51 protein-coding genes and 3 pseudogenes (2 of these 54 cut by a window edge) are annotated in these 57,671 nt (G+C 43.8%); 33 read left to right on the top strand and 21 right to left on the bottom strand.

Going from position 1 to position 57,671, the window contains the following annotated elements:
* Nucleotides 1-595 carry the 5' portion of a LacI family DNA-binding transcriptional regulator gene (locus AC6I7V_RS15605; RefSeq protein WP_261883898.1) on the bottom strand. It extends 392 nt beyond the left edge of the window, so only the first 595 of its 987 coding nucleotides appear in the window; its start codon is at nt 593-595; its stop codon lies off the left edge, out of view.
* A 234-nt stretch (nt 596-829) separates the two neighbouring features.
* On the opposite strand from AC6I7V_RS15605, the gene AC6I7V_RS15600 reads away from it, so the two are divergent.
* From AC6I7V_RS15600 to AC6I7V_RS15590, 3 genes are all read left to right on the top strand, one after another.
* Complete coding sequence (locus AC6I7V_RS15600) at nt 830-2,269, top strand: sucrose-specific PTS transporter subunit IIBC (protein ID WP_498012203.1); 1,440 nt, start codon at nt 830-832, stop codon at nt 2,267-2,269.
* A gap of 169 nt (nt 2,270-2,438) precedes the next feature.
* Nucleotides 2,439-3,371, top strand: coding sequence for a fructokinase (cscK, locus tag AC6I7V_RS15595; RefSeq protein WP_498012394.1), 933 nt, complete (start codon nt 2,439-2,441; stop codon nt 3,369-3,371).
* Between the two features lie 23 nt (nt 3,372-3,394).
* Entirely contained in the window at nt 3,395-4,855 is a 1,461-nt protein-coding gene (locus AC6I7V_RS15590) for a sucrose-6-phosphate hydrolase (RefSeq protein ID WP_498012202.1), read from the top strand.
* A gap of 94 nt (nt 4,856-4,949) precedes the next feature.
* Here AC6I7V_RS15590 and AC6I7V_RS15585 read toward each other — a convergent pair whose 3' ends face one another.
* Complete coding sequence (locus AC6I7V_RS15585) at nt 4,950-5,957, bottom strand: polysaccharide lyase family 7 protein (RefSeq protein WP_498012393.1); 1,008 nt, start codon at nt 5,955-5,957, stop codon at nt 4,950-4,952.
* Nucleotides 5,958-6,321: 364 nt separating this feature from the next.
* Here AC6I7V_RS15585 and AC6I7V_RS15580 point away from each other — a divergent pair, with 364 nt between their 5' ends.
* The 5 genes from AC6I7V_RS15580 (at nt 6,322) to AC6I7V_RS15560 (ending at nt 11,956) form a co-directional block, all read left to right on the top strand.
* Nucleotides 6,322-8,085 carry an ABC transporter ATP-binding protein gene (locus tag AC6I7V_RS15580; protein WP_498012201.1) on the top strand — a complete coding sequence of 588 codons (1,764 nt, stop codon included), beginning with the start codon at nt 6,322-6,324 and terminating at the stop codon, nt 8,083-8,085.
* A complete protein-coding gene (locus AC6I7V_RS15575; protein WP_498012200.1) occupies nt 8,079-9,863 on the top strand; it encodes an ABC transporter ATP-binding protein in 1,785 nt (594 codons plus the stop codon). Before AC6I7V_RS15580 ends, AC6I7V_RS15575 begins: the two co-directional genes overlap by 7 nt.
* 285 nt (nt 9,864-10,148) lie before the next feature.
* Nucleotides 10,149-10,433, top strand: a complete 285-nt coding sequence (locus tag AC6I7V_RS15570; RefSeq protein ID WP_498012199.1) for a hypothetical protein — start codon at nt 10,149-10,151, stop codon at nt 10,431-10,433.
* Between the two features lie 51 nt (nt 10,434-10,484).
* Nucleotides 10,485-10,907, top strand: a complete 423-nt coding sequence (locus AC6I7V_RS15565; protein ID WP_498012198.1) for a hypothetical protein — start codon at nt 10,485-10,487, stop codon at nt 10,905-10,907.
* A gap of 206 nt (nt 10,908-11,113) precedes the next feature.
* On the top strand, nt 11,114-11,956 hold the full coding sequence (locus tag AC6I7V_RS15560; protein WP_255232548.1) for a tetratricopeptide repeat protein: 843 nt from the start codon (nt 11,114-11,116) through the stop codon (nt 11,954-11,956).
* A 47-nt stretch (nt 11,957-12,003) separates the two neighbouring features.
* Here AC6I7V_RS15560 and AC6I7V_RS15555 read toward each other — a convergent pair whose 3' ends face one another.
* Nucleotides 12,004-12,324: a heavy metal-binding domain-containing protein gene (locus tag AC6I7V_RS15555; protein ID WP_255232549.1), complete on the bottom strand. Its 321-nt coding sequence runs from the start codon at nt 12,322-12,324 to the stop codon at nt 12,004-12,006.
* 20 nt (nt 12,325-12,344) lie between these two features.
* Nucleotides 12,345-13,250, bottom strand: a complete 906-nt coding sequence (locus AC6I7V_RS15550; protein ID WP_261883885.1) for a LysR substrate-binding domain-containing protein — start codon at nt 13,248-13,250, stop codon at nt 12,345-12,347.
* A gap of 91 nt (nt 13,251-13,341) precedes the next feature.
* On the opposite strand from AC6I7V_RS15550, the gene AC6I7V_RS15545 reads away from it, so the two are divergent.
* From AC6I7V_RS15545 to AC6I7V_RS15525, 5 genes are all read left to right on the top strand, one after another.
* Complete coding sequence (locus AC6I7V_RS15545; RefSeq protein ID WP_498012197.1) at nt 13,342-14,316, top strand: DMT family transporter; 975 nt, start codon at nt 13,342-13,344, stop codon at nt 14,314-14,316.
* A 253-nt stretch (nt 14,317-14,569) separates the two neighbouring features.
* Nucleotides 14,570-15,316 (top strand): phosphatase, encoded by a 747-nt coding sequence (locus AC6I7V_RS15540; RefSeq protein ID WP_498012196.1) that lies wholly within the window; start codon nt 14,570-14,572, stop codon nt 15,314-15,316.
* Between the two features lie 130 nt (nt 15,317-15,446).
* On the top strand, nt 15,447-15,842 hold the full coding sequence (locus AC6I7V_RS15535) for a cytochrome b562 (RefSeq protein ID WP_032550337.1): 396 nt from the start codon (nt 15,447-15,449) through the stop codon (nt 15,840-15,842).
* A 232-nt stretch (nt 15,843-16,074) separates the two neighbouring features.
* Nucleotides 16,075-16,425 (top strand): hypothetical protein, encoded by a 351-nt coding sequence (locus AC6I7V_RS15530; RefSeq protein WP_032550338.1) that lies wholly within the window; start codon nt 16,075-16,077, stop codon nt 16,423-16,425.
* A gap of 113 nt (nt 16,426-16,538) precedes the next feature.
* Nucleotides 16,539-17,963 (top strand): PepSY-associated TM helix domain-containing protein, encoded by a 1,425-nt coding sequence (locus AC6I7V_RS15525; protein WP_498012195.1) that lies wholly within the window; start codon nt 16,539-16,541, stop codon nt 17,961-17,963.
* A gap of 101 nt (nt 17,964-18,064) precedes the next feature.
* On the opposite strand, the gene gloA2 is transcribed toward AC6I7V_RS15525, so the two are convergent.
* Entirely contained in the window at nt 18,065-18,448 is a 384-nt protein-coding gene (gloA2, locus tag AC6I7V_RS15520; protein ID WP_498012194.1) for an SMU1112c/YaeR family gloxylase I-like metalloprotein, read from the bottom strand.
* Nucleotides 18,442-19,380, bottom strand: coding sequence for a LysR family transcriptional regulator (locus AC6I7V_RS15515; protein ID WP_255232556.1), 939 nt, complete (start codon nt 19,378-19,380; stop codon nt 18,442-18,444). Before AC6I7V_RS15515 ends, gloA2 begins: the two co-directional genes overlap by 7 nt.
* 240 nt (nt 19,381-19,620) lie before the next feature.
* Between AC6I7V_RS15515 and AC6I7V_RS15510 the strand changes: the two genes are divergently transcribed.
* The 4 genes from AC6I7V_RS15510 (at nt 19,621) to AC6I7V_RS15495 (ending at nt 25,206) form a co-directional block, all read left to right on the top strand.
* Complete coding sequence (locus tag AC6I7V_RS15510; RefSeq protein ID WP_498012193.1) at nt 19,621-20,865, top strand: MDR family MFS transporter; 1,245 nt, start codon at nt 19,621-19,623, stop codon at nt 20,863-20,865.
* A gap of 234 nt (nt 20,866-21,099) precedes the next feature.
* Nucleotides 21,100-22,293 (top strand): glycine C-acetyltransferase, encoded by a 1,194-nt coding sequence (locus AC6I7V_RS15505; protein ID WP_498012192.1) that lies wholly within the window; start codon nt 21,100-21,102, stop codon nt 22,291-22,293.
* Nucleotides 22,294-22,375: 82 nt separating this feature from the next.
* The gene (gene tdh / locus AC6I7V_RS15500) at nt 22,376-23,407 is read left to right on the top strand and encodes an L-threonine 3-dehydrogenase (RefSeq protein WP_061031177.1); all 1,032 of its coding nucleotides are present in this window, start codon (nt 22,376-22,378) and stop codon (nt 23,405-23,407) included.
* Nucleotides 23,408-23,667: 260 nt separating this feature from the next.
* Nucleotides 23,668-25,206 carry a GNAT family N-acetyltransferase gene (locus AC6I7V_RS15495; RefSeq protein WP_498012191.1) on the top strand — a complete coding sequence of 513 codons (1,539 nt, stop codon included), beginning with the start codon at nt 23,668-23,670 and terminating at the stop codon, nt 25,204-25,206.
* Between the two features lie 109 nt (nt 25,207-25,315).
* Here AC6I7V_RS15495 and AC6I7V_RS15490 read toward each other — a convergent pair whose 3' ends face one another.
* The gene (locus tag AC6I7V_RS15490; protein ID WP_498012190.1) at nt 25,316-26,113 is read right to left on the bottom strand and encodes a hypothetical protein; all 798 of its coding nucleotides are present in this window, start codon (nt 26,111-26,113) and stop codon (nt 25,316-25,318) included.
* Nucleotides 26,114-26,347: 234 nt separating this feature from the next.
* Here AC6I7V_RS15490 and AC6I7V_RS15485 point away from each other — a divergent pair, with 234 nt between their 5' ends.
* Nucleotides 26,348-26,728 (top strand): hypothetical protein, encoded by a 381-nt coding sequence (locus AC6I7V_RS15485; protein ID WP_255232561.1) that lies wholly within the window; start codon nt 26,348-26,350, stop codon nt 26,726-26,728.
* A gap of 109 nt (nt 26,729-26,837) precedes the next feature.
* On the opposite strand, the gene AC6I7V_RS15480 is transcribed toward AC6I7V_RS15485, so the two are convergent.
* Together AC6I7V_RS15480 and AC6I7V_RS15475 are read right to left on the bottom strand one after the other, a co-directional pair.
* Nucleotides 26,838-28,763 carry a monovalent cation:proton antiporter-2 (CPA2) family protein gene (locus AC6I7V_RS15480; protein WP_498012189.1) on the bottom strand — a complete coding sequence of 642 codons (1,926 nt, stop codon included), beginning with the start codon at nt 28,761-28,763 and terminating at the stop codon, nt 26,838-26,840.
* Nucleotides 28,764-28,766: 3 nt separating this feature from the next.
* Entirely contained in the window at nt 28,767-29,381 is a 615-nt protein-coding gene (locus AC6I7V_RS15475; RefSeq protein ID WP_255232563.1) for an NAD(P)H-dependent oxidoreductase, read from the bottom strand.
* A gap of 586 nt (nt 29,382-29,967) precedes the next feature.
* Between AC6I7V_RS15475 and AC6I7V_RS15470 the strand changes: the two genes are divergently transcribed.
* The 3 genes from AC6I7V_RS15470 to AC6I7V_RS15460 all read left to right on the top strand — a co-directional run bounded on the left by AC6I7V_RS15470 (nt 29,968) and on the right by AC6I7V_RS15460 (nt 31,272).
* The gene (locus AC6I7V_RS15470; RefSeq protein WP_255232564.1) at nt 29,968-30,402 is read left to right on the top strand and encodes a YccF domain-containing protein; all 435 of its coding nucleotides are present in this window, start codon (nt 29,968-29,970) and stop codon (nt 30,400-30,402) included.
* Nucleotides 30,403-30,638: 236 nt separating this feature from the next.
* Complete coding sequence (locus tag AC6I7V_RS15465) at nt 30,639-30,962, top strand: hypothetical protein (protein WP_498012188.1); 324 nt, start codon at nt 30,639-30,641, stop codon at nt 30,960-30,962.
* A gap of 25 nt (nt 30,963-30,987) precedes the next feature.
* Entirely contained in the window at nt 30,988-31,272 is a 285-nt protein-coding gene (locus AC6I7V_RS15460; RefSeq protein WP_498012392.1) for a hypothetical protein, read from the top strand.
* A gap of 104 nt (nt 31,273-31,376) precedes the next feature.
* Here AC6I7V_RS15460 and AC6I7V_RS15455 read toward each other — a convergent pair whose 3' ends face one another.
* From AC6I7V_RS15455 to AC6I7V_RS15445, 3 genes are all read right to left on the bottom strand, one after another.
* Nucleotides 31,377-34,913 carry a thrombospondin type 3 repeat-containing protein gene (locus AC6I7V_RS15455; RefSeq protein ID WP_498012187.1) on the bottom strand — a complete coding sequence of 1,179 codons (3,537 nt, stop codon included), beginning with the start codon at nt 34,911-34,913 and terminating at the stop codon, nt 31,377-31,379.
* A gap of 423 nt (nt 34,914-35,336) precedes the next feature.
* The gene (gene yiaY, locus AC6I7V_RS15450) at nt 35,337-36,485 is read right to left on the bottom strand and encodes an L-threonine dehydrogenase (protein WP_255232567.1); all 1,149 of its coding nucleotides are present in this window, start codon (nt 36,483-36,485) and stop codon (nt 35,337-35,339) included.
* 253 nt (nt 36,486-36,738) lie between these two features.
* Nucleotides 36,739-36,900 carry a hypothetical protein gene (locus AC6I7V_RS15445; RefSeq protein WP_255232568.1) on the bottom strand — a complete coding sequence of 54 codons (162 nt, stop codon included), beginning with the start codon at nt 36,898-36,900 and terminating at the stop codon, nt 36,739-36,741.
* Nucleotides 36,901-37,091: 191 nt separating this feature from the next.
* On the opposite strand from AC6I7V_RS15445, the gene yjjG reads away from it, so the two are divergent.
* Both yjjG and yddG read left to right on the top strand, forming a co-directional pair.
* Nucleotides 37,092-37,769 (top strand): pyrimidine 5'-nucleotidase, encoded by a 678-nt coding sequence (yjjG, locus tag AC6I7V_RS15440; protein WP_255232569.1) that lies wholly within the window; start codon nt 37,092-37,094, stop codon nt 37,767-37,769.
* Nucleotides 37,770-37,805: 36 nt separating this feature from the next.
* Nucleotides 37,806-38,747, top strand: coding sequence for an aromatic amino acid DMT transporter YddG (gene yddG, locus AC6I7V_RS15435; RefSeq protein WP_261883870.1), 942 nt, complete (start codon nt 37,806-37,808; stop codon nt 38,745-38,747).
* Between the two features lie 18 nt (nt 38,748-38,765).
* Here the strand turns inward: yddG and AC6I7V_RS15430 are convergent, their stop codons facing one another.
* Nucleotides 38,766-39,662, bottom strand: a complete 897-nt coding sequence (locus AC6I7V_RS15430; RefSeq protein ID WP_255232571.1) for a cation diffusion facilitator family transporter — start codon at nt 39,660-39,662, stop codon at nt 38,766-38,768.
* 335 nt (nt 39,663-39,997) lie between these two features.
* Nucleotides 39,998-40,876: a LysR family transcriptional regulator gene (locus tag AC6I7V_RS15425; protein ID WP_255232572.1), complete on the bottom strand. Its 879-nt coding sequence runs from the start codon at nt 40,874-40,876 to the stop codon at nt 39,998-40,000.
* A 162-nt stretch (nt 40,877-41,038) separates the two neighbouring features.
* Here AC6I7V_RS15425 and AC6I7V_RS15420 point away from each other — a divergent pair, with 162 nt between their 5' ends.
* The 4 genes from AC6I7V_RS15420 to AC6I7V_RS15405 all read left to right on the top strand — a co-directional run bounded on the left by AC6I7V_RS15420 (nt 41,039) and on the right by AC6I7V_RS15405 (nt 45,262).
* A complete protein-coding gene (locus AC6I7V_RS15420; RefSeq protein WP_150868751.1) occupies nt 41,039-41,638 on the top strand; it encodes a class I SAM-dependent DNA methyltransferase in 600 nt (199 codons plus the stop codon).
* 365 nt (nt 41,639-42,003) lie between these two features.
* A complete protein-coding gene (locus AC6I7V_RS15415; RefSeq protein WP_498012186.1) occupies nt 42,004-43,563 on the top strand; it encodes a YjjI family glycine radical enzyme in 1,560 nt (519 codons plus the stop codon).
* Between the two features lie 22 nt (nt 43,564-43,585).
* A complete protein-coding gene (locus tag AC6I7V_RS15410; RefSeq protein WP_498012185.1) occupies nt 43,586-44,482 on the top strand; it encodes a YjjW family glycine radical enzyme activase in 897 nt (298 codons plus the stop codon).
* Nucleotides 44,483-44,857: 375 nt separating this feature from the next.
* Nucleotides 44,858-45,262: a GIY-YIG nuclease family protein gene (locus AC6I7V_RS15405; RefSeq protein WP_498012184.1), complete on the top strand. Its 405-nt coding sequence runs from the start codon at nt 44,858-44,860 to the stop codon at nt 45,260-45,262.
* Between the two features lie 297 nt (nt 45,263-45,559).
* Here AC6I7V_RS15405 and AC6I7V_RS15400 read toward each other — a convergent pair whose 3' ends face one another.
* The gene (locus AC6I7V_RS15400; protein WP_140150449.1) at nt 45,560-47,089 is read right to left on the bottom strand and encodes an IS1182 family transposase; all 1,530 of its coding nucleotides are present in this window, start codon (nt 47,087-47,089) and stop codon (nt 45,560-45,562) included.
* Nucleotides 47,090-47,239: 150 nt separating this feature from the next.
* On the opposite strand from AC6I7V_RS15400, the gene AC6I7V_RS15395 reads away from it, so the two are divergent.
* Nucleotides 47,240-48,457, top strand: coding sequence for a HEPN domain-containing protein (locus AC6I7V_RS15395; protein WP_498012183.1), 1,218 nt, complete (start codon nt 47,240-47,242; stop codon nt 48,455-48,457).
* Between the two features lie 429 nt (nt 48,458-48,886).
* Here AC6I7V_RS15395 and AC6I7V_RS15390 read toward each other — a convergent pair.
* Both AC6I7V_RS15390 and AC6I7V_RS15385 read right to left on the bottom strand, forming a co-directional pair.
* Nucleotides 48,887-50,040, bottom strand: a pseudogene (locus AC6I7V_RS15390) (IS110 family RNA-guided transposase).
* Nucleotides 50,041-50,299: 259 nt separating this feature from the next.
* Entirely contained in the window at nt 50,300-51,262 is a 963-nt protein-coding gene (locus AC6I7V_RS15385; RefSeq protein WP_498012182.1) for an Abi family protein, read from the bottom strand.
* Nucleotides 51,263-51,470: 208 nt separating this feature from the next.
* Between AC6I7V_RS15385 and AC6I7V_RS15380 the strand changes: the two genes are divergently transcribed.
* On the top strand, nt 51,471-51,962 hold the full coding sequence (locus AC6I7V_RS15380; RefSeq protein WP_498012181.1) for a hypothetical protein: 492 nt from the start codon (nt 51,471-51,473) through the stop codon (nt 51,960-51,962).
* A gap of 75 nt (nt 51,963-52,037) precedes the next feature.
* Nucleotides 52,038-53,063 (top strand): annotated as a pseudogene (locus AC6I7V_RS15375) (IS110 family RNA-guided transposase).
* Between the two features lie 191 nt (nt 53,064-53,254).
* Here the strand turns inward: AC6I7V_RS15375 and AC6I7V_RS15370 are convergent.
* A pseudogene (locus tag AC6I7V_RS15370) lies at nt 53,255-53,464 on the bottom strand (IS110 family transposase); the annotation flags it as partial.
* Between the two features lie 316 nt (nt 53,465-53,780).
* Between AC6I7V_RS15370 and AC6I7V_RS15365 the strand changes: the two are divergent.
* Complete coding sequence (locus tag AC6I7V_RS15365; RefSeq protein ID WP_498012180.1) at nt 53,781-54,605, top strand: hypothetical protein; 825 nt, start codon at nt 53,781-53,783, stop codon at nt 54,603-54,605.
* A 135-nt stretch (nt 54,606-54,740) separates the two neighbouring features.
* Here AC6I7V_RS15365 and AC6I7V_RS15360 read toward each other — a convergent pair whose 3' ends face one another.
* Complete coding sequence (locus AC6I7V_RS15360) at nt 54,741-55,031, bottom strand: type II toxin-antitoxin system RelE family toxin (protein ID WP_498012179.1); 291 nt, start codon at nt 55,029-55,031, stop codon at nt 54,741-54,743.
* Nucleotides 55,021-55,269 carry a type II toxin-antitoxin system Phd/YefM family antitoxin gene (locus tag AC6I7V_RS15355; RefSeq protein ID WP_498012178.1) on the bottom strand — a complete coding sequence of 83 codons (249 nt, stop codon included), beginning with the start codon at nt 55,267-55,269 and terminating at the stop codon, nt 55,021-55,023. Before AC6I7V_RS15355 ends, AC6I7V_RS15360 begins: the two co-directional genes overlap by 11 nt.
* A gap of 404 nt (nt 55,270-55,673) precedes the next feature.
* Here AC6I7V_RS15355 and AC6I7V_RS15350 point away from each other — a divergent pair, with 404 nt between their 5' ends.
* Nucleotides 55,674-55,943, top strand: a complete 270-nt coding sequence (locus AC6I7V_RS15350) for a type II toxin-antitoxin system TacA family antitoxin (protein WP_038969991.1) — start codon at nt 55,674-55,676, stop codon at nt 55,941-55,943.
* A complete protein-coding gene (locus AC6I7V_RS15345; RefSeq protein ID WP_498012177.1) occupies nt 55,940-56,473 on the top strand; it encodes a GNAT family N-acetyltransferase in 534 nt (177 codons plus the stop codon). Before AC6I7V_RS15350 ends, AC6I7V_RS15345 begins: the two co-directional genes overlap by 4 nt.
* A gap of 285 nt (nt 56,474-56,758) precedes the next feature.
* On the opposite strand, the gene AC6I7V_RS15340 is transcribed toward AC6I7V_RS15345, so the two are convergent.
* A protein-coding gene (locus tag AC6I7V_RS15340) for a LysR family transcriptional regulator (RefSeq protein WP_498012176.1) crosses the window boundary here: on the bottom strand, nt 56,759-57,671 show its 3' portion. The gene runs 11 nt beyond the window's last position; 913 of the gene's 924 nt are visible here — the last part of the coding sequence; its start codon lies beyond the right edge, outside the window; its stop codon occupies nt 56,759-56,761.

Below are 57,671 nucleotides of genomic sequence, written 5' to 3'. Positions count from 1 at the left end.
AACCTTGAGATCTTTGCTTATCAACGGCGATGTCGTCGCCTTGAACGCCAATAAAGCCTAGTGTTTGACACCCTTTATCAACCAGTCTATTTCCAGCTTCAAAGCCAACACGAGTATCGTCATGAACGATGCTAGGTATGTTGAACATTGAACCATCTTGACCAACCAACACCACTGGAACAGCCGAGCCTTGAATTGCTTTTACTAGCGTTTTATCTAAGTGAGTGGCGTATAGAATGATCCCTTCCACTCGCTTTTGATTGAAGATATGGATGTACTCCAACTCTTTTTGATGCGCTTGATGAGTACTGGCCAACAAAACATGCTTGCCGGCTTGTTCAAGCACCGCCGTTAAGCCGTCAACGCCTTGTGATGTGGCGTGAGAAGACACGCGTGGAACAATGACTCCAACAAGGTTTGTTTTGCGAGATTTAAGGTCTTTAGCGACTTGATTCGGAACATAGCCACACTCTTCTACGGCTTTGCGCACTTTGATCTTCGTCGCTTCTTTTACGCCATATTCATCATTAATAACACGTGAAACTGTCGACTTTGAGACGCCAGCTAGAAGTGCAACATCGTGCAGACTTGCCATTCACACTATCCATTCATCTATTTTTTGGGATTGTTTGCAAAGAGATGAGACTCGTTGCTTAGGTTAATAGGGATTTTAACCCTGCCCGAGTCATTTGGGGAGATAATTTAAAGATCTTTCTCACACTCTTGAGGAGATATCTTTGATCATTTGTTACTAATCAGCAAAAATTCTTTTTGCAAACGTTCCCGAAAGTATCACAAGGCTCAAATTAGTAATCCAATGGGGTATGAAATGAATTATCCAGCAGTAGCAAAAGAGCTAATCACTTTACTAGGTGGCAAGAGCAATATTACCGCTCTCGCACACTGTGCAACGCGTTTACGCCTAGCTGTAGCAGATGAAACAAAAATCGATGAGCAAGCTATCGATAATCTTGAAGGGGTAAAAGGTCAGTTCAAAGTAGCAGGTCAATACCAAATCATTTTCGGTTCGGGAATTGTTAACCAAGTTTACGCCGAGCTGGCTAAGTTGACGGGCATGAGTGAGATGTCGACCAATGATGTCGCATCTGCGGGTGCCAACAAACAGAATATTGTTCAAAGAGCGGTAAAAGGACTCTCTGATATTTTCGTTCCGATTATTCCAGCAATTGTTGCTGGTGGTTTGTTGATGGGTATCTATAACTTATTGACAGCGCAAGGTTTGTTTATTGATGGGCAATCTTTAATTGATGCTAATCCTGGGCTAACTGACCTTGCGAATATGATCAATACTTTCGCTAATGCGCCTTTTGTTTATTTACCTATTCTATTAGCGTTCTCGGCAAGTAAGAAGTTTGGTGGTAATCCATATCTAGGAGCTGCATTAGGTATGTTGATGGTACACCCTGAGCTGCTGAATGGCTGGGGTTTCGGCGGTGCTGCTGTATCCGGAAATATTCCTGTTTGGAACATTATGGGTTTTGAAATCCAGAAGGTTGGCTATCAAGGCTCAGTACTTCCGGTTCTTGTTTCAGCGTTCATTCTGGCTAAGGTCGAATTAGGATTACGAAAGGTGATTCCTTCGGTGCTGGATAACCTTTTAACGCCGCTATTGGCTATTTTTATTGCGGGTCTACTGACGTTCACCGTTGTTGGTCCATTCACGCGTGATATCGGCTTCCTATTAGGTGATGGACTAAACTGGCTTTACAACTCGGCTGGCTTTGTTGGAGGTGCGGTATTTGGTTTGATTTACGCGCCGTTCGTTATTACGGGTATGCACCACAGCTTTATCGCGATTGAAACACAGTTACTAGCCGATATAGCAATCACCGGTGGTACATTTATCTTCCCAATTGCAGCTATGTCAAACGTATCTCAAGGTGCAGCAGCGCTTGCGGTTGGCGTCATGAGCAAAGACAAAAAGATGAAAGGGATTGCGATTCCATCTGGTGTTACTGGCCTACTAGGTATTACCGAGCCTGCTATGTTTGGGGTAAACCTAAAACTGCGTTACCCGTTCATCGCCGCTGTGTGTGCTGCTGCTCTATCGAGTGCCTTTATTACAATGTTCAACGTGAAAGCGCAGGCACTAGGTGCAGCGGGCTTACCAGGTATTATCTCAATTTCTCCTGAGTATATTGGTTACTACATCGTTGGTATGATCATCGCGTTTATTACGGCGTTTGTACTGACAGTGGTTCTTGGTATGCGTGAACAAGTAAAGCAAAAGCGTAAGGTGACGGCTTAAATTTGAACTCCTTAAAGGTGGGATTCCCCCAATTCCACCTTTTTCCTAAATTGTTGGGGAGCTAGCCAAGAGCGTTATTTTGGCTAGCCTTTTTTGTATTTTTTTCATTGATAGGAGCAACTGTTCATGGCCGCTCAATTATCAATATGTTTGTTTCAAGGTAAGCATGATGAATCAAGTATGGGTAACAGGCGATGCCGTTGTTGACTTAATTCCCGACTCCGACTCGACACTATTGAAATGTCCAGGTGGTGCGCCTGCTAATGTCGCGGTTGCCGTTTCTCGTCTGTCTGGCAAAAGTGCTTTCTTTGGGCGAGTCGGAGATGATCCGTTTGGTCGTTTTATGAAGACGACACTGACCAAAGAAAATGTAAATGCCGATTTTCTGGTTCAAGATCCAACACACAGAACATCAACGGTAGTGGTTGACTTGGATGATGATGGTGAGCGCAGCTTTACCTTTATGGTTAAGCCAAGTGCCGATCAGTTTATGGTCAACGATGATATTCCAAGCTTTCAACAAGGTGATTGGTTACATGTCTGCTCTATTTCTCTGGCTAATGAACCAAGCAGAAGCAGTACATTTGAAGCAATTGATAGGATCAAACGCGTCGGTGGCTATGTGAGTTTCGACCCAAACTTGCGCGAAGAGGTATGGGCGAATCCGTCTGAAATAAAAAGTACTGTAATGAAAGCTGTGGCACTGGCTGATGTCGTCAAGTTCTCTGAAGAGGAATTAGTGCTTTTGACTGGTTCTCAATCGGTTGAACAAGGTCTAAATGCTATCGCTGATTTTGACAACACGCTCATTTTGGTTACGCAAGGTGCCAAGGGAGTGTGGCGAATCTTTGAAGGTTCAGGAAAGCGAGTAACAGGTCAAGTCGTACAGCCAGTTGATACGACTGGTGCTGGTGACGCCTTCGTCGGTGGCCTGCTCGCAAGACTTTCTCAACAGCAACATTGGGATAATCTCGCCACGATCGATAAAGCGATCGAGTGGGCAAATGGCTGCGGTGCACTTGCAACAACGCAAAAAGGTGCCATGACTGCACTCCCTACCCAAGAAGAACTTATTCAGTTCATCCACTGCGAACAATCGTAGTCAACGAGAATTGAGAGCAACGCATGAACGTAAATAGTAATTGGACTTTAGAACAAAGATATCGCCGCTTAGAACAACTCACATCGCAAGAAGTGGCTGAAATGAAGAGCGCTCGAATCGCTGACCCGGGTTTTCCTAGTTACCACATAGCGCCAAAATTTGGGTTACTTAACGATCCAAATGGACTCTGTTATTTTAATAATGAACACCATATCTTCTATCAATGGACTCCGGTGGGTCCAGTACATGGTATGAAATACTGGTACCACGTCTCTACCAAAGACTTTATACATTTCACCGATCATGGAGTTGGGCTAAAGCCCGGTGACGATTACGACTCTCACGGGCTCTATTCAGGTGGGGCGCTTGTTGATAATGAGCAAGTATTGCTTTTCTTTACCGGCAACAAACGCGACCAAAATTGGGTTCGAGAGTCGACTCAGTGTTTTGCAACTATGACAACAACAGGTTGCATTGATAAGCAGGGTGTTATTATAGAAAATGACCATTATACAGAGCATTTTCGTGACCCTAAAGTATGGAAAAAAGATGACCAGTATTTCATGGTTGTGGGTGCTCAAACACCAGATAAACGCGGCTCAATGGTGTTATATCAAAGTCTAGATTTAAAAACTTGGCAGCATAAAGGGCCGATCAAAACCCGTTACCAAGATTTCGGTTACATGTGGGAATGCCCAGATTTTTTTGAAATTGGTGATAAATCAATCATGCTGTTTTCTCCGCAAGGTGTGTCATCCTCCAATGCCTATGATTTTAAAAACATCTACTCGGTCGCTTACATCGTTGGCGACAAATTAAACCTAGATTCAATGGAGCTTGAGGGCCACCAAGATATCATTCAACCTGATTATGGCTTTGATTTCTATGCTCCCCAGACTTACTTGGACGAACAAGGTCGCCGTATTTTGATTGCTTGGGTTGGTTTACCTGATATTGATACTCCATCGGTTAAGAATCAGTGGGCAGGTATGCTTTCACTACCACGTGAGTTGCGTTTGAAAGAGGGTTACCTAGTTCAATCATCTCTCAGTGAACTCGATGAGTTGAAAGGCAAGCGAGAAGTTTTCTCTGGAACACACGTGTTGAAACAAACAAGTTTCATGCTTCGTTTGGAATTCGAAAGTGATGAGTTTGCTTTAGAGTTCAGAAATGAAGGTGGCGACAAGGTAACCTTTAGTGCCGACGAAAATGAGTTTGCTCTCGATCGCAGCCAAATGTCTCAGAACTATGCTCATGAATTTGGAGATGTGCGAAAAGCACCAAGGTTGAGCAAAAGGCAAGTGATTGATGTCTACGTTGATAATTCAGTGATGGAAATTTTCATCAATGGTGGTAAACATACCATGACCAGTCGCTTCTTCATTGATGATCTACAGTTGGTCACTGAACAAGGTACAAAGCGAGCTTGTTACTACTCTATGCAATCTGTGACCGGGTTGTTCGATCAAGAAAGAATCGACTAGAGCCTTCAGTATTCGCGAATATAATCGTATGGAGAACGACCTTCAAGCCGTTGTGCTTGAAGGTCATTTTTGTCCTATGGTATTAAACAGAGCGTTACTTTCCGTTTAACTTCAACGCTGAGAATGTCACGCTGTTGTAGTCACCATTCTTCTTATCCGTTGCGAAGTCACCCGTACCCGCACAACCCGGCCCCCAAATTGGGTGAGAATCGTTCACGCTACACTGACCATACGCACCTGCTTTGAAGTAGAAGTCATCTTCTGCGTAACCGGTTGGAAAATCCTTGTCGTCGATACCTTTACTCAGGTCAATTTCATATTTCACCGTGTCATGACGTGCGGTCTCAAAAGTTAGATACATCATGGTCTCTTTGACTTCGACACGGTAGCTAAACTCTTCACCTAACTTGATGCCTGCCTTGCCTGGTTCTTGCTGATTTTCCCAAGTGTTGCCCCAAACTGGGTAAGCAATATCCTCACGGTTTGGATCTTTCTTCGCTAAGTTACGCTCGTAGTTCCAGAATACCGAGCCGTATTCATGGCCCGGAAATTTTTTATAGAAGATTTTTAATGGTTCGTTACCGTGTCCATAACCTGTTTTCGCTTTAATGAGTTCGTCGTGTTTTTTCGCGTGAATCTGTCCCACGACGACAGAGTGTGCCGGGTATTTCTCTGGGTGTTTAGCATTGACTGAGACATGATCGACTTTGAGAGTCGCTTCGAGCGTTCCGCCAACGGCGCTGTATTGATCTGCTTGAGGATGGCTAGAGAGCGCCCATTGATTGAGTTTTCCGTCAGTAAGGATGTTGTCAAAGTTAGCGCCGCGCGGCATTTGGCGTAGTTCAGAGCGTGCGTTCTTCGAATTTTTAGTCGTGATCGCCTTGTTATGTACCTCAAATACAAGGTGTCCATCTTTGTTTAGGAAGAAAAAGTCCTCATGAGAGTAGCTTAGCATGGCGACACCCTCGATCTCGTCGATGCGCCCGTCTTCATTGATGTCAGAAGGGATTGTGATCTTCCAGTTTCGCATATCAAACTTATCGGCAGGAACAGCATGAGATACGCCATTGTTAACTACTTCAGCCATAGAGGTTAGAGGCATAGATAGTAGGATAGATGCGGCAATTAGGGTTCTTTTGTTCATTATTGGTACTCTTATTATGTAATATTGTCATACATAATAGTTATCATTGAGTTAAGAAAAAGACTTGATCGTCCTATGTGTAAATAAGATCACATATTTTTTTGAAATTGATGTACTCACTGTGAGAGATGTCTGACTGTTTTCACTCCCGACTTGGGTGGCTTTTGAAGCTTACTAACAAGACCATGCATAGCCGACTTTTGGATTTTAATTATAGTTGACCTTGTCAACTAGTTGCTTTTGGGTTACCTTTGTACTGTAAACGTTAACCCTCATCGACACTGGTTGATAACGCTCCCCAAAGGCTCAAATAAAGACCTATATGACTAAGTCTCAGTTTTTCGCGCACTACCTGCGTTTGAATCGTAAGTCTTACCTGCTTGCGATTGTTTTCATATTTCTCGTTAACTGGCTGCAGGTCGAGATCCCTCGCTACATCCAGTTGGCGATTGATCTCATCGATGATGCGTCGGTGGCAGGTCATGATCAGCTGAAAACGTATATTGCGATCATAGTGGTGATGTCGGTGTCGATGATCATTGTGCGGACTTGGTCGCGTATCTATGCGCTTAATCCAGGGCGAATAACCGAAGCTTCTCTCAAAAACACACTGCTAGAAAAGCTCAATCGGTTACCAAACAGTTTCCACTCTCAGTTTGCCTCTGGACGTTTAATCTCAATCATTAACAATGACTTGCAAGGTGTGCGTTTGTTGTTTGGTGTTGGATTTTTGCAGTTTTTCAACGCGTTATTAGCGTTGTCTTTAACGCCGTTGTGGATGTGGCGCATTTCTCCCGAACTTACGATGTATTCAGTGATTCCGATTATTATCGCGTTTGTTATTTTCCGCGTGGGTTTTGTGAGAATGAAATCGCTGCATATGGAGCATATGAAGCGATTACAGAACTTGTCTGCACAGTTGATGAGTTACCTATCGGGCATCGATTTGATAAAGAGCCAACAAATGTCACCGTGGGTGAGAGCAGAAACTGAAAAGCTTAATCAGATGTTGTTGCAATGCAGAATCAAGATCACACGCATTCAAGTGTTCTTTATGCCTGTTTTAGATTATGCCAATGACCTAATGAAGATCCTGATTCTTGGTTTAGGTGGCTACATGCTCGTTAATCAAGAGCTTACGCTAGGTGAGATTACAGCTTTCTTAACTTATTCGGTACTGTTAGCCATGCCTCTGATGCAGCTAGGGCGTATTGCGACCATTTATCAGCGTGGCATTGTGGGCATCACCAGTGCACAAACCATTTTGAATGCGAAGGTGCCTGAACGGGATGAAACGACGTTAACTACCGATGAAGTTGCAGCACTGAAAGGCCAAACGCTGTCAGTAAGAAACCTCAGTTTTCAATACGAAGGTGAAGAGCGTTTAGTGTTGAATGACATCAGCTTTGATATTCCGGCAGGTAAAAAAGTAGGGGTACTCGGTAGTATTGGATCAGGTAAAACGACATTGGTCAACTGCTTGAATCATCATTTAGATGTGACAGCGGGGAGCGTGTTTCTGGGCGACAAAGACATCACTGAGTTTTCGCGTAACGATTTGCGCCGCTACGTTAAAACCGTGACTCAAGACCCATACCTGTTTTCAGCAACGGTAGAAGAGAACATTCGATTTGGCAGCACTCAGGCTGACATTGCCAAAGAGCAAGTGGATGAAGTGTTGAACCTTAGCCAGCTTGCGAATGATGTGGCACGTCTTGAAATGGGCGACCAAACCTTGGTGGGAGAGAAGGGCATCATGCTATCTGGTGGGCAGAAGCAACGCTTGAGTATTGCGCGTGCACTACTAGAGCCTGCTGACTTGATCATCATGGATAACGTCCTCTCAGCTGTCGATTATGAAACCGAAAGAAAGATTCTAGAAGGGCTGTTTAAACGCCTAGAGAATCAATCGGTGCTGGTGGTTTCGCATCGTGTCAACGCACTAGAGTACATGGACGAGATCATCGTCTTAAATCAAGGAAAAGTGATCGCTAAAGGCGCTCATTCAACTCTGCTAAAAACATGTCCTTACTACTATGAGACGTGGCAATTACAGCAAAATGAAGCGGAGGCAGCGGCATGTTAAAAGGCGTTGATATTAAATATCTCAAACACTTCCTGCAGTTTGCGAAGAAGTACAAGCGTACCGCATTTATCGGTATTGCGATGCTGCCGCTCACCATTATGACGAGTTTGCTGTTTCCGTGGCTGATCATTCAAGTCATCGACGTTCAATTGAGTAATGGTAATATCGATGGCTTGCTGGAATATGTGTTCTACCTGGTAGTAGTACTTATCGTCAGCTATGTGGTTGATACGACATACTCGTACAACCTTAGAAAAACAGGGCAGCTGACCATCACAGATATGCGCTCGGTGCTGTTTGCTCGTGTTCTCAAATTGCCACGTAGCTACTTTGATAACACACCGATTGGCATTACGTTGTCACGTCTAACCAGCGACCTCGAAACCATTGGTGAAACCTTCATTCAATCTGTGGTCGGTTTAGTAAAAGACACGCTCAATACGCTCGCTTTGATTGGGATGATGTTTTACATCGATTGGAAGCTCACTTTGATTGTATTAGTGGTGATGCCACCGGTGATGTACTTGACGGTGTTTGTCCGAAACAAGCTGCGTCAGATGCATCTGATTACCCGTTCGACATTGGCACGCGGAATTGGTTTTCTACAAGAAGCCTTGTTAGGCATGAAAACCGTTCAGCTGTATCGTGCTGAAGAAGCCGTCGAGAAAAGATTCAAAGGCTATACCGACGAGTTTTTGAGAGCACAGAAGAAGATCAATAAGTACGATGCGATTCTATTCTCGGTGATCTCCGGTGTCACCTCGATAACCATTGCATTGATGATTTGGTTTGGCTCAGAGCAAGTTCTACAAGGCAGCTTGACTCTGGGTGTATTGATCGCTTTCATCAATACCTTAGAGAAAGTGTTTGTTCCGATTCGTGACTTTACCTCGCAAATCGCCTCAATTCAGAGCTCGTTTGCAGCTTTTGACCACATTGAAGAGCTGTTTGTTGAGCCGACAGAGGAGCAGGGGAAAAAACTACTGCCGTCACACCAAGTTGAAGAGCAACTACGTGACTTTGTGAGTTTGGAATTTAAGAATGTCAGCTTCCGTTATAAGCCGGACGCACCATATGTACTCAAGGATGTCTCTTTCGTTTTAGAGAAAGGCTATCAGATTGCGTTAGTAGGTTCGACAGGTTCTGGTAAGTCGACGATCATGCGTTTGATTTCGAAAACCTATCAGAATTATGAAGGCAGCATTCTGCTTAACGGCATCGAGTTGTCAGATATTTCAATGGAAGACTCAGCGCACCTGTTTTCATTGATGATGCAAGACGTACATCTTTTTGAAGAGAGTGTTCATTTCAATATCGCTCTAGGTAAAGAGCACGTTTCGCGTGAACAAGTTGAGCAAGCTGCGCGTTATGTGTATGCGGACCAGTTCATTCAGCAGTTGCCTGATGGGTATGATTTCCATCTTGATAAGAACGGCTCGAATCTGTCTGTGGGTCAGACACAATTGCTCTCATTTGCTCGTGCGGTAGCGCAAGGTGGGCAGGTAATGATGCTCGATGAAGCAACCAGCTCGGTTGATTTGATAACGGAAAATCTGATCCAAAAAGCAATGCAAAAGCTGTTCAAAGAGAAGACAGTGATTGCCATTGCACACCGCCTGAGTACCGTTCGTCACTCCGACATGATTTTGGTGTTAGAGAAGGGTGAGATCGTTGAACGAGGTAATCACAGACAATTGGTTGACCACAACGGTGTATATGCAGGGCTACTCAATGAGTCCATCGTAGAAACCAGCGAACCACAAGTGGTTGGAGCGTAATAGTTCCCCAACATTATAAAAATGCAATCAACCTAAAGGATTGCAGAGCATTACTTATGGTTAAATAGTTGAGTTGATGGTCGTTAAACGATAGATCTGTCATTAACAAGCAAGAAAAAATACCTGGTTTTGTATCAAGGAGATGGCCGAAATAAACATATTTTACTTCGGGAAATATGTTATTCTCTCGATACTACTAAAGGAGTGTTTTTAAAACACTGAAATGTATACGAGCAACAGCCGAGTGCTTGTGTCAGTCACTTTCTGGCGAATATGGAATAGAGAATGTTGTTGGAAGAAGTTGTAGAAATTATTGAGTTGACCGATTCAGATCATTTAGTTCAAGCAATGGAATTGTTTAATGAACATGGTTTTGTTCATGCTGAGCAGCTGCCGTTTATGAAGGTGGTGTTTGATACCGCTCCTGAGCACTTAGCTATGAAGCTCTCTCAAGTTGGCTTTAAGGGTAAAGTTGAGATTGTGAAAGCAGAAGGTGAATCGGATTATATTGTGTTTGATGCTGCGCGTACCGAGTCAGAGGGTGCAGTCAATTGGAGCAAGAGTGCTTAAGTCTTTTTGAACGACAAAGCAGGACTTTTATCATTATTTGAGGTTAACACAGTGACAACAGCGACTACTTCATCAACTGAACATCTGTCTAACGAGCATGCCTTATTGGGCGCAGCACTGCTTGCAGCGCAAAAGGTTGAGTTCTCACTTTATACCGTGATTGCTAAATTGGTGACTACAGATAGCAATGCTCATGAACGCCAAGCGATTGAACTTAATGCCGATACTTTTTTGAAAGGCAGCAGTAGTGACTTGTCATTAGTTCTCGATCTTTATTATCAAGTATTTGGCAACAAAATACCGCTTACGAAGGCAGAAGTGAGTGATTTTGTTTTTAATCGTAACCTTATTTCGCGAAATTATTGGCGTGCTACTGGCGCGAACGTCAAGTGTGGAGAAAAGTTAGGTAACCCAGAGCTCTACTTATCTGAGTTTGTCGCTAAATGCGAAGCTTGGTTACACAAACTCGCTTAACTCTGTTTTAAGTCTATTTAAGCGAATTGAAGTTAAAGAAAACCACGGAGTCGTGGTTTTTTTGTACCTGAAATCTAAGAGAGAGACGATTTTCTGAGCGGCTTAAGGCGTATGTTAAAAATTAGATTGACTTGGCTTCTCGACTAGCGAATTACACCATTTCCATATAGAGTGACCTAATATCAAGATGTATAAAGGAATAAGCAATGCTAAGAGTGGTTTGGTTAGTGATAATGGCTATTTTGCCTATGATGAGTTCTGCGTCTGAAGAGACACGATACTCTGAACAGGAGTACCTAGATAGACCGTTGATGGAACGTTACATCTTGGACGAACTCAAGTCTCTGCGAATTGACCAGCAAGACCTTGAGCGCAGAATGACCATTCAAATCACCGATCGTGAGCTAGAGGTGGCGGACAAGTCGCTCAACTATGCAAACGTCACCGTAACTTATTTCTTCTATATCATCGCGGGTGTTGCTTCTTTGATCGCTTTGATTGGTTGGCAATCGCTCAAAGAAATCAAACACAACACCAAAGAGATGGCCGATCAACGGTTGGATAAGATTGCTCAAGAGTACGAGAAGAAGTTTGTCGCACTCGAGAGAGACTTAAAACGTAAAACTCGCATTATCTCTGAAAACAATCGCGAGATTGAGATCATCAATGAAGTACACAACCTTTGGTTGAGAGCCCAGAACCAGCAAACTCCCGAGCAGAAACTTGAGATCTATGATGATATTCTTAAGATCCGTCCTGGTGACTTAGAAGCTCTGACTTATAAAGCGGATGCAGCGATGGAGATGCAAGAATTCCATTGGGCAATGAGCTTGTGTAACCGAGTATTAGAAGTGGACCACCAAAACGCGCACGCGCTATACCAACGTGCTTGTGCATACGCGCGTTTAGGTTCTGAAGTCCAAGCTATTGAAGATCTAAAACGTTCAATAGAAGCGAGTGCCTCAATGCGTGATCTTATCTCGGATGAAACCGACTTTGAAATGTTACGAGGTTTGGAAGGTTTTGAAGCGCTACGTGAAGAGCAATAGTGCTGTAAACTAGCCCTTTGGTGATGTTATCAAAGGGCTTTGTTGAATTAATCGACGACGACAGCGGTACCACTGGCTGAAACCATGAGCATGCCGTTGCCTTGACCTAACACTTCGTAATCAATGTCGACACCGACAACAGCGTTTGCACCCAGCTCTTGAGCTTTTTGTTCTAGTTCTTGGAACGCATAAGAACGCGCTTTTTCGAGCTCTTTTTCATAAGTGCCAGAGCGACCACCTACGAAGTCTCGAATGCCTGAAAACATATCTTTAAACACGTTAACACCGAGGATAGCTTCTCCGGCAATCACCCCTTTGTATGCGACGATGCGTTTTCCTTCAATTGACTGAGTTGTTGTCACGATCATAATGCTGTTTCCTTATCGGTTTAATCTGTGTGATTAGAGCTAAATTGCTCCCTTAACCATGCTCTTAGTTTTAGCACACTTTCATTTTTAAGTTTGTTATCGGAACAAACAAAATAATAGTCCTGATGCGGGTTTGAAACGGGTGCGCTAATTTCGACTAAGGCTCCATGCTTTATATCGTCACGCACAAATAGTCGGTGAGTGACAAGTATACCAAGAGAGCGTGTCGCGGCTTGTACCGCCTGAATGGACACATCGAAGGAGAGGTTAGTACTGAAGAGTGGCATGGGCAGTCTGTGTGCATCGCACCATACTTGCCAATCGTGCTCTCTACGTGGGTTAAACACGCCAATGACGGGGTAGGTTTTGATCAGATCTTCCATCGATTGCGAACCCTGTTCACTGACTAAATTAGGGCTGGCTACTAGCACCAGCTCATCATCTCCAAGTTTTTCACAGTAGTAATCTTGCCACTCTCTCGGTTTTCCATGTACCAAGGCAATATCGACTCCTTCTTGCTCGAGATCGAAATAACCAATTCGGTTGGAGAGTCGAATATCTAGGCTCGGTGAGTTGTGTTGCAACATAGGAACCCGGGGTATCCACCAGTGTAGCGCCAAGGAGTTGACCATATTGACGGTCAATCTGTTCTCTTTAGGTGTGTTGGCTAGCTGATCTGTTGCATCGACAATTTGTTCAAGCGCGGGCGCGACTTTTCGATAGTAGCGCTTACCATCAGTGTTGAGAACGACACGTCGTCCAACACGCTGGAATAGAGGCTTATTAACTTGCTGCTCTAACGACTTGATCGCTTGGCTCACTGCAGAGTGGCTAACAAACAGAGCTTTAGCGGCCTCGGTCATGCTACCTGTCTCTGCAACTGCGACAAAAGCGTAGATTGATTTCAATGGAACGAGTTTCTTCATAAGTAAGTTTTCCTTACAGTTATGGTTAATATTACTCGCTATTTTTTGTTGTGTCAGCCTTCTAGAATAAAGCGCATAGGAGGTGATAATTATGTCTGATATTACCAAGGCCACCCTGTTTATGGTGGTGTCTACATTTAGTCTGTCAGTTGGCGGGCTTGCAGCGAAATACCTCGCTGAGATCATGCCAGTAACCTTGCTCGTTTTTTCTAGATTCTTCTTTCCTGGTCTGATTTTATTGTCTTTCTTAGTTTTCGTGCGATTGCGTAAACCTAGTCGCACGTTACTCAAGCCCATTGTCTCTAGAGCTTTGTGCATGACGGCTTGTCAGCTCTGTTTTTTATCATCACTGCAGAGCTTAACTTTGGTTGAGAGTATCGTTTTGTTTAGCACTGGACCTTTGTTTATCCCGGTGTTAGAAAAATTAATATTTGGCGTGAAATTCAACCCAAGGACTTTAGTTTGTTTAGGGATGACGTTTACCGGTGTTGTACTGATGGCGGGAAATCTCTCGGAGTTCGACTTTAAACCCGCGATCTTAATTGGCTTAATGGCAGGATTCTTTAACTCAGGCTCACAAGTGAGTTTGTATCGAGCATCTAAGGGTGAATTATCAGCTGCAGAGATGAATGCGTGGACCTTCTTGATCGCCGCTCTGTTGGCTTCACCGATCATGATTTATAGCTTGCTGGATATTGTATCGCTCGATCAGGCACTCATTACCAATGTGGGAGAAGGGTTTACGCTATCGAATTATTATTGGGTAGGGTTGGTGTTGGCGATGTTTGCGGGGTTCACCATCAACACACAAATATGTCGCGCCAAAGCCTATCGTCTGGTAAGCAGTGGCTCTCAATTGGCTCCGCTGATTTTCACCACACTCTTGTTCAGTGCGATTTGGCAAGCTCTGTTGTTCGACGACACATTTTCGAATCAAAAGCTACTTGGTATTGGGCTGATTATTTTTGCTAGCATGGTCAATACTTTCTTGTCTCACCGAAAACACAAGCTTGCTCTTAAGTTAGATACGGAAAACCCTAAAGCGGTGAATGAATGCAGACCGTAAAATTCTCGATATGTGCTAGCGTATCAGCGGCCAGTACTGTTCCAGCTAAAAAGTGTTGTTCGGGAGAAAAAGTCTAGGTGTTATGTTTTTACCTTGTTGGTAGTAACCAATTAAGCGACGAGTTTGGAGATCATGAAGCCGCAAAGGTTGCAAAAAATGACTGAACTTAGGCGTCTTCGGTATGCTAATTGTCACTTTGAGCTGATAGACTGGTTACAGCATCAAGATAAAAGTTCGGAGTGAAAGCGCAGAGATGAAATTACAAGTTGATACCCACACTCATACATACGCCAGTGGTCATGCATACAGCACCTTGATTGAGAATGCTAAAGCTGCCAGTGATCGAGGCCTTGCGATGTTTTGTACAACGGATCACTCAGAGTCTATGCCGGGCGCGCCACACTACTGGTTTTTCAGTAATCAACGCATACTCCCTCGTTTTATCGCAGGCGTCGCCATTATTCGCGGCGTTGAATCGAACATCATGAACACGGAGGGTGAGATTGACGTACACCCGAGTGTAGACAAGAACCTCGATTGGGCGATTGCAAGCTTTCATGAACCTGTTTTCCCGCCTGCAGATAAAGCGGCTCATACTTTGGCGTTGATCAATGTGATAAAGTCTGGTCGTATCGACGCGCTTGGGCATCTAGGTAATCCGAACTTTGACTTTGATTTTGAGGCGGTGATTGATTGTGCGGTTGAGCATAATGTCGCTATCGAGATCAATAACACCACGCTCAAAGGCAATAGCCGTATTGGTAGTGTTGAGCGTTGTTATGAAATCGCCAAAATTGCCAAGGCAAAAGGGGCATACATCACAACCGGTAGTGATGCACACTTTTGCGCGGATGTCGGGGGCCTAGACCTCGTTTCGCAACTGCTTGATGAAGTCGGTATGCCGTCAGAGCAAGTGATTACGCATTCGCCTAGCCAGTTTTTGCGCTTTTTAGCACTGCGTGGCCGTAATGAGATCCCAGAATATTCAGATCTTGTTTAAGAGAATGTTGGCGGGTTTGCATTTCGTCACAATCATTTTTTGTGTGTACGGCATTTTTGTATAAACTAGCGCTCACAAATAAAGTCATAAGCACCGTAAACAAAAAGGTGTATCTTCAACTGGAGAAACAATGAAAACTCGCTCAATTCTTTTATCTGGCCTGATTGCGGCCTCGGTGATGTCGGCATCAGCGTTTGCAAGCGTAGACCTCAAGAAAAACATGCAAGAGATGAAGCTTGCATTCAAACAAGCTGCAGAAGCTCAAAGCATTGAAGAGATGCAAAAACCAATGGTACGTCTAGATACTTTGGTTGCTGAGTTGAAAACGGGTTCTTACCCAGCGGAGAAAGAGCAAAACTTTATGGAAGGTTTCTCTAAGATCCAAGCATCAATTGACTCAATTGAGCAGAAACTAGAACAAGGCCAATTCGAAGAAGCGAAGCAAGAGCTACGCACAATTGATGGCCTACGTGAGCAATACCACGAGAAGCGTAACCCAAGCATCTGGAGCAAGCTATTCGGCTAACCTTTTGATGCTCCGCTTTGAGAGTATCCCTTAGGTCATACAAAATTCTGAACGCCACACCGGCTTTTGTTGGTGTGGCGTTTTTATTTCGAGCTAAATGACTATGTGAATGATATCAATAATGTGCGTTAGCTTAGGTTTTTAACATAATGTTAATTAATCCGTTTAAACGCCTAGTTAGCTGATTCATAATGTTAGAAATTTATAAACCCTATTTATAGATTCGTACTAGATGCGTCAAACGTCGTTCAATTATTCCATGCTTTGGGCTACCGCTTTAAGCTGGACGCTCATTACACTGATGCCTGTTATCAATGCTCACGGTAACAGCGCGGGCGTGTGGGCGACGTTATGTACGGTAAATGGGTTTGAGCTAGTACAAGTTGAAGAAGGTGAGCCGCAAACACACAATGGTAAGCCGTGTCCTTTTAGCCACTTTTCTAGTTTCCATCATGATGAAATTCCAACTGCACTACTAACAACTCGACTGAGTTTGATTGTCTCAGACAGCTACGCTTTTTTGGCTCTAAGCGAGGCTTTTAAGAGACATTCTCCTAGAGGCCCACCGCAAGCTATTTCCTAACTCAAACAACAAAAACCAAAACAATATAATTAAGTAAAGTTAATCTGCTCACACCTTTTCTCACTTTCTGATGACCTCAGAAGGTGTTTTGGTGCGTGCAAAAGGAAATATCAATGTCGAGAATTGAATCTCAACCTGCCACTCAGGCTCGAAGTAAAACCCTCTATTTTCTCACTTGGCGATGGCACTTCTACGCAGGCCTGTTCGTTATCCCATTTATATTGATGCTGAGTATAACCGGACTGGTGATGCTACTTGATGACGAGCTTGAAAGTGCACTTTATCCAGAAGCACTTATCGTTCAAAGCAGTGCCACTGATACGATGATACCGATTAGCGACCAGTTAAATGCGGTTAAAGCACAATACCCTGATGGAACAGTCACTCAGTTCATTACCGCAAAGTCTGAAAGCTTACCAAATCGTTTCTCGGTCAACTTGTCAGACGGCCGCTCGGTTTTCGCCACTGTTGATCCATACTCTGGAGACGTCATTGGTGAGATCCCGCGCAGCGAGAGTTGGTATCAGTTGGCAAATGAAATACATGGCACCTTGCTTGTAGGGGATTGGGGAGACTATTTGATCGAGGTGGCAACGAGTCTCTCTATCCTTCTTTTGGTCTCAGGTATCTATTTATGGCTACCGCGTGACAATGCAACTAAAGCTGGATTCTTAAAGATTCGTTTCTCTTCTGGAACTCGTATTCTGATGCGTGATATACACGCGAACCTTGGTGGTACTCTGTCTCTGGTTCTGTTGCTGTTCCTTCTCTCCGGTCTTGCTTGGGCTGGTTTTTGGGGCGGTAAAATGGTTCAGGCTTGGAGCAGTTTTCCTGCGCAAATGTGGGATGATGTACCGCTGTCGGATAAAACGCATGCTTCTCTGAACCATGGTTCTGAAGAAGAATTACCTTGGAATTTAGAGCAAACGCCACTCCCGGAATCGCACGATCACTCCGCAATGACAGACGAGCATAGTCACCATGATGTCTCCACAGAGAGCATCTCACTTGAGGAGGTCATGCAAACTGCATCTAGATTGGGCTTTACCTATTATCGCGTCAATTTCCCGCGCTCAGAAACAGGGGTGTATACCATCACCGCTAATACCATGGGTGGCGATATTGTCGACCCGAGAAAAGACCGAACCACTCACTTAGACCAGTACTCAGGCCGTATTCTCGGAGAGGTGACGTGGAACGATTACAACGTGATGGCAAAGACGCTCGCTGTTGGTATCTCTCTTCACCAAGGGGACATCAGCGTCGTTAACAAAATTCTGAACGTCCTGTTCTGCTTAGCCTTTATCACAGTGTCAATCACTGGCGCGGTGATGTGGTGGGTTCGCCGTCCCGCGGGTAAAGGAAAGTTGGGAGTGCCGCCTAAGTTTGAAGACGCAGGTATTTGGAAAGCAGGCTTGATGACTGTGGTTCTTATCTCTGTACTGTTCCCGTTAGCCGGAGCAACGATAGTCGTCGCGATGTTACTTGACTGGCTGCTATTCTCTCGTGTTGAAAGATTGAGGATGGCTCTGAGCTAGATGGAACGCCGCCCCTCAATGCGTACTGCTCATCGAGGGGCGGTATATTGATTTAAACGGCTATTGTCTGCTTAGTCAGTTCCTACACGTGATAACGTTCTTCACGCCTGATAAAGCTCCAGTGGTAATCCGTCGGGGTCTGCGAAAAAGGTAAACTCTCGACCGGTGAACTCATCCACTCGAATCGGTTCGACTTCTACGCCTTTACTTTCTAGGTAGGCTTTCATTTGTTGAACGTCATCGACACAAAAAGCTAAATGTCTTAACCCTTGAGCTTCTGGAAAACTTGGCCTTTCGGGAGCATTGGGAAAGCTGAACAGTTCAATTTGTGCACCACTCGGTAATGCTAAGTCGAGTTTGTAAGATTGGCGTGCTTCTCGATAGTTCTCGGCAACAATTTCCAGTTTTAGAATCTCGGTATAGAAGCGCTTTGAGACTTGATAATCAGAGCAGATAATTGCCGCATGGTGGATTCCTTTCAGCACTGTTTTGTTTCTCCTGCCAGTTTGTCGCTTAAGTGTTTCATGGCGTAATCAATGAAAACGCGCAGTCGCGCTGGCATGTATTTCGTTTGAGCAAACTGCATTGCGATTGCGCCGTGGTAGTTACTTTTGATTGTCCAGTCATTGAGGACTTGAACGACGCTCCCTTCAGCGAGCGCATCCTGAATCACGAAGTCGTGGAAGATCCCGATTCCTAAGCCTTCCTGCACACCCTTTAAACGCATTTGCGAGTGGTTTACTGCGTAGCGTCCACTGACCGACACCGTGTGGAACTCATCATCTTTAAGGAAATCCCAAATATGGTCTTTGTCGGTCTCCGCAAGGTACAGACAGTCATGTTGACTAAGATCGGTCGGATGTGACGGCGTTCCCTTATTCGCAAGGTAGTCTGGGCTTGCGCACAATACGAGATTAGTTTTACCGAGCTCCTTAAGCACCAAGCTCTCATCGGGTTTATCAGTGAGGCGAAACGCGATATCAATCCCCTGACGCAGAATGTCGATATCACCATCGGCAGCGCGCAGTTTGAGCTGAATCTCTGGGTATTGGTTTAGGAAAGGGACAACAAAGGGCTGTAAAACTGAGTTTAAGAAAGCTTCGGGCGCTGCCACGATCAGAGAACCTGCGGGCTCAGTATGATCAGATGTCGAGAGTTCGACCGCTTGTTGTGCCGCATTAATCATCACTACACTCTGGTCGTACACCAGTTGACCAGCCTGGGTAATGATAAGGCTTCGCGTAGTACGCTCAAATAGCTTCACTGACAGGGCTTTTTCCAAACGGGTGATGAGCTTACTCAGTGCCGATGGTGTTACACCCAGTTGTTTGGCTGCGGCGGTAAAACTGCCCTCATTAACCACCAAAATAAAGGAGGCAAGATCAGGAAGCAGGGCTATCAGTTTTGGGTTGATCATAACGTTAGGTACTCGGCCAGTGGGCTGATATTTCTAGAAATCGACAATCAGCATCATACGTCAAACTCCATTCAATATTAAGCGCAGTGTTTTGTGTGGCTTGTATCAAATAATGATGGAAGATTAAGCACAAGATTCCGTGTTTTATAAAAACAATTCCCGCCTATGTATTTATTCAATCAAATACATATACTGGCTGAATAGTCATAATTAAATCAGTTGGTTAAAGGAAAGATATTCATGGATAGATCGGAAAGCTTGTTTGAAAAGCAGCGCATAAAACGGTTTAACTTTTCAGTATGGACAGTGCTGACTGGAACGTTACTTGCCCGAACAAGCTACTTTATGGCATGGCCTTTTCTGATTGTTTTTCTCTATGAAGATTACGGTGCGTCTGCAATTGAAGTCGGCACCATGCTTGCGGTGTCCGCTGTTGTTGGGGCGGGAACAGGGCTCTACTCGGGCTACCTTTCGGATAAGCTAGGGCGCAAATGGGTAATGGTGTTAGGCAGTTGGATTGCCTCGATATCTTACACCGGTATCGCATTAGCGAGTGAAGTATGGCAGTTCTATGTGCTGATCATGATGACGGGTTTAATGCGCCCAATGATTGAGGCGCCAGCCAAAGCCGTCATAGGTGATAATCTCAGCGATTTGAAAGATCGTGAATTAGCACTGAACATTCGTTACTTCTTACTTAATTTGGGTGGCGCACTTGGCCCACTGATTGGTATCACTTTGGCTCTTTCTCAGCCACAGAACCTGTTCTTTGTTGCTGGTGGTACTTATGTCGTTTACGGTTTCTGGCTGCTGTTAGGAATCGAACGCAAAGGTACTTTTACCAAGCCAGATCCCTCTCAACTGCCTAATTTTGCCGCGACGCTTAATGTGATTCGTAAAGACAATATTTTTGTAAAACTGATGGTCGCCAACTTCATCATGATGTTTGTTTACGCGCAGGTTGAGTCGTCAATTCCTCAAGTCATCGTGCGCTCTTCCATCACTGATGCCGCGCAACTTATTGCTGGGTTAGTGTTGGTGAATACGCTGACGATTATTGTGTTTCAATTCCCAATGCTTAAATGGCTCGAGCACGTGCCTCTGTTCGTAAGAACCCGAATTGGCATGATTTTGATGGCGATTGCTCAAATTGGCTTTCTTTTTACACCAAATGATTGGCCTCTAGGTTGGGGAATGGCTTGCTTTATATTAAGCCTAGGAGAAGTGATTGCTTTCCCAACCCTTAATGTACAAATCGATAGAATGGCACCACCACACCTAAGAGGTTCTTACTTCGGTGCGGCTGCTCTTTATTCTCTTGGCTTCGCTATTGCACCGCTGCTTGGCGGTGTGGTGATAGAGATGCTCAGTGCTTACTGGCTATTTGTGCTCTGCTTTATCCTATGTTTGGTGATGATTTGGTTGTACTGGCTGGCTGAGCATACCGAAGACAGTGTCGAAAGAGCGCCGGTTACCCAGAGTTAACCGATGCCGAAATCACAAATACAGAATTGTGATTATCTTCATAGTTAAGGTATTTTATTGATGCCTCAGATTCATTAATGTTTTTCCAACTAGAGGGATAATCGATACTGAGATGTTCTACTAGAATATAGGCATTAGTTTTACAGTGTAAATGGCGCTCCCGTCACCGTTTACACTTCCCCTATAAATAAGCAGCGAATGCGCTGTGAATAATAACTAGGAAGGAATTAGACAATGTCTTCTGCATTCTACCAACAGATTGAAAAACAAATTGAAGAAGTAAAGGCTGAAGGTCTTTACAAGTCTGAGCGTGTAATCACTTCTCAGCAGCAAGCAGCTGTTAAAATTTCAACAGGCGAAGAAGTGCTTAACTTCTGTGCAAACAACTACTTAGGTCTAGCTAACCACCCTGAGCTTATCGAAGCGGGTAAAGCAGGTATGGATCAACACGGCTTTGGTATGGCGTCTGTACGTTTCATCTGTGGTACTCAAGACATCCACAAAGAGCTAGAAGACAAACTGTCTACATTCCTTGGTAAAGAAGACACGATTCTTTACACATCTTGTTTCGATGCGAACGCAGGTCTTTTCGAAACTATCCTAGGCAAAGAAGATGCAATCATCTCTGATGCTCTAAACCACGCTTCAATCATTGATGGTGTTCGCCTATGTAAAGCAATGCGCTTCCGTTACGCGAACAACAACATGGAAGAGCTAGAACAACAACTTATCGCCGCTAAAGAAGCGGGTGCTCGCCACACGCTAATCGTTACTGACGGCGTATTCTCTATGGACGGCGTAGTAGCAAACCTTCCAGCTATCTGTGACCTAGCAGACAAGTACGATGCGCTAGTTATGGTTGATGATTCTCACGCAGTTGGCTTCATGGGCGAAAACGGCGCTGGTACTCACGAGTTCCACAACGTTGTTGACCGTATCGACATCATCACAGGTACGCTAGGTAAAGCAATGGGCGGCGCTTCAGGCGGTTACACATCTGGTAAGAAAGAAGTGATCGACTGGCTACGTCAGCGTTCTCGTCCATACCTATTCTCTAACTCAGTGGCTCCGGCGATCGTTAACGCGTCTATCCGTGTTCTTGATCTTTTAAAAGAGAGCGGCGAGCTTCGCGACCGTCTATGGGAAAACGCTGCACACTTCCGTGCTCGTATGGAAGACGCGGGTTTCACTATGGGTGGTGCTGACCACGCAATCATTCCAATCATGCTAGGTGATGCAAAAGTAGCGGCTGAGTTTGCTGAGCGTGCTCTAGAAAAAGGCATCTACGTTGTAGGTTTCTCTTTCCCTGTAGTACCAAAAGGCCAAGCGCGTATCCGTACTCAAATGTCTGCTGCACACTCACGTGAGCAACTAGATCGCGCTATCGATGCATTCATCGAAGTGGGTAAAGAGATGGAAATCATCTAATTCTGAGGTTTTACTCAGAATATAGATAAAAAAGTTTTTTGATTCTCGCCTTATAGTTAGGCGAGATGAACTAGGTAACATTATGAAAATTAAAGCACTTTCTAAGCTTAAGCCTGAAGAAGGCATTTGGATGACCGAGGTTGAAAAACCTGAAATGGGTCATAATGATCTTCTTATCCGTATTAAGAAAACCGCAATCTGTGGTACAGACGTACACATCTACAACTGGGATGAGTGGTCACAAAACACAATTCCAGTGCCTATGGTTGTAGGTCACGAATACGTGGGTGAAGTTGTTGGCATCGGCCAAGAAGTTCGTGGTTTTGAAATCGGCGACCGTGTATCTGGCGAAGGTCACATCACATGTGGTCACTGTCGTAACTGTCGTGGTGGTCGTACTCACCTTTGTCGTAACACAACAGGTGTTGGTGTTAACCGCACGGGTGCGTTCTCTGAATACCTTGTGATTCCAGCGTTCAACGCGTTTAAGATCCCAGCAGAGATCTCTGATGATCTAGCATCTATCTTCGACCCGTTTGGTAACGCAGTACACACAGCGCTTTCTTTCGACCTAGTAGGCGAAGACGTGCTAATCACAGGTGCTGGTCCAATCGGTATCATGGCTGCAGCTGTAGCTAAGCACGTTGGTGCTCGTCACGTCGTTATCACTGACGTAAACGAATACCGCCTAGATCTGGCTAAGAAAATGGGTGTAACGCGCGCAGTAAACGTAATGGAAGAGAAGCTGGAAGATGTAATGGCTGATCTAGGCATGACAGAAGGCTTCGATGTAGGCCTAGAAATGTCTGGCGTACCATCTGCGTTCAACAGCATGCTAACTAACATGAACCACGGCGGTAAGATCTCTCTACTAGGTATTCCACCATCAGACATGGCAGTAGACTGGAACCAAGTAATCTTTAAAGGCTTGGTTATTAAAGGTATCTACGGCCGTGAGATGTTCGAAACTTGGTACAAGATGGCTTCACTAATCCAGTCTGGCCTAGATCTATCTCCAATCATTACTCACCACTACAAAGTGGACGACTTCCAAGCAGGCTTCGACATGATGCGCTCTGGTATGTCGGGTAAAGTAATCCTTGATTGGGAGTAGGGTTGGATTTCTTGTAAGAAGCCAATCATGTTGATGTGTTAGAAGGTAACTTCTCCATCATCAAAGATTAGCCTTGTTCCATCACAGTAATCAAACTAAGCCACTTTAGTATATAAAGTGGCTTTTTTTAGTTTTTGCCCTCGCTGATATTGAAAAATAACACAATAACGTTATCGCCTTACATCGGTGAGGTGTATGTATGAATCAAAATGTGGCATCCTAATTTCTATCGTTCAAAAAGGACACATGGACCGTCGGATATGGATACCAACTCACATCAGCTTTCTCTACGTACAATTGAGCCATCGGATTATACCGAGCTTGCAGCACTCATGAACCTCGTTTTCCCAGATGTAGGGGGGGCGTGGCCACGCATGACCATCCTGGATCTGATTAATCAGTTTCCTGATGGGCAAATTTGCATTGAAGATAACGGCAAGATCATCGGCGCTGCCTTGACGATTAAAGTCAACTACAACCGCATTTCGCTTCCTCACCTTTACACGGATATCATTAGTGAAAACAACGTGATCCAGAATAAAGCAAACGGTGATGCTATGTATGGTTTGGATGTATTTGTGCATCCGGATTATCGAGGGTTGCGTTTGGGACGTCGTTTGTACAACGCCCGAAAAGAGTTGTGCCGAAGCAAAAACTTTAAAGCGATATTAGCGGGCGGGCGAATCCCTGAGTACCATAAGTACGCGGATGAGTTGAGTGTGGCGGAATACATCGATAAGGTAAAACGCCGCGAATTGCACGATCCTATTTTGTCGTTTCAGCTAGCCAACGACTTCGATGTGAAACGAATTATGCGCGGTTATCTGCCTGAGGATGATGCCTCTAAAGGGTATGCCACACTCTTGGAATGGGACAATTTTTTCTACGAGGAAGACATACAATCGGTTCACGATGTCGAGAAGAATCTCATTCGCATAGGTGTGGTGCAATGGCAAATGCGTGCCATGAACGATTTAGAAGATTTGCTCGATCAAGCTGAGTTTTTTATCTCCTCTCTTGCCAACTATCAAGCCGATTTTGCGCTTTTCCCTGAATTTTTCAATGCTCCGCTTATGGGACTAAAAAAGGAACAAAGCTCGGTTGAGGCGATCCGTTTTCTGGCAAGTTTCACTGAAGAGATCAAGTCTCGTTTCTCTCAATTGGCAGTGACTTACAACATCAATATCATTGCCGGAAGTATGCCGATTATTGAAGAGGACGGTAAGCTTTATAATGTCGCTTATCTATTGCAGCGTGATGGAAGCATTAATGCTCAATACAAAGTACATATCACCCCTCATGAGCAAAAAGATTGGGTGATTGACGGTGGCGATAAGGTACAGGTATTTGATACAGATGCGGGTAAAGTGGGAATACTCATTTGTTACGACAGTGAGTTTCCAGAGTTGGGCCGAATGATGGCCGATCAAGGCGTGCAAATACTGTTTGTGCCGTTTTGGACTGATACTAAAAATGGATATCAGCGCGTGCGTATTTGTTCTCAAGCGCGGGCCATTGAGAACGAGTGTTATGTGGCGATTGGTGGCAGTGTGGGCAACCTCCCGCGTGTCGATAACGTGGATATTCAATACGCTCAGTCAGCGGTGTTCTCACCTTCGGACATTTACTTCCCACACGATGCAACCTTGACAGAAGCCAGCGCCAATACCGAAATGATCATTTTTGCGGATGTTGATTTAACTAAGCTTAAACAGCTTAATACCGAAGGCTCAGTCACTAACTTACGCCATCGCCGACTCGACTTGTACGGTGGATTTACCAAAACAAACAAAACCTGAATATGAGGTTCAAGAAAAAGCACTGAAAAAGTTCACTAGGGGAGGTGTGCCTGATTCAGTGCTTTGGTTGAGCGGTAACGACTTACGCGGTTTGGCGCTTTAACATGATTTAAGAGCCCAAGCCGCTTGAGAAAGTCGACAGAATGGATTTGAAAGTGGGATAGTACGAGTTGATCGCCATTTGTGTTGGTAGATCATATTGAGTATTGCCACTCGTATTTTCATCACTCGGTTCGAGCATCATTATTTGATAGAAACTCGTCGCTTCTCCCGATTCACTGATCTGTACAACTCTTTCTTGGTCGACAGGGGCCATAAACTCAAATTCTATGCTTAAGTTAACAAGTCCGTTAGGCATTACGTCTAGGCGATAAGTTGATTCAGCATTTGAATCAGACGGGCTACCAAACCCAAAGTTTCGATGAAGTAGTTCGTGTGTTGAAGCATCAGAAACGTTGTTATTTTGGGCTGAAAGTAGAAGGTCAACGTTGTGACTATTTAGGTCGATAGATGTATTCGCTTGAAATAGCGTTTTTTCAGCTTGGTCGTTGTTTGATGATACGACATAGGTACTATGTAACACATCGCTATCAACTGAGCATTCTGAGTTGATGGTTAACACTACCCCGTCATCTTGAACAGCAACCACTTCATTAGGTAAACACAAACTATTGGCTGTCATCGGTGGCAACCCTGCATCTACAAGTAACTGGGCATAGTCAGTTTGAGGTGAGAGATCATCAGATGCTTCTAGCTCTTGATTTGCCTTCTTTTCTAAAATCTCAACGGAATTTTTTAGACTCTCTTTTTGTTGTTGGGTGAGTTTTGGTTCTGGTGAATCACTATCTGAACCGCAACCTGTAAGGATCAAAGGGATGGCCAGTGTCAAAAGTAAACCTTTGTTCATTATTTATCCGCCTATAAGAGTAAGTTGTTAGCAAATGTGGTGTTAGATTATGGCTCAAAATTACTGCGAAAAAGGTGACACCTTGTTTTGAGGTGTTCATGTTTTAGTAACCGAGAGCCAATAAAATTCACCTCTAAGTCTAGATTAGTCGTTTTGTGCTAGGGTTACTAATAGGCGAGAGTTCATGTGTAATGACATGATCTCTAGGTTGAGTATTAGAGGAGGGTGATCAATATGATCAAACGAATATTCATTTTACTGGTACCTTTTATCTTGTTTGGTTGTGGTACGACAGATCGCGACCTCCAGCAACAAGGCCGCAGTGATTCGTATATTCAAGGCTTCCATGATGGACGCCATAGTGGGTTGTACGAAGGTGGAAACGACTTTGAATCGTACGTGAAAGATAACGCACGATACGACTCCGATGAGGATTACAAACGCGGTTGGTTAGCGGGTGAGAAAGAAGGAAAATCACTGCAAAGTCAGAATGATTCCATTTCTAAAGGAATACTTTCCTCTCCACCGCCCAAGGGGAAATCAGATGACTTTGACCAAGTTGCACGTGATGCGGTTAAAGGTGTTGATACATCTGGGCTTGAGAACCTGAAATAGTGAGTTGATAAGTACTTGTGGCGGTATCTCGTAACTCCGGTATATGGCTTCTGATCGAAATGAAAAACGCGGCTAATTGAGCCGCGTTTTGATTTGTGTCGGGAATACTTTATGTCTCTTCTTCCTCAAAGTCGTCCGCATAACCTTTCGGTGGTGGTGTCCAACCACGTTCAGAGCGAGTGTGCTTGTCTGAACGGTCTTTCTTCATATCTTCTTTCATTGCTTCTTCTAGATGAATGAATATTTGACGATAGTTGTTGTCGTAACGAGGGTTATCTTCAGCCGCAGCCCAAGCTTGATATAGCGTCTCTGATTTACGGTTCTCCACTCTCATATAAGTCGATTTTTGCTGCTCAACAAAGAATGGATGGTGACCTAGTGAGCGAAGTGCCTCGGCACCCATCTCTAAGGCAGAGTGATACGTCTCTGACTCTATATAATCGGCTCCCACTTCTCTCAAGCGATAACCGTGTCCACGGTCGTAGGCGCGCGCCAGTATCTTTACTTTCGGATAGGTGTGTTTGACATATTTCACTAGCTCGACACTGGCATCTTGATTGTCGATAGCTACCACAAAGAGCGCCGCATCTTCAATTCCTGCAGTGTGCAGTAAATCTGGTCGAGTCGCATCACCGAAGTACGATTTGATGTTGATTGAGCGCAGCACATCCACTTGGTTGGCTTGGTGATCTAGTACTACTGTATTTACGCCATTCGACACCAGCAGACGGTTCACGATCTGACCGAAACGACCAATACCCGCGATGATCACTGTGCCTTTCTCTTCAATAGTATCTTCTTCTCTATCGTTAGATTTCTGTTCGTAACGAGGAAGGATCACTTTGTCGAACAAGATAAAGAGGCCTGGAGTTAGGAACATCGATAACGCGACAACCAGAGACAGGATTTGCACGATGTCTGATGGCAATACATGGTTTTGAGCAGAGAAACTCAATAGTACAAAACCAAATTCACCGGCTTGCGCCAAGCTTAGTGTAAATAGCCAGCGGTCGCTGTTCTTAATTTTGAAAATCAGTGCTAAGACAAATAGCACCGCTGCTTTCAATAGCATGACGCCCAGAGTCAAGCCGATGACTAGGATGAAATCGTTAAACAGAACATCGAAGTTGATTCCCGCGCCTACCGTAATAAAGAAAAGGCCAAGTAGTAGCCCTTTAAACGGGTCTATATTGGACTCCAGTTCATGACGGAATTCACTGTTAGCAAGTACCACACCTGCGAGGAAAGTACCTAATGCAGGCGATAGGCCAACCAGACTCATTAATGCTGCGATACCTATAACCAGCATGAGAGCGGTTGCTGTAAAAATTTCACGTAATCCAGAGCTTGCAACGAAGCGGAAAAGCGGGCGACTCAAGAAGTGTCCACCGACCACCACTAGTGCGATCGAGGTGGTAATCACAAGCCCATATGCCCAGCCCGGCAGCCCTGCGACTAAACTGAGTTCATCATGGTGACCAGCCGCAGCCGATACTGCATTTTGCGCCGCTTCAACCAGTTCTGGCAGTGCCAAGAGTGGGATAAAAGCCAACATCGGAATAACGGCGATATCTTGGAATAGCAACACCGAAAAGGCATTTTGGCCCCCTTCGGTTTTTGACAGCCTCTTCTCATTAAAGGTTTGAAGAACAATAGCAGTAGAAGAGAGCGCAAAGATCAGACCGATGGTTAATGCAATGGTCCAAGGCTGTTCAAATACAAGTGCGATGCCCATGACAATCGCTGCTGTCCCGCCAACCTGCAAGCCGCCTAACCCCATTAGACGATTGCGCATCGCCCACAGCATTTTGGGCTCAAGCTCCAAACCGACTAAAAACAACATCATTACCACGCCAAATTCGGCAAAGTGTTGGATGGTGGTTGTCTCTTCACCAACAAGGCCAATAATAGGGCCGATCACCACACCAGCAATTAAGTAACCCAATACAGAGCCTAAGCCAAGGCGTTTGGCAATCGGTACCGCGATCACGGCGGCGACTAAGTAGATAAAGGCTTGTAGAAAATATCCTGTCATTCTTTAGTCCTTGTTGATGATTTCGTCGAGGTAGTGGTTTAACTTGGCGGCTTTTCTCGCTTTCCTATAATCGATGTTGCCAGCAACCAATGATTCCAATAGGAATTTATAGCGTTCAACGTGGCCAACGATACGATTCTCTTCCAACGCGGTTCGTGAGCCAAATAGAGCGTATGGTGCTAAGTAATCCATGCCACATAAAGACGCAGTTTGCTCAAGAGGATGAAGTAGCTCGCGTATCGTAAAGTGGTTGTAGCCGTCGGTTTGATAGGCATCTTCTTTGCCGCCTGCAGTAATGCTACAGAGAAACTTCTTACCTTCTAGTTCATGGCCATCTGCACCGTAAGCAAAACCGTACTCTAGAACTAAGTCTTGCCACTCTTTCAGAATAGCTGGGGTCGAATACCAGTAGAGAGGGAATTGAAAGATAATAATGTCATGCTCAAGAAGGCGTTTCTGTTCACGATCAATATTGATATTAAAGGTTGGGTATTCAGCGTAAAGATCGACACATGTGACGTTTTCAATTTTCTTTGCTTGGTTAAACAGTGGTTTGTTCGCTTCTGAGCGGTGTTGAGATGGGTGCGCAAACAACACCAGAACTCGATTCTTCGGCATATGGCCCTCTTTATATATTTCGAACAATATCTACTCGTTACAATAATAGAAGAGGAATTGAAGAACAATGAAATAGCTGGGATTTGATTCAAGATAACGTTAGGAAAATTAGCAGGGATGTTTTTTAGTTTTGTCGTTTGTTGAGTGATAAGAGTTGTTCAATAGGAATTTAAAACAAAAAAGCAGCGGCTATCGACCACTGCTTTTCCACTGTTGCCGTTTGTCTACATGTATTGGTTGATATAAACGTCAACTAAAAACATGAATACTGGAATGGTGCTGAGTACGGCGAAAAAAACGATAGGTACCCAGTTTTTCATTTTCTTTTTTGGTTGCTCGTTGTTGCTCATAAAGCTTGACCTTTGCGCTTGCTTTTAAACCTGAACAGTCTATTCGTTAACTAACTTGCCGCTATAGTAACAAAGAAGCTAACACTTGCTAGGATTTGTGTAAGAGAATCGTGGTGAGTATCAAATGATCTTTAATATCAAAGGTTCATTGGCGGTTCATCTTTGTTTTGAAATAATAACCCTAACCACGGCTTACACAGTGTAATGCCGTACCTAATATTTCTGGAGTGCACTTAATGAAAACAATCGGCAATATCATTTGGTTTTTGTTCGGCGGCGTATTTATGGGATTGGCGTGGTGGTTCTTCGGACTGCTGGCATTCATCACTATTGTCGGTATCCCTTGGGGCAGGGCGTGCTTCGTAATGGGCAATTTCTCGTTTTTTCCATTCGGTCAAGAAGCTATCTCACGTGATGAACTGACTAACGAGGGGGATATCGGTACCAGTCCACTGGGTATGTTGGGCAACATTATCTGGTTCGTATTCGCAGGTGTGTGGCTAGCGATTGGACATGTGCTCTCTGCTGTGGCGTGCTTTGTTACTATTATCGGTATTCCATTCGCCATTCAGCATCTCAAATTAGCCGTGATCTCCCTAGCGCCTATAGGTAAAACAGTCGTTGATAAGCGAGAGGCAGAAGCCGCTCGTGTAAGGAACTACAAAGGCTAAAGTTTCATTCGGTTTTGATTGGAAAAGAGCGTGCGATTAAGCATGCTCTTTTGGTTTTTAAATCTCTTCACTTGTTCTAAGTTAATCCTCATTACTCCTTGAATTCTCAATATGCGCGCAGTTTGTGTGTCTTATGTTTATCAGTGTTTTGTTGTTTAGTTACCGTATTATTACTCGTCTAGCATTAGTAGGTCTGCACCCTTGAATTTCGATAGCACGAAGGGAAGGAGGGCGATATGCCTACAAAATCGAACGTACTCATGTTGTTTTTATGTAGTGCGTCGGTTGGCTGTAGTAATGGTTTATCTTCTGTTAGCACTCCCCATCAAGAGGGATTTATTGAACAAAATCAGAAGATTATTTATGGTGTCCCGTTTATTCAAACCACTGAAGCAAGTACGGTTAGATTAGATGAGGAATGGGAGTTAACGGCTAAACACAATAAACACCTATTAGATAAGTTGGGTCTTGACGTGATTTATCATCCTGAATGTGATGTCGCGTTAATCAAACGCCCCAGGCACCAAAACATCAAAACTCGGTGTTGTGTTTATAGGTGAACCTGTTACTCACGTTGGCTACCCGATGACGCGTGGGCCGACCTTCAACGCGGGCCACTACATAGGTGAAATTAATATTGCTACTTGGCAGGGATGCACAATGTCGGCAACGACTGGACGAGTTCGTGTTGGAATGTCTGGCGGTGGAGTGTATAACCAATCTGGTGAACTCGTTGGTGTTAATCATGGCTACATTCCAGAGACAGTAAGGTGGCACGATTTTGAATATCATCAGCCTTCGGTGTTTGTACCTCTGCTCGCTGTCAGTGATTGGTTAACCGAAGTAACAGGAAAATCATTTTTTGATTAAGAACGCTTCTACAAAGTGGCTACTATGAAGGTTGAAACTATAATGCCCCCTCACTGACTCTATAAAGCTAAGGGGGCATTGATTTACTCGGTGAGTTTCGCTAATCAGTCATCGGGTTGACCCGCGGTGAAAACTCGGGACCAAATATCACCTCCGTCGTCATCTTCCACGCCATCCCAATCGCTTGCCCTAGAGAAACCTTTGATGGAAAACTCGACACTATTGCTGTCAACAATCGCCAGAGTATCTCTTGCGGTTATTTCTCCTGCATCGATAACCACATCCACCAAGTTTGTGTCATCACTAACAGTCCAAGTCATGGTGAAGTTTTCTTTGTCACCCTCAGTGACATGCGAAACGATATAAGAGCCCGTGCCATCCACTTCAAATACGAAAGTTTCGAACTCTCCATCGTCATCTGAACTGCTTGAGAAGCTGATTGTTCTGTCGAAGTATTCTGTACTAAACGCTGCGTTAGAGTCGCTTAGGCCGGTACAAGACCCCACACTGTCTTTGTAGTCTTGGAAAGAACCATAATTTGGTACGTTATCTTCGATATTCAAATCAGTATTGCCTACATCGCAATGGAAAATGCCGTTGCTAGTCGATATGTCTTCGTAGGTTGAAGCCCAAGACTCAGATGCGTCTGGCTCATAGAAAGCGAGACTGACCGAACCCTCGCTGTTGTACAAAACAGTAATGTACTCAGCTAACTCTGTTTTTTCCTCGTCATAGTAGACCACATACATGTTGTTATCGGTATCAAATTCCCATACCCGATGTCTAGGTATTCCGTTTCGGTAATTTATGGCCGTACCATCGTCTCTAAATTGATATCCGCGAGTTTCACCATTACTTTTCACTCGACCAAGTTGCAGACCAGATAGCTCAGAGGTTGATGGCTCGCCAGAACAAGCTAAATAATCTGACAGGTCATTTTTGAAACTATCCAATGATGCGTTGGCGTTTTCGGGGAAGCTGCAGCTAACATTACCTTGTATAAGCTCGACCGTATCAGACCAAATGAGTTGCTTCGACTGCTCACCTTGAACCTCGGATTCATAGAATTTCAACGACCACACAGATTGTGATTGCTCAACTAATGCCCAAGTCCATGATGAGCTATAGTCTTCCTCAGTATAAGTGACAACGACTTGACCATTGTCGATCGCCCAATTGTCTGTATATCCGTATTCACCATTTTTAGAGACATCTACTGTCCCATCAGCGTTAAAGAAGTAGTCACGGGTATCACCGTTGCCCTTAACACGATGGAAGTTTTGGTCGACAATCATCTGCTCCGTGATGGTGATTTTGCCACCACAAGCTGAAACTGCGGCTTCAAACTCTTGTGTTGTCGCTGTATCGTCTTCGTCATCGCCAGTACTACATGTGGAAACAGGTACATCAACAATACTCAAGACGGCATCTCTCGTGGTGGTATTAATGAAGATGCTTTCATCAACTTCTGGCTCTCCTGCCTTTTCAAGTGATCCCTGATGGAGTTGTCCGTCAACAACACTAAATAAGACATGCGGAGAGTCTTGATCAAAGCTTTCGCCCCACTCAGTAATTGCCTCCTCGGGAACCGTAAACACAATAATGTCTTCATTGTTCATCGTTGAACGAGACCAAGTGGCTGACGATACCCTTACCGCTTCTCCATCATTCCAATTTAAAGAATAGAAGTTGACGGTATTATCAGAGACGAGTTCGGCACTCACATCCCATCCAATTGATACACCGTAGTACATTGATGTCTGACCGACTTCACCAACGCTCGTGTCTACGATTAGCTCGTCTAATGTCGCATTGTCTTTGCCATCGTGGCCGTCAAAAATCCACGGTGTCCAGTCTGTCCACAGATAGTACGCGTCGTTGACCGGAGTGAAGTTAAGAACTATGGCGGTTGAACCGTCAGGGTAGCTATCTTGACTGTCTTCCAGTAACTCTAAACCAAGGTTGTAAGAGGAAACAGAGACGCCGGATAGATCTTTATAGACAGCTGTTGCACGGTAAGTCAACGTCGGTTGATCTACCGGGTAAGCCATGATTTTGCTATCGCCGATATCCAACACGTACTCTTCAGGGATAGATGTCCAACCCTGTTCAGTGAGTTGTGTGTCGGACTCAGAATCACTAGGCACTGCTATTAGCGTTCCGTCAGATTTAACACGTTGGATTTGGGTTAATGGAGCAACATCACCATTTGGAGTAAAGGTGTCGATAAACAGTTGGGTGATTTTGCTGTAATCATCCTCCCAAAGAGAATAAATAGCACTTTCAGATTTTATAAACTCGATGGCTTTTGCTGTATCGGACAACCCCACCGTTGGATCAGTTGGATCTAGGTCGTTTTCATCGTCGACCCCATCATTATCGTCATCAGGGTCTGCATTATTACCAATGCCATCTTTGTCAGTGTCGAGAGTCTCGTATTCATCTAGTGGGAAGTCATCTTCTTCGTCGGAAACGCCATCATTATCATCATCGGTATCAGCGTTGTTACCAATTCCATCCGTGTCGGTGTCAACACTCTCAGATGGGTCAAGTGGAAATGCGTCTTCTTCGTCATTGACATCATCACCATCGTCGTCCTCATCAGCATTGTTGCCGATACCGTCATTATCAGTGTCGAGTGCCTCTGTTGGGTCGAAGTCGAATGCGTCTTCTGTGTCTGGAACTCCGTCGTTATCGTCATCTAAATCGGCATTGTCACCTTTGCCGTCAGAATCTGAATCTTTGGTCTCGCTCGGGTCTAATGGCATTTCATCTTCCGTATCGGGAACACCATCTCCGTCGTCATCGGTATCAGCATTATCACCAATGTTATCGTTATCACTGTCTAGCCATTCTGTACCATCATTTGGAAAGGCGTCATCCGCATCAGCCACGCCGTCTTTGTCGGTATCTTTGTCTGCTACCCCCGATTTGTTAAAGACAATGGAGTCTAAATCTGCTTCATTGTCTTCTACAATTTCCTTGATTTTGGAGTTTACAATGCTGATGGCCGCTAAAAGATCGTTACTGCCATCATCATCTTTGGCAGCAGTTTCGAGTTCTTCTGGGCTTTCAGGTAATTTACCTGATGCAACTAGACTTCTTGCACCAAAGGCGGCTTTCTCGTTATTTTTTTCTTTGTAGTCACCAAGAACTTCTCCAGCGTCTAACCCCATTTCTTGTGCGACATTTGTAATTGCTTCTTCTTTGCTGGAGGCTTGCCCTGATTCAAGTTGGACATGGACTAAAGTGGAGAGTGGAGTAACTTCTTGCTCTCCGGCAGGAGCTGACATCACATAGTCAGATGCGACGGTATTGCCAGTATCTTCATCAATGGTTTGCCCTTTTATCGACCTAACGACAAGAGGGTAAGTTTCTGGATTAGCAATACCAGTAATATCTAGGCTAGCTTTGCCTCCTTCTCCCGTAGTGGCAGAAGGTTCATTAGAATCTAACTGGAAGTTTGCATTTAGGTCTAGCCAAACTTGGGCACCATTTAAATATCCATCAATGGCCGTGACGCTATAAGATGTACTGGAAGTGGAACCGCTAGAGGAGTCTGAATCGGAATCGTCAAAACAACCGACCAGACCCATACTAGCAGTCAGCCCGAGCACAATAGTGAGTGGGTTCTTTTTCATTAGTTTATCCTAAACTGACGTTGTATAGAGTTGTTGCATATGAAAACTAGGAAATGAAATTCAGTTGTGCAAGGCAGGTAAAATGCTCAGTTTTCTCATATGAATAACAAGGTTTGGTATGTATTTATCGTGTTTATTGATCCTGTTGTTAATAACACTAAGACAAATAACGGGTAATTTATAGAATGACGGGCTCTATGAGCGGGTGTGAGGATGGGCAATGTCTTCTTGGGTGTCTGAAAACAATTTGAGCTATTGTTTCAATATGTGATCTGTTTCACTCTGTGAGGCTGGTTTTTGCTGAGGATTTTGGCGACTTTACTGAAAATTATTGTGACTTTGCTCGATAAAAAAGTGGACCCACCAACGGCAAGTCCACTTTCAAACTAACATTTAAGGTTTAAGGCTCTAAAAACGGAAGGGTTACATTGCCGCTTCAAAAATGGCCGAAATTTCTTCGTGCGTTGCTTGTTTCGGGTTAGTGAAACCACACGCATCTTTTAACGCATTGTCTGACAGGGTAGGGATGTCTTCCAGTTTTGCACCCAGTTGAGCAATACCTGCAGGAATACCAACATCAGCCGCTAAAGTCACGATAGAAGCGATAGCCGCTTCAGCGCCTTGCTCTGCCGTCATTCCTTCAACATTAACGCCCATCGCTTTAGCCACGTCACGTAGACGCTCAGGACATACTTGTGCGTTGTAGCGTTGAACGTGTGGAAGAAGAATCGCGTTACATACACCGTGTGGAAGGTCGTAGAAACCACCCAGTTGGTGCGCCATTGCGTGTACATAGCCTAGAGATGCGTTGTTAAACGCCATGCCCGCCATGAACTGAGCGTAAGCCATTTGCTCGCGAGCCTCGATATCATCGCCGTTGCTAACTGCAGTACGTAGATGCGCTTGGATAAGCTCAATCGCTTTGATTGCTACTGCATCTGTAATTGGCGTTGCCGCGATAGATACGTACGCTTCAATTGCGTGAGTCAGTGCATCCATACCTGTTGCAGCCGTTAGCGATGCTGGTTTAGCAAGCATTAGCTCAGGATCGTTTACAGAGATAAGTGGCGTAGTGTGTTTGTCTACGATTGCCATTTTAATGTGGCGAGCTTCATCTGTGATGATGCAGAAGCGAGTCATTTCTGAAGCCGTGCCAGCCGTTGTGTTGATAGCGATCAGTGGCATCATAGGTTTTTCTGATTGGTCTACACCTTCGTAGTCTGCAATTTTGCCACCGTTAGCTGCAACTAGCGCAATACCTTTCGCACAATCGTGTGGAGAACCACCACCTAAAGATACGACGAAGTCACATTCGTTGTTTGTTAGTAGTTCTAGGCCGTCTGTTACGTTAGCCGTTGTTGGGTTCGGTTGAGTACCATCGAACACAACAGTGTTGACGCCACGTTCTTCAAGTAGGTTTTGTACCTGTTTAACAACACCGATCTGGTTCAAAATCTTGTCTGTAACGATCAGACCTTTTTTAAAACCTTGTGATTGAATGCTGTCTGCTGCGTCTTTTAAACAGCCTGTGCCCATGAAGTTGATTGTAGGGATAAAAAATGCGCTAGCCATGAGTTGCTCCAGTTTAATTATGATTATTGCTGAGTTCTATGTTGGCGATAAAGACCAACGAAATAATTGATCTGGGTCAATTTTCGTACTTGACTACCACTTTGTGGTTAGGGATTGTGACGTGCTTCAACAAGCAAACGGTTAATTAGTTTCTAATGATAATTTCAATAGTTATAGATGACGTCGAAAGAGCGCCATCTAAATGAGAATGAATATTATTGATGTGAAATCTACACATAAGGTTCTAATATAATTAGCTTTTTGTTTTCTCTTTATCGATGGTTTCATCAATAGCTTTTTCGTTGTCTATGATTTCTTGCTCGGTTTCTGGTGTGGATTTTTCACCAATGAAAGCATCATAGTTTTTCACAACAAATGGTGTGAGCATGACAGACGATGGTAAGAAGTGCTTCATAATACCTCCGGTATTGAGATGTGTTTCTTGTATGTTATTAGTTTAATATGTGGCAAAATTTGCGATACATCATAAGATGATGCGTGGCTTCTATAAAAAGTCAGAACTTTCTACAAGCTCACAGTTATGTTGAAAGTGTGTAAGATGAGGCGTTGCCTCTTAAGAACAATTAGACCCAACTAGGATAGGTAATGAAGTACGACTGGATATTTTTTGATGCGGATGAAACGCTCTTTCACTTTGACTCTTTTAAAGGAATGAAGCTGATGTTCTCTCGATTTGGCGTCGAGTTTGATGATCAAGATTACGCAGCGTACCAAGAGGTGAATTTACCGCTATGGGTCGATTATCAAGATGGAAAAATCACGGCAGATCAGCTCAAGCACACGCGTTTTGAGTCGTGGGCGAAGCGACTCGATACGACGACGGCAGCACTCAATACTGCGTTCCTAAATGCAATGGCCGATATCTGTACTTTGCTGCCAGGAGCGAAAGAGTTAATGGAAGCACTGCAAGGCAAAGTTAAAATGGGCATCATCACCAACGGCTTTACTGAGCTGCAATCTATTCGCTTAGAGCGAACGGGGATGACGGACTATTTTGACCATGTGGTGATTTCAGAAGAGGTTGGCGTCGCTAAGCCAGATTTCGCTATTTTTGACCATGCACATCGCATTAGTGGCGCTCCTGCCAAAGATCGTATGTTGATGGTGGGTGATAACCCTCACTCAGACATTCTTGGCGGCATCGATTTTGGTATTGACACTTGCTGGCTCAACGTTGACAGTAAACCACGACCAAGTGGTATTGAACCACACTATCAAGTCGCATCATTAGGTGAATTAAAGGCTCTATTACTCTCCAAATAGGTCATTGTTTAAGCTGGTTTTTAAAAAGGCAATCAAGTGTTAAAGAGTCATCGTTACAGTTGTTATGGCGTCATGGCCATTCTATTGTGGAGTTGCTTAATCGCGCTTTCACGCAGTGTTTCTGAACAATTAGGACCGATTGGAGGCGCCGCCAGCCTCTATACGGTGAGCTCGATCCTGTTAGTGTTTACTATGGGTTTACCGAAAATCTCGCGTTTTTCAAAATCGTATTTGCTGATCGGCGGCTCACTTTTCGTCTGTTACGAGATATTTTTAGCGCTTGCACTTGGTATGGCAAATAGCCGTCATCAAGCTATCGAAATGGCGGTTATCAACTACTTATGGCCTGCACTAACAGTACTGCTTGCCGTTTTACTCAGCAAAAAGAAGACTAACTTATTGGTTTACCCGAGTATCCTCCTTGCTTTCTATGGTGTGGCATGGAGTATCAGTGGCGATCAAGGGCTTTCGGTACAGCAGATTGCTGCAAACGTTGCGACTAACCCACTGACTTATTCTATGGCTTTCTTTGGGGCGATTATTTGGGCAGTGTATTGCAACTACACGCAGCGTGTGGCTAAAGGTCAGAATGCTATCGTGCTGTTCTTCATTGCAACGGCTGTCACACTATGGATTAAATATGCACTGAGTGACGAACCCGCGATGGTGATGACAACAAGTGCGGCTATCGATCTTGTGTTGGCGGGTGCGGCAATGGGAGCGGGTTATGCGCTGTGGAACACCGCGATACTGGGTGGCAACATGGTGTTTCTTGCAACTATGTCTTATTTTACGCCAATCTTTTCAACTCTATTCTCTTCAATGCTACTTGGCCTTTCGCTTACGGTCACTTTCTTGCAAGGCGTGTGCATGGTGACCATCGGCTCCTTGGCGTGCTGGTGGGTCACAAGAGAAAAGCCGACACACAAAGCGTCGGCTGAATCAGAAAGTGGTGATATCGAGCAAGCGAAAATTTAGTTTTGAACTATTCCCAATCTAACTAGCAATACTCAAATTGAGTTTTAGCTCATAAGGCATCTTCGATAAGCGTCGCTTCAGTAAGCGGCGCGTCTTTTCAATATCATTGACCGCAATGATGCCTTGATTGTTAGGATGGATATCTACGTTGATACGCAGTTCTTGACCTACCTTGGTTACGCCTTTCAACTCAAGATCTTGTTGCGCTTCCTTATCGACTGCGATGACGTTCTCATCAACCTTTTCACAGATCTCTTTGTTCGCCGACATCATCAGCAGTTCGCGCATTGCTTGCTTAAGCATATCGAACGGTACTTTGATGAAGTAGAACGACATCAGAACCATCATCATCGGGTCCGCGTACACTGCAAGTTCAGTGTAAGGCGACAAGGTGATTAACCAAGCTGCAATGAAACCTGCGGTAACAGCCACACTCAACAAGGTATCCATTTGCCACTGCTTCGATTCTGCTTCAATGAGACCAGAAGAGAATGATTTACTTTTATTGGCGATGTACCACCATGCATAACCACAACCCAGTACATTCAACGCACCAAAAACAGTTGCAATTGAAGCGTCGACTTCACGACCACCAGTCATGAGTGCGCCAACGGCAGAGTAAAGCGAATAACCGACGACGAGTAGAATAACCGTGGCTTTAAACGCGATAACGATGGGTTCAATAATCGCTCGACCAAATGGGAAGTTAGAGTCCGACGGACGATTAATGTACTTCGATGCTGCTAGTGACAATAAAGTTAACAGTAAACTTACTAACGAATAAACACCGTCGAACACGATGACGAGGGAACCAACAATTAAGCCTAGTGCTAAGCCTCCCAATGCAAAGCCAGATGCAAGAAGGGCTGAGAACATTAATACTCGATTTTCGTTTTGGTTTGTCCTGTCACACATAATAATTTCCAAGTGTTTTCGATACCTCCATTGTTCTAATACTGAACGAGTTTTACAAACTCAATCTATCATTGCCTGAGGCGAAAAATGCGGGTTTAATTAATTATTCAATTAAATCAATGTATTATGAGTGGTTTTGTCTGTCATTTTTTTTGACACTGACTGACATTGATAAAGAGAGTTTGAGAAATCGTGAAGGTAGATGCGCTTTAAATATCAGGTGTAGTAAATAGCTAAAACGCTCATATTGATGGTGGTGATGAGCACTCACTGTGAAAGATGCTCACCGACATCAAATAGACAATAGGTAAAGGGCTGGAGGTATCATCCAGTATCTAAAAATCGAACAGATAGTCACTGATCTTATCCGCTAACCAATTCATGCCCGGGTGCTCGGCCATACCTGCAGCTGTAAACATGCAGTAGTCCTCTTGAGTTAAACCGTAAGTATGCTTAATCACGGCAAGCTTTTGCTCGCGAAGTAGGTGACGAATCAAAGGCTCCGGCATTACGCCCCACGCGTCTTCACGCATGATGGTGTCGAGCATATAATCGAAGCTTGAAAAGCCAATGTAACGGCGTGAGAACGGATCAAGTACTGGGTTGTCTTTTTCGTTGAGGTAAACCATGGTCGCCTGCATCGAGTTACGTAGCACTTCGTCAGAGACTCGACGCATCTGGCTCAGTGCATGTCCTTTCTGGCAAACCGACATCATCCGAATCTTCCCGAGAGGGTTGTAGAGGATCCTAGGATCATCAAAACTCTCGTAATCGACACCAAAGGCGAAGTCAACCTGCTGGGTTTCAACAAGGTTGGCCAAATCGCCACTAGACGCTAAAACAATATTGAATGAGGTGGAAGGGTAGCGATTGTTCAGTTTATGCGATAGGTCTTGCCACATCTCATCGGGCAATGAATCATCACGGGCTATCCAAATCTCGGCGTTAAACTCACCCGAAACATGCAAACAAGTCTGCTTTATACGCGCAGCTGTGACCAACATGCCTTCACAATCCTTGTAGATCGCTTTTCCCGCTTCTGACAGCTCAACATGGTTGCCACTGCGAACGAATAGCTCGATATCCAGTTCTTTCTCAAGAGCTTTGATCGACATGCTGAGCTTGGTTCGGTTGCATTCGAGCTGGCGCGCAGCTTCTGATACTGAGCCTAGGTCTGCAACGGAACAAAACGCTTGGATTTGAGACAAGTTCATAGATTTTCCAGAATGAGCGAGGATCGTAAGGTTTATATGTGAATATTGTGCTGATTCTCTTAGAAATAGTCCATCATTGCATGATAACTCTATGACGAACGGGTCAATTTAGTTTAATCTGAGAGGGTTCCGAACGTACAAGAAGTAAAGATGGAGGCCATGATGGCGAAACAATGGGACGAGTACGCAAAAGACTGGGATAAAGAACCTGCAACGGCTGAATTCGCAAAAGCCGTATTTGACCAGTTAAGCCAGCTCGTTGATCTAGACGGAACCCGTGTCCTTGATTTTGGTTGTGGCACAGGTCTGCTTAGCCAAAAAGTGTCCCCTTTTGCAAAAGAGATTATTGCTTTAGATTTCTCTGAAGCCATGATTGAAGAACTCGACAAAAAAGAGCTACCTAACGTAGAGCCCGTTGTTGATATTCTTTCTCGTGGTTTAGCAGCTCAACACCCTGCATTTCGAAAGCAATTTGATGTCGTAGTCGCTTCGTCTGTGTGTGGCTTTATCCCGAATCTGCAAGATACGGTGAGTTTGATTTACACACTGTTAGAAGAAGATGGACTGTTTGTTCATTGGGATTGGTGTGTAGAGAGCGATGACGAAGCGTCTGGTTTAACACTGAGTCGCTCAGAGAATGTGTTAATGGCGGCAGGTTTCTCAAACGTAGAAGTTTCAGTACCATTCTCGATTGATACCCCTCAGGGTGAGTTGAAAGTGCTAATGGGTGTAGGTCGTAAGCAGTCTTACCATCCGTACTAAATCCCGCTAACGTATTGATACTAAATAGATAGAATAAACCCATGCTGTTTTGCAGTGTGGGTTTTCTTTTGGGTGTTACATTGATACCAATCGTAGTAAATAATTGCTCACCCTAGCTGGTTAAAATGCTCGATAACGGCGTTAGAATTTTTGATTGTAGAATAACTACTTATCGAAACTCTCTGTTGCAGAAAAGCGGCCTTGTTCTCAAGCCTTTTTCCTGCGCTATTTTTGACCACTTATTTACTGTGATTGGTATGATGATAGGTATTTCCATAATGGAAATGTTTAATTGATTAAATTTCAATAGTGGAAAAATGATTACTCTTTTAAAATAAGACCATATAAATATAAAGGGTTTTATCATGAGCCACCAAACAACGTCATCACCAATGCCTGAACTTCAGCAACGTTTCCACAATATTATTTCGGATGCCAACTTATCACCTAAGCAGAAGTCGAGCTATTTAGCGCTAGAAGCGGAAGCAAGCCTACCGTATTTGCCAATCAGCCAAGAAGCTGAACAAGCACTTAAAGACGGGGTGTTGTGTGACATGTTTGAAGGCCATGCGCCGTTTAAGCCGCGCTACGTCTTACCAGACTATTCTAAATACTTACATCAAGGCTCAGAGTATTTAGAACTTAGCGCGGCGACCAATTTAGATGAAGCGCTCAACATGTTGACGATCATCTATCACCATGTGCCATCCGTGACCTCTATCCCTGTATACCTTGGTCAACTGGACGATGTGTTAATGCCATTTGTTGGCGATCTGACAGACGAACAAATCTATCAAAAGCTAAAACTGTTCTGGATTATGCTGGACCGCACGCTTCCAGATGCGTTCATGCATGTGAATATCGGCCCTGCAGATAACATCATCTGTCGTACTATTTTGCGAGTAGACGCTGAGCTTAAGCAGATCGCGCCTAACTTAACCTTTATGTACGATCCTGCAGTGACACCTGACGATCTTTTGCGTCAAGCGGCGAGCAACATCTGTGAATGCAGTAAACCTCATATCGCGAACTATCCAGCACATGCGAGTGCTTATGGTGATAAGCGCTTTGGCATTGTGAGTTGCTATAACTCTCTGCCTCTTGCTGGTGGTTCAAATACCTTGGTTCGCATGAACTTAAAAGAGGTCGCGCTAAAGTCTAAAGGCAGCGCCGATTTTCTACAGAGAGTACTGCCAACATACGCCAACGTTATGGTTGATCTGATGGATGCGCGCAGTCGTTTCCTTCATGAAGAGTCGAATTTCTTTGAAGGCTTCTTAACAAAAGAGGGCTTGATTGAAGAAGCGCGATTCGCACCTATGTTTGGCATCTACGGCATGGCAGAAGCCGTCAACACCCTGATGGAGAAAGAGGGTGTTGAAGCTAAGTACGGGCACGACGAAGCGGCTAACACGCTTGGTCACACCATATCTAAAAAGCTTGCAGAGATTGTTGAATCCTCACCGGTTCAATATGGATTAAACGGTAAAGCACTGCTGCACGCACAAGGCGGTATTAGTCTTGATAAAGATGTCACCCCAGGTGTGCGTATTCCTTACGGAACTGAGCCAGACCCAGTCTCCTACGTTCGAGCGACGGCAGGTCATCATAAGTTCTACACATCAGGCATCAGTGACATCTTAACGATTGATGAGACCGTGAAATCCAACCCTGAGGCGATGTTCAACCTATGTAAAGGTGCGATTCAAGCGGGTTATCGTGAGTTTACCGCAAACGTAGCGTCTAACGATTTGGTGCGCGTGACGGGGTACATGATTAAGCTCTCTGATATCGCAAAATATGACGATGAGGGTTCTCGTACTAATACCACGTTCTTGGGCGCAGAGGCGGCAAAGAACACCGGCATTTTGGAGCGCAAACCACGTGTGGCGAGCTTAGAAATGTCACCTACCTACGAACAATAAATTTTCTGATCTAACGACTCACATGGCTAGGGTTACTAACAATATAAAGGCAGAAAAACAAGCGAAGGTCAGCCGTGTGCTGACCTTTTCTTGTGTTGACGGGCCGGGAAATCGCTTGGTGTTGTTTCTGCAAGGGTGCAACTTTGATTGCATCACCTGTCACAACCCTCACACCATCAATCACTGCAACCATTGTGGCGATTGTGTTCCTGAATGCCCAAGTGAAGCGCTAACTCTAAATAGCAATTCTGGAAGGGTTACTTGGCACCCTGAAAAATGTACACATTGTGATAAGTGCATTGATGTGTGCAGTCATAAGTCGAGCCCGAAAATATCACTAATGACAGTTTCTGATGTTCTTGAAATCGTCAGAGAAAATCAGTTCTTCTTGAGTGGAGTTACCATCTCAGGAGGTGAAGCGACAATGCAGCTGCCGTTCATTATCGAACTCTTTAAAGCAATTAAAACGGATCCTCAGCTTTCTCATTTAACCTGTTTTATTGATAGTAATGGTTCACTCTCACCGGAAGGTTGGAGTAAAGTTCTCCCGTACCTTGATGGCGCAATGATAGACCTGAAATCATGGCAAAATGAAACCCACCAATGGTTAGTGGGGCGCGAGAATCACCGTGTACTCTCTTCAATCAACTTCTTAGCGCAACATCAAAAGCTGCATGAAGTTCGTTTACTGCATATTCCCGGTAAGAGCGATCTCGACACAGAGGTTGAGCAAGTAGGTCGTTATCTTCAATCGTTACCACAAAGCGTTGCGATTCGTCTCAATGCGTTTCAGCATCACGGTGTGATAGGGGAAGCCTTAAACTGGTCAAAATGCACTAAGCAACAAATGAATGAATTTCATGACCAGTTATTTGCTTATGTTCAGCGACCAATGCTGAAACCGCAAGTCTATACCTAAACCCACTTGGTTCAGCACTCTAACAACGCGTTTCTCTTTAATGTGAGTGGCAACAAAGATTTAAACTTATTTTCCCCAAAACTCTTTGAGAGCACATGAAGCTATCATGGGAACTATTTTGGCAACAGCTTGTTGGCAAATTGCCCAACACTTATTTGTGCAGCAGGCTGGCATATATATGGCGCATCAATTTCATGTTTTACAGAAAAATCTGTATTTTGGGATGTCGGTAGAGAGCTGTAGATCTTAAATCATTGTTAGTTATAGTAAAAAAGATGTATCGTTTACTTCATTGAGATACTAGATAGAGTATTTCTATATTTAAGTGCAGAATTATTCTGTCTAATATGGTGGTTATGACTTTCAAGGGAATTTATGAAAAGCGCATTACTTGAAGAACTTGTAGGTGCAGTTGAACACACAGCATCACTATCTAAAGATTGGTTTATTCAAAATTCAATCGGTATTGACAGAACGGTATTCTTTGAACGAAATGGCTTGGGTGATAATGGGACTGGTGCTGTTTATGCGTATTTTGACACAGAGGGCACTTGTTTGTATGTGGGTCAAACTGGTCGAAGAGTGAAAGCGAGGCTACACGACAAAACTTCCCCTCATAAAGATAAAGGTTGGTGGGAACAGTGGTCGAAAATGCGTTTTGTTCAAGAGTCAGAGGAAAGTAGTAGGTTATTGTTCGAAATGCTTTTAATTCAAGCCTATAAACCTAGCCACAATTCAAAGCCTAAACCAATTGATCTCCCTCTTTGGCTACAGTCATAACAAGCAATTTAAGAGGGATTCACAACGCTTGGCATTTTTGCTTCTACTTCAAATTTAGTGTTTATGGCACAATGCTTTAGGTGTGGGTGGTCGCGTTGCTCACCCCTTAATTGGGCGTTGAGGCTGTAGAATTTCTCTTTTTTCAGCCAATACCACCTGACTTTTTGAGCACTTTCCCCGTCTACATTGGCTTAAATACTGTGCAGTGATATTGGCGCTTACGGTGGCTGTCAAAGATATACAGTGAGAAAGGTGCTGTGGTCGCTAATTTGGTGAGATTTAGAGGTGGTTCCCCCTCTAATGGATGTAATTTCGTAACTTTTCTATGTTGTGGAGCATGCTAAACATCGCCCATTGGGCGTTTACTTTTTCTCTTCCTCTTAGCGTGAACCGATTCATCTGTTTATTTACGGTAATGTTGCCGAAAACGGGTTCAACGCATCCCAGTCGCTTACTATATTGCCGCCTGCCTTCGGGACTATCAATCTTGTCTTTCATGGCTTGCATGTGGTCAAAGTCTTTGGTGTTTTTGTAGATAAAGAAGACTTGTCGGCCTTGCTGTTTACCTGGTGGCTTTCTCATGCACTGAGGTTGATGCACACAGTTTCGACAGTCATTGAGATAACCGCAAAATTGGGCACCACGCTCTCCGCTTATTACGGCATTTTTGCTGCTGAGGCGCATCATATTCCCAGCAGGACAACGGCAAGTCATAGCGTCTTGGTCAAACTCAAACATAGAAATGGGATAACAGGTTTTACCAGTTTTAGAACGTTTTTTACGTTTCTTTGCCTGCTCAGTTTGATAGGTCTCACTGCTTTGAAAGAGCGGGTTGCGACTACGGAAAGCGGTATCAGCGATGTAGCAATCGTAGGGTGTGTCAGCTAAAAACTTGAGATTGGCTTTACTGTGAAAACCGCTGTCAGCAGTGAACTTGGTTGTATGCTCGACCGAGTTTGGAAGCTTGTCCAGTTGTGCCTTTAAAGCGAGTACTGCAGGTTTGAGTGTTTGCTGCTCTCCGACGCTGCCCCACACTTGGCTGTGCAAAATGATTTGGTTTTTGTCATCAGTGATGGCGATACCGTTATAGCCTTGAATCGTGCCTTTTGAGGTGGTCATTTTTGCACTGTCGTTATCGGTAATGTTACTTTTTATCGGCTTGTTGTTGGAGCCTAACTTATCTTGAGTGCTTGCTAAAAACTTACCGATTTTATTCGCGCTGTTATCGAGTTTTTGCTTTTGCCTTAGAGCTTGCTCAACAACCTCGTTTGGGAGGGTATCTTGGCTTTGATGGCGTTCGATAATACGTTTACTAGCTCGTTCCAGTTTCTCTTTTTTGCGGCGTAACTCCTCGTGAGTGCCACTCCACTCTTTGCTGGCATTGGATGAAATTTTACATCCATCAATGGCAAACATGTTACGACCGATGAGGCCTTGTTCATCGCATATCATTAGGACTTGAGTGAAGAGTGGTTCAATGGTGTCTTTCATTTTTGCGATGAAGGCAGCAATGGTGGTGAAGTGCGGTCTTACATCGCCAGACAGACACATGAAGGTAACATTGTTGATGCAGGCTCTTTCAATACGTCGACTTGATAGCATGCCAAGAGAATAGGCGTAAAAGATAATCTTGAGCATGATGGAAGGTGGGTATGCAGCTGCCCCGTTTTTGTCGTTGCAATAGTGTTCATCAAAGAGTGATAGATCTAGGTGGTTATCGACGATATGAGATATCGCATACTCGATGGTGCCAGGGATGAGCTGCTCGTCAATGATGACAGGGACAAACATGTTTTGATTGGAGTAATCGGTTTTGAAGTTAGGCATAACTGTGTTTCGTGACGAATAATTAAGATTAGATCACAAGGAGTTAGTGCGTTCAAGTTCATATCATGATGAAATGTCGGTAGGATCAGAATTGAGGACGGGTAAGAGAGAAATCCTACAAGCTCGTTAAGTTTTTAAGTGTGATGGAATATGAACGATTTTTTTAAGACAAAAGTTGGGTTTGTTATAGGTTTACTTGCTGCCGTTTTTGCGTTTAAGCCATTGATTGACAGTAACGCCGATCTAGGATTTTTAATATTTAACTTCAATTTAACGATTGAGCATGCTTACATTTTTCTTACTGCTTTCCTGGGGTTGGCTGTTTACTTTATTTCATTACAATTTGCATCTTCGAAGCATTTTAAGCTGATAGATTCTTTAAGTGATGCTTGTTACACAATTGCACTAGCAACGCCTCCTGTTTATATCTTTCTAGGGGTTTTAGTTAAGGTTACGATTGTTCTAGAGAAGCATGTAGATCAAATGCCGCCTATAGTCTCCAGTATATTTGTATCAATATTGACAGGTATTTTTGCTAATTTCTTATTCGATGCCCTAAAAAGATCGATTAAATTTAAATTTTCTGAAGCTGAAAGGGAACAAGAAAGAACAATTAACATCGATCTTTTATCTCGTGCACAAGAACTCCTTAACTTAGGGATCTACGATATGTCCGTTCTGGAATCTACTAAAATAGTGGAATCTGTCTTAAGAAGGTTACTAGAAACGAGAGGTGTGGAAATTAATTCTGTCAATATGATGGAATTAATCAATCTTTCAAAAAAACATAAGCTCTTAAGTGAAGGTGATATCAAAGTATTCCATGAAATCAGGAGAACGCGAAATGAGTCTGTGCATACCTTCGATGCTGTTGATAAAAATTCGGCTGAAAGAGTCCTTAACTTGTCTAGAGAGCTATTAGCTAAACTCGACTGTGTGGGTGCATCTAGCAGTTACGAATGGTTAGAGTTGCATCGTGATGAAGTTATTCGGATATTTAAAAATAACGAAGTAAAAAAAGCGCCTTTAGCATTGAAAATGCTAAAGGATGCATGGATAAACCGTGATGGTGCTGTTTGGTTAGAGTTGAGTGAGTTTTTTGAAGTCTTATTAGTACACAATCCTGATATGCTAGTTACAATATTTGGCTCTGATGACGAGCTGTTAGATAGTTGGTTGGAGGCAATTGAAGGTCAGATATTTACTGATTTTCTAGGTGGTAACATTGAACGACTGGAATCATTGCGTATTCAGGCTATTAGTAGATTGAGTAGCTATGTAAAGCAGTGTGAGTCTCAACACAAAGCTACGCTTGTAAGTAAAATCCTCGTAGCAGTAGAACAGTCGAAAGTTCGTGCCATCGATTAAAACTTAACAAACTGTTCAAGAGGGATTCGCAACGCGTGACATTTTTGCTATGCGTTGGTTTTAGTGTTTAAGGTGGTATGCGGAAACTTTGGTATTGCGTTGCTCACCACTTAAGCAGGCGTTGATATGACCCCCACTGTCAATAAGAGCGTAGAAGTTTCTGCTCCCGCATTTATAGAGCCTTTCTTGTTATTTAGGGGATAGTGTTATCACATAGATGAAGCAAGTAATGTCGCCGGTTCTCATGCTGATATACGTGGATTGCTCATCGTTTGATGAGTAGAGCCTACCTTACTTGTTCCGTCGTAGCACCTGTCTTCAGTCTATGCTCGTGGTTCAATATAGCCGAAGCTATATTGCCGTCCTAACGCCGTCGGTGTTTGTGCCACTCCCGATGCTTTATCCAATGCGATAACACTAATTCTTTCTTCATGCCGGTAAACGAGCGATTCGTGTTTTAGGATCTACGTCGCTGATGACAACTTCACGAGCAATCGCCCAGATGTAGGCGATCATCTCTCTTGCAATGGCGACAACAACGACATTTCGGTGTTTACCTTTTTTGCAGTGGCCGTTGGTAACGACGACATAACCTTTGCTGGGCTTGCCAAGCAATATCGACGATCTCTTTAGGTAGTCCTTCTTGCCTTAGTTGAAGCTCTACGGAGATGTTCGCTTTGTGTTTATAGGTATGTGCGCCTTCAACGAGCAACCGTCTAGCCCGACTGTTACCACACTTTGTCAGACTGCCGCGGCGAGTTTTACCTCCACTAGAGTTTTCTGTTGGTACAAGTCCAAGGTAAGCCATAAGCTTTCTTGGATGGTCGAACCGTCGTAGGTCACCCAGTTCAGCTATTGTGCCGAGAGCTACGAGTAACCTCACTCCACGCATAGCTTGTATGGCTTTCACTACAGGATAATATCGCCAGTTTAACCTGATGGAGCAGTTCGTTGTCGAGTCGTTGAAGGCGTTGTATGCGTTCATTGATAGTGATGATCATCTCTTGTAAGACGATTTGTTGACTATGGTGAGGAAGAATGAGGTCGGTCAGCCACCGTAGATGCTTTTTAGACCAGTTATCATTCACCGTAGCTTGGATATTATTGCGAAGAAGAAAGCCTTTGAGTTGGAACTTTGCGTCTTTGAGATCTTTCATGGCCGTTTCTCTGGCACGTGAGAGGTCTCGAATGGCTTCATCCTCGGCTTCCGGTACATAGATGGGTGTAAGCTCTTCGGCTTTTAACAACTTCGCGAGCTTCACTGCATCTCGCTTGTCAGTTTTAACTCGATCACCAGGCTTCTTAGGTATCAACGATGGAGCGACGACATAACAGCAGTGTCCAAGGCTCGTAATCAAGCGATAAGTCCAGTAACCACATGGCCCCGCTTCATAGACAAAGTGCAGAGTCGCTTTGGGATACGTGGATTGCAGTTGTTTGGCCAATTTAATTAGTGCAGACTTATCGGATTTAATGCGGCCTAACTGTTGTGGGTTTGCCCCTCGATGTTCTTGTAAAACAGCGACTTGAATAAATGACTTATGCGTATCTAAGCCAATGAAAATTATGCTATCGTTACTCATGCTAGCCTCCAAATTTAGTTGTTTGACGCACTAATTATGGCTCTGGCTTTTAGCTAACCCACGATATTGGAGGCTAGCACCTCGTGGGGGTCATTATGTCTAAATGCCTTTAGGTTTTGGCTCTTAGAAAAGCGAAAAGCACCCCGCGGGGTGCTCTCTAGAATGCTCAAGTTAGAGATATTGGCGAGAATTTTATTACCAACACTGTAGCCTAACGAGCTAGTGACTGAATTATGGTACAAAGCTGCTGTAGTGTCAACTATACAACTCCAGGGAGTATAGTAACTATGCCTCGCTTACCGATAACCTCATATACGTTTGAACTGTTTACTATAGTATTAAAACGTCTTTTCGCTTGCGTGGGGGTTAGTATATTACTGTATGAAAGAGACTTGTATACATCTAGAGCTTCAATGCTTGTAAGCCAATCAAAATGTGATTTGTAATGAGAGTCCAGATAGTCGTTTTTTCTATCTTCGGATACCCAGCCTAATATCCGGCACAATCGTTCATTTAAAGTTTTCATTCGTTGAATACTTTCTTCTGGCGTTGATGCTGCCGGATAAATCTCTTGGTTGGTGCTGTGGTGTCTAATCTGAGTGAACTTCCAGATAGGTTCGTGGTGAGCAATCCGGTTTCTTAGTTCATTTACCTGACTCAACCGCATTAAAAAGTCTTCTAATGCGTTTTGAGACCAGTAAGTAGAGTGGAGGGCAAAGTGCCCTTTAAGTCCATTGAACAATGCGCTTTGCCAGTCTATTGAGTTGTTCGACGAAGTATCATTAATTAAAAATCCCCAGAAACCAAAACTTTGTGCAGCGATTACTTTTCCCGGTGTTGGTACCGGGTTTTTTGCTATTAATTGATTTCGGCGTCTTCTTCCACGACCTCGTGATTGCAAATGGGTCACTTTGCGAATCATATTCACTGTCTTAGGCTTTAATTGATCTTGGGCAATCAAGTGCTCATACCAATCATTATCGAATGCATGCCCTTGCTGTCGGTGTGCATTGAATTGGTGAGATAGCTCCCTATGAATAGTATTGCGAAGAGCTACTTCAAAGATACTAATTAATTTGAAAAAGGAGGCAGAGAGAGCGTCATTCCACAAGTACAGCCCTAAGCACTCTTCATCTGAGTTCAGATTAAAGTAGCTACGGTAACTATTGAGACGATCGGAAGAGATCGTGTTAATGGTTTCAGTAATATTGTTAGGTTTCATATGCTTGTGGGTAGAAAAAGAAAGGTGCATTATAAGGTAGATTTACGTGTGCGTCTAAATGCATTTAACAAACAATTTAAGAGTGATTCAGCACGCTTGGCATTTTTGGTTTGGGTTGAGTTCAGTGATTACGGTGGTCAAATTGGGTGTAGTGGTCGCGTGCTTCACCTTAATGCGGCTAGGTTTCTAGCATAGGAATAAGGAAAATATGGAATTATCCGAAGCGGTCGAGTTAATTGATAGCACTCAAAGTATGTTCGAAGGAATGAGTAAACTCTACGCGTCTTTAATATTAATTGTTTTAGTCATTACCATGGTATCTGTGGTAGCAATATATATATCTGGTCAGGTAACTACATCGGGGTTATGGTGCTTAGGTGCATGGCTTTTTGTTGCTGGTCCACTTACGTTTGCGTTAGCAAATGAGGCACTGACAGGTGTAACGTCTTACGAACAGGCATATTTTATAGCTCGGTTTGTCGAGAAGTATGGTGAGAATGCATTTAGTTTTAACTCATTCAATGATGTTTTTTCTAGGTCGTATAGCATTGTCTCGTCAATCGACACGGATTTAGTGACGAAGTTCCAACTGTACAAATGGTTATTCGGTTTCTTTAAGTTCTTTATACCAGCAATATACACCGCGATTGGCGCTTGGTCTTTTGTTAAAGTACTAGATTCTAAAATTAAGGTAATTTAAAACCTAACAAGATGATTGGACTCCCCATCCCCAATCCGCCTATCTTTAAATAGGAAGCAACACGGGAGTCTGATTATGAAAAATCTCATTATTGGCGTTGATCTAGCCGCTAAGGTTATCCAAGTTTGTGTTTACGCAGACAAAAAGGTGCTATCCAATCGAGAAATGACACCGAAACAGTTCAGCGCTTATCTCAGTAATCTTTCACCCTCTTTGGTGGTGTTTGAAGCTTGTGCAAGCTCTAATTATTGGAACCAAATTGCCACATCTTTAGGCCATACCTCGAAGTTAATTTCCTCTCGTTTGGTCAAAGCGGTTCGTCAGAATCAAAAAACAGTAAGAATGACGCTTTAGCGATCATTCAAGCCTCACAGTTACCTGAAGTAACTTTTGTTTCTGGTAAGACCAATAGCCAACAGCAAGCTCAATCAATGCTGAAATTACGAGAACAAGCCGTTAAACAACGGACAGCATTAAAAAATCAATTAGTAGGATTGATGAGGGAGTTTAATCTTCCAGTTTCGAGAAACCATCAAGGCTTTACTCAGTCGATAGAGCTGATTTTGGAAGACGCGGACAATAATTTAACCGCTGATTTTAGGCACATGCTGAAAGTGTCACTCGACTTATATTTGGTTTTGTGCGAAGCAATTGAAACTTATGATCATTCCCTTGAACAATGGATAAGGTCAATCCAAGAATGCCGAAAGTTAATGAAGATTGAAGGTGTAGGGAAATTAAACGCAATTCATTTGTACATTGCTTTGGCATCAGGAGAACTTGGTCAGTTTAACAAGGGAAAAGATGTTTCCGCTTGTATTGGCTTAACACCACTCCAACATTCTTCTGGTGGTAAAGCGAAGTTGGGACATATTGATAAACGGAAAAACTCAACGTTGCGCAGTCTATTAATTACGGCGCAATGTCTGTGGTTCAGCAAGTCGTAAAACGCGACGCTAAAACAAAGAAAGAACAGTGGCTACAAGCATTAGTAGCACGTAGAGGTAAAAATGTGCTGCGGTAGCATTGGCAAATAAAACAGTCCGTACCGCTTTTGCTATGCTTAAATCTGATACGGAATATAGAGCATCTATGCTCTGACAGTTTGACAAAATGAAGCGTAAGATAAAAGTTAGGTGATACAGAATAGTCGAAAGAGGAACAGCTCACTAACAAGCATTGTACCCTGACAGCCGGAATTATCATTGAGCAGAGGTAGCTCCTCAACAGTAGCTCGTATATAAGCACGCGAATATCTATCGTTCTTTTTGTTGAAACGGGGAGTCCATATAAGCGACTATGAAGGGCATTTCTAATCGACCTGTAGCCTCGATAACGACGCGTTGAGGTTTGTGTTTCTTAATGATTTTAATGGCATCGCTGATACCTTTATCGGTGTTTGATACGGTGAAGTAAATGTCGAGTGGACGGATATAGATGTCTAATTGAGACTTACCAGTATCAACGCCAACATTAATGTTTTGAAGTGTGTTTGTATTCATAATAAGCTAACTCTTGCTTGCAAATGCGGGCCGAGACCCAGAAGACTATTCGAGTGTGGTGCTTGGAGTTCTATCTGACGTTCGTACTTGTTATCGGTCTCTCAATAGAGGAGCCATCGTTTAATCGAACTATCAGATAGAAGAACTTTAGTTGCAGCTAAAGTCTGGGTCTCACCTTACCCGATTGGAGTGCTTATTATCCATACAAAGCGTTTAAGAGCGATTCTGCAACGCGTGCCAGTTTCGCTTCGCTCAAGTATGGCACCCATTACGTCACGCCTTAACGCGGCTACCGTTTTTAGGCTCAGGAGGGTATTTGGATATTTTTAATAATCGAGAGTTAGCTACAGCTACTCTGGTCATTGTTGTCTTCATTTGGGCTTCCATCAAAAGTAACGAGGTTCTGCCGGCTATAGAGTTAGTCCTAAAATCCTTTTGTCAAAAAGCCATACTGATAACTACGGGGACTCTGCTTTTATATATTTCAATTGTCGTGTATTTACTTGATAGCATCGATGTTTGGAATATAGGACAACTTAAAAATACCATACTGTGGTTTGTGTTTATTGGCTTTGTTCAGCTTATGAATACGACTAAGATCACCGAACCCAAAGAGTACTTGAAAGCATCGTTAAATTCTCAGGTTAAGCTGATTGTACTAATCGAGTTCCTAGTCGCGTTTCATTCTTATGGCTTTATAACTGAATTATTTCTAGTAGCGACAGCTACACTATTTGCGTGTTGTAGTGCTTTTGCCAAAGGCAAACCAGAGTATAAGCAGGCACAAAAAGTATCTGACTATATTTTAGCCATAATGGGAACTTTGATTTTCATCGACTCAATCTTAAACATATATAATGAGCCAGGTAAATTTGTCAGTGTTGATACATTACGGGATTTCTTGGTTCCGATGTTGTTGTCGGTATCTCTACTACCATATGTGTATGTATTTTATTATCTTTTGGCTTACGAGAGAGCGTTTATTCAGACTCATATCTATACCGACTCTAAACAACTTCAACGGTATGCAAAAATACACTCATTTGTTGCCTTCAAAGGGAAGCCTAGCCTTATCCAAAAGTGGTTGCGCTACTCTTGTATTCCTGAGTTTGAGTCAAAAAAACGATTCAAAGTTCAATAGATAAATTTAAAGAGCAGCAGCGTGAATCAACGGTATAACAAACAGTTCAAGAGGGATTCAGCACGCTTGGCATTTTTGGTATGCGGTAGTTTCGGTATTGCGTGACTCACACCTCAATCGGGAGTTATACCGCAATCAGTCATCTAACCTTTTCATAGCGTTACGGTAAACACCGCTACGTTCGCGTTTTCCTACTGCCAGTACAGTTACAACAATGACATCATCTTCAACTTTGTAGACAAGGCGATAGCCCGATTGACGCAGCTTAATTTTATACATGTTGTCAGATCCAGATAGTTTTGAAGCCGGAACATGTGGGTTATCTAAGCGCTCGACTAGCTTTTTTTTAAATTGTTGTTGCAGAGTAGAAACAAGCTTTTTCCACTCTTTGAGGGCACTCTTTTTAAAGTCGAGTTTATAGGTCATCAATATTTACCGAAATGCTCTCTTCAGATTCACGCTCTTTAGCGATAGCGAGTAGTTCGAGATCTTCGAGTTTGTCCATCATCATTTCGTAGGCTTCGGCAGGTACGCAATAAAATGCTGGCTCATTTCGGTTTAGTACAGCAACAGGTTCACCGTAAGCACTAGATGCGACTTTCATTGGGTTGGCTTTCAACTCAGTAATACTTGCAGCAACATCGGCTAAAATTCTAGTGGTCATATAATCGGTCTCTTAAGTGGTCTTTATGTTGGTCATTTTAGCCTTGACTAAGCGGTATAACAAGCTGATTAAGAGTGATTCGCAATGCGCGGCACTCTCGGCTTGATTCCGCTTTAGTGTTGACGGCACAATCGTTTAGGTTTGGTGGTTGGCGTTGTTCACCACTAAACGCGGCTAAATGGATTCCCACGGTTGTTGAACATCCGCTAAACGTATTTTGATGGCTTTTTGTTCGAGGGATTTTATGGATACAAAGCGAGTGGAGGGTCGCTGAACAGCTTCTCAAATAGCAACAGCATCATATTCTTATTATATTCCGTAAGTTTTCCGTACAAATTGAATGAGCATTAAGGATGTACTATATTCTCTATAATTACGGAATAGATCCGTACGTAGGAGGGGCTATGGCAACGGCACGTTTAGATATTCGCCTTGATGAAGAGATCAAGGCAAAAGCCGAAAAAGCATCGGCTTTACTTGGTTTAAAAAGTCTCACTGAATATGTAGTGAGACTAATGGACGAAGATGCGACTCATGTTATTGAGGAACATGAAAGTATTATGGTTAAAGACAGTGTCTTTGACGAGTTTATGGCTGCGTGCAATAAAGCAAAAGCACCGAATCAAGCTTTGCTTGAAGCTGCCAAATTTACAGATGAAAGTGGTATTAAGTGAGTTGGGGTAAAGAGTTCGTAGAGCTTAGTAAATCAAAGCATGATCGCAACTCATTTGACTGTGGTGAGCAAGAGCTAAACACATTTATCAAAACTCAAGCTGCAAAGCACATGCAAGCAGGTATTAGCCGAACAATGGTTTTACCTAGTTCTCAACCACTGTTAAATCAAAAATTCGCTATTTGTGCATTTTATAGTGTTTCACCGAGTTCAATCAGCCGAGAAACATTACCAGCACAACAAGCAAAGAAACTTCCTAGGTATCCAATCCCTGTTTTTGTGTTGGCTCAGTTAGCTGTCCACAAAGGGTTTCATGGCTCTGGGCTCGGAAAGGTTAGTCTAATTCGAGCACTGAAGTACTTGTGGGAAGTGAATCGCTATATGAGGGCGTACGCAATTGTTGTGGACTGTCTGACAGATTCCGCTCAAGCGTTCTATGCGAAGTTCGGCTTTGAAGTGCTGTGCGAACATAATGGACGTATTCGTATGTTTTTACCAATGAAAACGGTAGAACAGCTTTTTAATCAATAGGCTACGAATATAACAAATTGTTCAACAGGGACCCCTAACGCTTGTCCACTTTTATACAAATCAGCTTCAGTGTTTAGGGCGAACATTTTAATTTGGGTGGCATTGCGTTGTCGCTCGTTAACAAGGCGTTGATACCCCCACTGTCAATAAGCGCCTAGAACTTTCTGCTCCCACATTTCAGAGCCTTTGTTCAATTTGGGATAGTGTTACCGCATAGATGAAGTGCACGGTGGCTTTGGGATAATTGGATTTCATAGAGTTTCGATCTTAGTGGTTCACCGACGTTTAAAGCGGTTTCTCTGGCGTGATGAACTGGTCACATAGCCATTTCATTGCTTGATCATTCATGTTTGGACGATTCCATACCAAGCTGTATGCGACTTTTCCATAATCGAAAGGCAATGGCTTCGCGATGAGCCCTTTGGCTTGTAGGGCTTTCTGCGACCATAACTTTGAACAGGTAAACAAGTAGGGTGTTTGATGACAAAGTACGGCGGCGGAGCCAAAGTCAGCAACCGAAATAGCGACGTCACGAGGTTTGTGACACTGCACCAAATTCTGTTCAAAGAAGGGTTGTGACAGCTCGTTATCAAAGATCCCAATGTGTTTGTAGCTCAGGTAGTCTTCGATAGTCAGCGCTGTTTTGGCGAGAGGATGATCAGCTCCCATCAAGCACACCATCTCATCAGATAAGATGGTCTTCCATACCAACTCTTTGTTTTCTGTCGGAGGCTGTGAAATATCGTGAGGCAGTAAAATGGCATTCACTTTACCGCTTAATAGCGAGTCAAAACCGAACTGCTGCTTTGAATACAGCTTTAGCGCTGCATTGGGAGCCAACTGAGTGGTTATCCGACTGATGGTTGGAGAAAACACTTCAAAAGTACTCTCACGCATCGATAAGGTAAAGCTACCTTGGTAAGTCTCTGGAACGAAGCTCTTTTGATGCAGAAGGCCGTTCATGCTCGATAGTATGGCATGTACGGTTGGTGCAATTTGATGTGCAAACGGAGTAGGGATGAGCTTGGTACCATCGCGGTAGAAAAGCTCATCATCGAGAATCACTCTAAGCTGAGAGAGTGTTTTACTGACACTGGAGGGCGTTACATACAACTGTTCCGCAGTTTGTGTCACGCTATGAGTATTGAGCATAACGTGAAGAACAGTAAGGTGTTTAAGGCTAACGCGCGATAGGTGG

This window comes from Vibrio sp. KUL70 (assembly GCF_059725515.1).
The sequence above is the reverse complement of the archived record's forward strand: the minus strand, read 5'-3'. Positions and strand labels throughout refer to the sequence as shown.

Coding starts and splice junctions, on each gene's coding strand:
- AC6I7V_RS15600 (WP_498012203.1), top strand. CDS start 830: ATGAATTATCCAGCAGTAGCAAAAGAGCTAATCACTTTACTAGGTGGC.
- cscK (WP_498012394.1), top strand. CDS start 2,439: ATGAATCAAGTATGGGTAACAGGCGATGCCGTTGTTGACTTAATTCCC.
- AC6I7V_RS15590 (WP_498012202.1), top strand. CDS start 3,395: ATGAACGTAAATAGTAATTGGACTTTAGAACAAAGATATCGCCGCTTA.
- AC6I7V_RS15585 (WP_498012393.1), bottom strand. CDS start 5,957: ATGCCTCTAACCTCTATGGCTGAAGTAGTTAACAATGGCGTATCTCAT.
- AC6I7V_RS15580 (WP_498012201.1), top strand. CDS start 6,322: ATGACTAAGTCTCAGTTTTTCGCGCACTACCTGCGTTTGAATCGTAAG.
- AC6I7V_RS15575 (WP_498012200.1), top strand. CDS start 8,079: ATGTTAAAAGGCGTTGATATTAAATATCTCAAACACTTCCTGCAGTTT.
- AC6I7V_RS15570 (WP_498012199.1), top strand. CDS start 10,149: ATGTTGTTGGAAGAAGTTGTAGAAATTATTGAGTTGACCGATTCAGAT.
- AC6I7V_RS15560 (WP_255232548.1), top strand. CDS start 11,114: ATGCTAAGAGTGGTTTGGTTAGTGATAATGGCTATTTTGCCTATGATG.
- AC6I7V_RS15555 (WP_255232549.1), bottom strand. CDS start 12,324: ATGATCGTGACAACAACTCAGTCAATTGAAGGAAAACGCATCGTCGCA.
- AC6I7V_RS15550 (WP_261883885.1), bottom strand. CDS start 13,250: ATGAAGAAACTCGTTCCATTGAAATCAATCTACGCTTTTGTCGCAGTT.
- AC6I7V_RS15545 (WP_498012197.1), top strand. CDS start 13,342: ATGTCTGATATTACCAAGGCCACCCTGTTTATGGTGGTGTCTACATTT.
- AC6I7V_RS15540 (WP_498012196.1), top strand. CDS start 14,570: ATGAAATTACAAGTTGATACCCACACTCATACATACGCCAGTGGTCAT.
- AC6I7V_RS15535 (WP_032550337.1), top strand. CDS start 15,447: ATGAAAACTCGCTCAATTCTTTTATCTGGCCTGATTGCGGCCTCGGTG.
- AC6I7V_RS15530 (WP_032550338.1), top strand. CDS start 16,075: ATGCGTCAAACGTCGTTCAATTATTCCATGCTTTGGGCTACCGCTTTA.
- AC6I7V_RS15525 (WP_498012195.1), top strand. CDS start 16,539: ATGTCGAGAATTGAATCTCAACCTGCCACTCAGGCTCGAAGTAAAACC.
- AC6I7V_RS15515 (WP_255232556.1), bottom strand. CDS start 19,380: ATGATCAACCCAAAACTGATAGCCCTGCTTCCTGATCTTGCCTCCTTT.
- AC6I7V_RS15510 (WP_498012193.1), top strand. CDS start 19,621: ATGGATAGATCGGAAAGCTTGTTTGAAAAGCAGCGCATAAAACGGTTT.
- AC6I7V_RS15505 (WP_498012192.1), top strand. CDS start 21,100: ATGTCTTCTGCATTCTACCAACAGATTGAAAAACAAATTGAAGAAGTA.
- tdh (WP_061031177.1), top strand. CDS start 22,376: ATGAAAATTAAAGCACTTTCTAAGCTTAAGCCTGAAGAAGGCATTTGG.
- AC6I7V_RS15495 (WP_498012191.1), top strand. CDS start 23,668: ATGGATACCAACTCACATCAGCTTTCTCTACGTACAATTGAGCCATCG.
- AC6I7V_RS15490 (WP_498012190.1), bottom strand. CDS start 26,113: ATGAACAAAGGTTTACTTTTGACACTGGCCATCCCTTTGATCCTTACA.
- AC6I7V_RS15485 (WP_255232561.1), top strand. CDS start 26,348: ATGATCAAACGAATATTCATTTTACTGGTACCTTTTATCTTGTTTGGT.
- AC6I7V_RS15480 (WP_498012189.1), bottom strand. CDS start 28,763: ATGACAGGATATTTTCTACAAGCCTTTATCTACTTAGTCGCCGCCGTG.
- AC6I7V_RS15475 (WP_255232563.1), bottom strand. CDS start 29,381: ATGCCGAAGAATCGAGTTCTGGTGTTGTTTGCGCACCCATCTCAACAC.
- AC6I7V_RS15470 (WP_255232564.1), top strand. CDS start 29,968: ATGAAAACAATCGGCAATATCATTTGGTTTTTGTTCGGCGGCGTATTT.
- AC6I7V_RS15465 (WP_498012188.1), top strand. CDS start 30,639: ATGCCTACAAAATCGAACGTACTCATGTTGTTTTTATGTAGTGCGTCG.
- AC6I7V_RS15460 (WP_498012392.1), top strand. CDS start 30,988: ATGACGCGTGGGCCGACCTTCAACGCGGGCCACTACATAGGTGAAATT.
- AC6I7V_RS15455 (WP_498012187.1), bottom strand. CDS start 34,913: ATGAAAAAGAACCCACTCACTATTGTGCTCGGGCTGACTGCTAGTATG.
- yiaY (WP_255232567.1), bottom strand. CDS start 36,485: ATGGCTAGCGCATTTTTTATCCCTACAATCAACTTCATGGGCACAGGC.
- AC6I7V_RS15445 (WP_255232568.1), bottom strand. CDS start 36,900: ATGAAGCACTTCTTACCATCGTCTGTCATGCTCACACCATTTGTTGTG.
- yjjG (WP_255232569.1), top strand. CDS start 37,092: ATGAAGTACGACTGGATATTTTTTGATGCGGATGAAACGCTCTTTCAC.
- AC6I7V_RS15430 (WP_255232571.1), bottom strand. CDS start 39,662: ATGTGTGACAGGACAAACCAAAACGAAAATCGAGTATTAATGTTCTCA.
- AC6I7V_RS15425 (WP_255232572.1), bottom strand. CDS start 40,876: ATGAACTTGTCTCAAATCCAAGCGTTTTGTTCCGTTGCAGACCTAGGC.
- AC6I7V_RS15420 (WP_150868751.1), top strand. CDS start 41,039: ATGGCGAAACAATGGGACGAGTACGCAAAAGACTGGGATAAAGAACCT.
- AC6I7V_RS15415 (WP_498012186.1), top strand. CDS start 42,004: ATGAGCCACCAAACAACGTCATCACCAATGCCTGAACTTCAGCAACGT.
- AC6I7V_RS15410 (WP_498012185.1), top strand. CDS start 43,586: ATGGCTAGGGTTACTAACAATATAAAGGCAGAAAAACAAGCGAAGGTC.
- AC6I7V_RS15405 (WP_498012184.1), top strand. CDS start 44,858: ATGAAAAGCGCATTACTTGAAGAACTTGTAGGTGCAGTTGAACACACA.
- AC6I7V_RS15400 (WP_140150449.1), bottom strand. CDS start 47,089: ATGCCTAACTTCAAAACCGATTACTCCAATCAAAACATGTTTGTCCCT.
- AC6I7V_RS15395 (WP_498012183.1), top strand. CDS start 47,240: ATGAACGATTTTTTTAAGACAAAAGTTGGGTTTGTTATAGGTTTACTT.
- AC6I7V_RS15385 (WP_498012182.1), bottom strand. CDS start 51,262: ATGAAACCTAACAATATTACTGAAACCATTAACACGATCTCTTCCGAT.
- AC6I7V_RS15380 (WP_498012181.1), top strand. CDS start 51,471: ATGGAATTATCCGAAGCGGTCGAGTTAATTGATAGCACTCAAAGTATG.
- AC6I7V_RS15360 (WP_498012179.1), bottom strand. CDS start 55,031: ATGACCTATAAACTCGACTTTAAAAAGAGTGCCCTCAAAGAGTGGAAA.
- AC6I7V_RS15355 (WP_498012178.1), bottom strand. CDS start 55,269: ATGACCACTAGAATTTTAGCCGATGTTGCTGCAAGTATTACTGAGTTG.
- AC6I7V_RS15350 (WP_038969991.1), top strand. CDS start 55,674: ATGGCAACGGCACGTTTAGATATTCGCCTTGATGAAGAGATCAAGGCA.